The 56,756-nt window shown below is 66.8% G+C and carries 53 protein-coding genes, 1 tRNA gene and 1 rRNA gene (1 of these 55 running past the window's edge); 25 read left to right on the top strand and 30 right to left on the bottom strand.

The features are described 5' to 3' along the window. From HR9077_RS19410 to prfB, 4 genes are all read right to left on the bottom strand, one after another. Positions 1 to 91, bottom strand: the start of a protein-coding gene (locus HR9077_RS19410; RefSeq protein WP_136068950.1) for an MFS transporter. 1,301 nt of this gene lie to the left of the window's left edge; the window shows 91 of its 1,392 coding nt (coding positions 1–91); its start codon is at positions 89 to 91; its stop codon lies off the left edge, out of view. Between the two features lie 85 nt (positions 92 to 176). Beyond that, a complete protein-coding gene (locus HR9077_RS19405) occupies positions 177 to 563 on the bottom strand; it encodes a hypothetical protein (RefSeq protein WP_136068949.1) in 387 nt (128 codons plus the stop codon). Between the two features lie 285 nt (positions 564 to 848). Beyond that, on the bottom strand, positions 849 to 2,366 hold the full coding sequence (gene lysS, locus HR9077_RS19400; protein WP_136068948.1) for a lysine--tRNA ligase: 1,518 nt from the start codon (positions 2,364 to 2,366) through the stop codon (positions 849 to 851). Positions 2,367 to 2,445: 79 nt separating this feature from the next. Then, a protein-coding gene (gene prfB / locus HR9077_RS19395) for a peptide chain release factor 2 (protein WP_136068947.1) occupies positions 2,446 to 3,544 on the bottom strand; the annotation gives its coding sequence in 2 pieces (ribosomal slippage) (positions 2,446 to 3,468 and positions 3,470 to 3,544; 1,098 coding nt in all). A 414-nt stretch (positions 3,545 to 3,958) separates the two neighbouring features. On the opposite strand from prfB, the gene HR9077_RS19390 reads away from it, so the two are divergent. The 4 genes from HR9077_RS19390 to HR9077_RS19375 all read left to right on the top strand — a co-directional run bounded on the left by HR9077_RS19390 (position 3,959) and on the right by HR9077_RS19375 (position 9,260). Beyond that, complete coding sequence (locus HR9077_RS19390; protein WP_136068946.1) at positions 3,959 to 5,545, top strand: peptide ABC transporter substrate-binding protein; 1,587 nt, start codon at positions 3,959 to 3,961, stop codon at positions 5,543 to 5,545. Between the two features lie 190 nt (positions 5,546 to 5,735). Beyond that, positions 5,736 to 6,662 carry an oligopeptide ABC transporter permease OppB gene (oppB, locus tag HR9077_RS19385; protein WP_136068945.1) on the top strand — a complete coding sequence of 309 codons (927 nt, stop codon included), beginning with the start codon at positions 5,736 to 5,738 and terminating at the stop codon, positions 6,660 to 6,662. 20 nt (positions 6,663 to 6,682) lie between these two features. Continuing rightward, positions 6,683 to 7,654, top strand: coding sequence for an ABC transporter permease (locus HR9077_RS19380; protein ID WP_244613375.1), 972 nt, complete (start codon positions 6,683 to 6,685; stop codon positions 7,652 to 7,654). A gap of 7 nt (positions 7,655 to 7,661) precedes the next feature. Next, the gene (locus HR9077_RS19375) at positions 7,662 to 9,260 is read left to right on the top strand and encodes an ABC transporter ATP-binding protein (protein WP_136068944.1); all 1,599 of its coding nucleotides are present in this window, start codon (positions 7,662 to 7,664) and stop codon (positions 9,258 to 9,260) included. A gap of 72 nt (positions 9,261 to 9,332) precedes the next feature. Here HR9077_RS19375 and HR9077_RS19370 read toward each other — a convergent pair whose 3' ends face one another. Beyond that, positions 9,333 to 10,643: an OmpP1/FadL family transporter gene (locus tag HR9077_RS19370; protein WP_136068943.1), complete on the bottom strand. Its 1,311-nt coding sequence runs from the start codon at positions 10,641 to 10,643 to the stop codon at positions 9,333 to 9,335. A gap of 314 nt (positions 10,644 to 10,957) precedes the next feature. Here HR9077_RS19370 and HR9077_RS19365 point away from each other — a divergent pair, with 314 nt between their 5' ends. The 3 genes from HR9077_RS19365 to HR9077_RS19355 all read left to right on the top strand — a co-directional run bounded on the left by HR9077_RS19365 (position 10,958) and on the right by HR9077_RS19355 (position 15,014). Then, positions 10,958 to 11,389, top strand: coding sequence for a MerR family transcriptional regulator (locus HR9077_RS19365; protein WP_136068942.1), 432 nt, complete (start codon positions 10,958 to 10,960; stop codon positions 11,387 to 11,389). Further along, positions 11,386 to 14,322, top strand: a complete 2,937-nt coding sequence (locus tag HR9077_RS19360; protein WP_348532938.1) for a heavy metal translocating P-type ATPase — start codon at positions 11,386 to 11,388, stop codon at positions 14,320 to 14,322. The genes HR9077_RS19365 and HR9077_RS19360 overlap by 4 nt, the downstream gene beginning before the upstream one ends. Before the next feature lie 272 nt (positions 14,323 to 14,594). Further along, positions 14,595 to 15,014 (top strand): VOC family protein, encoded by a 420-nt coding sequence (locus HR9077_RS19355; RefSeq protein WP_136068941.1) that lies wholly within the window; start codon positions 14,595 to 14,597, stop codon positions 15,012 to 15,014. A gap of 166 nt (positions 15,015 to 15,180) precedes the next feature. Here HR9077_RS19355 and HR9077_RS19350 read toward each other — a convergent pair whose 3' ends face one another. The 10 genes from HR9077_RS19350 to ffh all read right to left on the bottom strand — a co-directional run bounded on the left by HR9077_RS19350 (position 15,181) and on the right by ffh (position 25,589). Further along, positions 15,181 to 17,001, bottom strand: a complete 1,821-nt coding sequence (locus HR9077_RS19350; RefSeq protein ID WP_136068940.1) for a single-stranded-DNA-specific exonuclease RecJ — start codon at positions 16,999 to 17,001, stop codon at positions 15,181 to 15,183. Positions 17,002 to 17,089: 88 nt separating this feature from the next. After that, complete coding sequence (gene thrC, locus HR9077_RS19345) at positions 17,090 to 18,484, bottom strand: threonine synthase (protein WP_136068939.1); 1,395 nt, start codon at positions 18,482 to 18,484, stop codon at positions 17,090 to 17,092. Between the two features lie 136 nt (positions 18,485 to 18,620). Continuing rightward, on the bottom strand, positions 18,621 to 19,937 hold the full coding sequence (locus tag HR9077_RS19340) for a homoserine dehydrogenase (protein ID WP_136069060.1): 1,317 nt from the start codon (positions 19,935 to 19,937) through the stop codon (positions 18,621 to 18,623). A gap of 91 nt (positions 19,938 to 20,028) precedes the next feature. Then, entirely contained in the window at positions 20,029 to 20,790 is a 762-nt protein-coding gene (locus HR9077_RS19335; RefSeq protein ID WP_136068938.1) for a DsbC family protein, read from the bottom strand. A 4-nt stretch (positions 20,791 to 20,794) separates the two neighbouring features. Then, positions 20,795 to 21,697 carry a site-specific tyrosine recombinase XerD gene (xerD, locus tag HR9077_RS19330; protein WP_136068937.1) on the bottom strand — a complete coding sequence of 301 codons (903 nt, stop codon included), beginning with the start codon at positions 21,695 to 21,697 and terminating at the stop codon, positions 20,795 to 20,797. Positions 21,698 to 21,805: 108 nt separating this feature from the next. After that, positions 21,806 to 22,162 carry a 50S ribosomal protein L19 gene (gene rplS / locus HR9077_RS19325; RefSeq protein WP_136068936.1) on the bottom strand — a complete coding sequence of 119 codons (357 nt, stop codon included), beginning with the start codon at positions 22,160 to 22,162 and terminating at the stop codon, positions 21,806 to 21,808. A gap of 164 nt (positions 22,163 to 22,326) precedes the next feature. After that, on the bottom strand, positions 22,327 to 23,118 hold the full coding sequence (gene trmD, locus HR9077_RS19320; protein ID WP_136068935.1) for a tRNA (guanosine(37)-N1)-methyltransferase TrmD: 792 nt from the start codon (positions 23,116 to 23,118) through the stop codon (positions 22,327 to 22,329). Between the two features lie 47 nt (positions 23,119 to 23,165). After that, positions 23,166 to 23,726 carry a ribosome maturation factor RimM gene (gene rimM / locus HR9077_RS19315; protein ID WP_136068934.1) on the bottom strand — a complete coding sequence of 187 codons (561 nt, stop codon included), beginning with the start codon at positions 23,724 to 23,726 and terminating at the stop codon, positions 23,166 to 23,168. A gap of 13 nt (positions 23,727 to 23,739) precedes the next feature. Next, positions 23,740 to 23,991 (bottom strand): 30S ribosomal protein S16, encoded by a 252-nt coding sequence (gene rpsP / locus HR9077_RS19310; RefSeq protein ID WP_136068933.1) that lies wholly within the window; start codon positions 23,989 to 23,991, stop codon positions 23,740 to 23,742. A 167-nt stretch (positions 23,992 to 24,158) separates the two neighbouring features. Further along, positions 24,159 to 25,589: a signal recognition particle protein gene (ffh, locus tag HR9077_RS19305; RefSeq protein WP_136068932.1), complete on the bottom strand. Its 1,431-nt coding sequence runs from the start codon at positions 25,587 to 25,589 to the stop codon at positions 24,159 to 24,161. Positions 25,590 to 25,818: 229 nt separating this feature from the next. On the opposite strand from ffh, the gene HR9077_RS19300 reads away from it, so the two are divergent. Both HR9077_RS19300 and HR9077_RS19295 read left to right on the top strand, forming a co-directional pair. Continuing rightward, complete coding sequence (locus HR9077_RS19300; protein ID WP_136068931.1) at positions 25,819 to 26,619, top strand: cytochrome C assembly family protein; 801 nt, start codon at positions 25,819 to 25,821, stop codon at positions 26,617 to 26,619. A gap of 88 nt (positions 26,620 to 26,707) precedes the next feature. Beyond that, positions 26,708 to 27,994: an HlyC/CorC family transporter gene (locus tag HR9077_RS19295; protein ID WP_136068930.1), complete on the top strand. Its 1,287-nt coding sequence runs from the start codon at positions 26,708 to 26,710 to the stop codon at positions 27,992 to 27,994. A gap of 20 nt (positions 27,995 to 28,014) precedes the next feature. Here HR9077_RS19295 and HR9077_RS19290 read toward each other — a convergent pair whose 3' ends face one another. Beyond that, a complete protein-coding gene (locus HR9077_RS19290; protein WP_244613373.1) occupies positions 28,015 to 29,895 on the bottom strand; it encodes an MFS transporter in 1,881 nt (626 codons plus the stop codon). Then, positions 29,892 to 30,506, bottom strand: a complete 615-nt coding sequence (locus HR9077_RS19285; protein ID WP_136068929.1) for a TetR/AcrR family transcriptional regulator — start codon at positions 30,504 to 30,506, stop codon at positions 29,892 to 29,894. The genes HR9077_RS19290 and HR9077_RS19285 overlap by 4 nt, the downstream gene beginning before the upstream one ends. A gap of 157 nt (positions 30,507 to 30,663) precedes the next feature. On the opposite strand from HR9077_RS19285, the gene HR9077_RS19280 reads away from it, so the two are divergent. Continuing rightward, positions 30,664 to 31,350 (top strand): SOS response-associated peptidase, encoded by a 687-nt coding sequence (locus HR9077_RS19280; RefSeq protein WP_136068928.1) that lies wholly within the window; start codon positions 30,664 to 30,666, stop codon positions 31,348 to 31,350. Continuing rightward, positions 31,350 to 34,175 (top strand): insulinase family protein, encoded by a 2,826-nt coding sequence (locus HR9077_RS19275; protein WP_244613372.1) that lies wholly within the window; start codon positions 31,350 to 31,352, stop codon positions 34,173 to 34,175. The genes HR9077_RS19280 and HR9077_RS19275 overlap by 1 nt, the downstream gene beginning before the upstream one ends. Before the next feature lie 84 nt (positions 34,176 to 34,259). On the opposite strand, the gene sbcB is transcribed toward HR9077_RS19275, so the two are convergent. From sbcB to minC, 4 genes are all read right to left on the bottom strand, one after another. Further along, on the bottom strand, positions 34,260 to 35,720 hold the full coding sequence (gene sbcB, locus HR9077_RS19270) for an exodeoxyribonuclease I (protein WP_136068926.1): 1,461 nt from the start codon (positions 35,718 to 35,720) through the stop codon (positions 34,260 to 34,262). Positions 35,721 to 35,788: 68 nt separating this feature from the next. Then, positions 35,789 to 36,037, bottom strand: coding sequence for a cell division topological specificity factor MinE (gene minE / locus HR9077_RS19265; RefSeq protein ID WP_031384731.1), 249 nt, complete (start codon positions 36,035 to 36,037; stop codon positions 35,789 to 35,791). After that, positions 36,034 to 36,852, bottom strand: a complete 819-nt coding sequence (gene minD, locus HR9077_RS19260; protein WP_136068925.1) for a septum site-determining protein MinD — start codon at positions 36,850 to 36,852, stop codon at positions 36,034 to 36,036. Before minD ends, minE begins: the two co-directional genes overlap by 4 nt. A gap of 48 nt (positions 36,853 to 36,900) precedes the next feature. Continuing rightward, on the bottom strand, positions 36,901 to 37,656 hold the full coding sequence (gene minC, locus HR9077_RS19255; protein WP_136068924.1) for a septum site-determining protein MinC: 756 nt from the start codon (positions 37,654 to 37,656) through the stop codon (positions 36,901 to 36,903). 232 nt (positions 37,657 to 37,888) lie between these two features. Between minC and HR9077_RS19250 the strand changes: the two genes are divergently transcribed. Further along, the gene (locus HR9077_RS19250; protein ID WP_348532937.1) at positions 37,889 to 40,675 is read left to right on the top strand and encodes a DUF349 domain-containing protein; all 2,787 of its coding nucleotides are present in this window, start codon (positions 37,889 to 37,891) and stop codon (positions 40,673 to 40,675) included. Positions 40,676 to 40,764: 89 nt separating this feature from the next. Here HR9077_RS19250 and phbB read toward each other — a convergent pair whose 3' ends face one another. Next, positions 40,765 to 41,511, bottom strand: coding sequence for an acetoacetyl-CoA reductase (phbB, locus tag HR9077_RS19245; protein ID WP_136068923.1), 747 nt, complete (start codon positions 41,509 to 41,511; stop codon positions 40,765 to 40,767). 173 nt (positions 41,512 to 41,684) lie between these two features. On the opposite strand from phbB, the gene HR9077_RS19240 reads away from it, so the two are divergent. Continuing rightward, a tRNA-Met gene (locus HR9077_RS19240) sits at positions 41,685 to 41,761 on the top strand. Between the two features lie 64 nt (positions 41,762 to 41,825). Here HR9077_RS19240 and HR9077_RS19235 read toward each other — a convergent pair. Beyond that, positions 41,826 to 42,614, bottom strand: a complete 789-nt coding sequence (locus HR9077_RS19235; protein ID WP_136068922.1) for a DUF3750 domain-containing protein — start codon at positions 42,612 to 42,614, stop codon at positions 41,826 to 41,828. A gap of 119 nt (positions 42,615 to 42,733) precedes the next feature. Between HR9077_RS19235 and HR9077_RS19230 the strand changes: the two genes are divergently transcribed. Then, positions 42,734 to 43,660, top strand: a complete 927-nt coding sequence (locus HR9077_RS19230; RefSeq protein WP_136068921.1) for a tetratricopeptide repeat protein — start codon at positions 42,734 to 42,736, stop codon at positions 43,658 to 43,660. A gap of 74 nt (positions 43,661 to 43,734) precedes the next feature. Here the strand turns inward: HR9077_RS19230 and HR9077_RS19225 are convergent, their stop codons facing one another. Continuing rightward, positions 43,735 to 43,929 (bottom strand): hypothetical protein, encoded by a 195-nt coding sequence (locus tag HR9077_RS19225; protein WP_136068920.1) that lies wholly within the window; start codon positions 43,927 to 43,929, stop codon positions 43,735 to 43,737. Between the two features lie 73 nt (positions 43,930 to 44,002). Further along, complete coding sequence (locus HR9077_RS19220) at positions 44,003 to 45,151, bottom strand: MalY/PatB family protein (protein ID WP_136068919.1); 1,149 nt, start codon at positions 45,149 to 45,151, stop codon at positions 44,003 to 44,005. A gap of 48 nt (positions 45,152 to 45,199) precedes the next feature. Here HR9077_RS19220 and HR9077_RS19215 point away from each other — a divergent pair, with 48 nt between their 5' ends. From HR9077_RS19215 to HR9077_RS19185, 7 genes are all read left to right on the top strand, one after another. Beyond that, positions 45,200 to 45,625, top strand: coding sequence for a hypothetical protein (locus tag HR9077_RS19215; protein ID WP_136068918.1), 426 nt, complete (start codon positions 45,200 to 45,202; stop codon positions 45,623 to 45,625). A gap of 70 nt (positions 45,626 to 45,695) precedes the next feature. Continuing rightward, positions 45,696 to 46,511: a hypothetical protein gene (locus tag HR9077_RS19210; RefSeq protein WP_136068917.1), complete on the top strand. Its 816-nt coding sequence runs from the start codon at positions 45,696 to 45,698 to the stop codon at positions 46,509 to 46,511. Between the two features lie 48 nt (positions 46,512 to 46,559). Continuing rightward, positions 46,560 to 46,970: an acyl-CoA thioesterase gene (locus HR9077_RS19205; RefSeq protein ID WP_136068916.1), complete on the top strand. Its 411-nt coding sequence runs from the start codon at positions 46,560 to 46,562 to the stop codon at positions 46,968 to 46,970. Beyond that, complete coding sequence (gene ybaK, locus HR9077_RS19200) at positions 46,967 to 47,434, top strand: Cys-tRNA(Pro) deacylase (RefSeq protein ID WP_136068915.1); 468 nt, start codon at positions 46,967 to 46,969, stop codon at positions 47,432 to 47,434. The genes HR9077_RS19205 and ybaK overlap by 4 nt, the downstream gene beginning before the upstream one ends. A 48-nt stretch (positions 47,435 to 47,482) precedes the next feature. Beyond that, the gene (locus tag HR9077_RS19195; protein WP_136068914.1) at positions 47,483 to 47,800 is read left to right on the top strand and encodes a hypothetical protein; all 318 of its coding nucleotides are present in this window, start codon (positions 47,483 to 47,485) and stop codon (positions 47,798 to 47,800) included. After that, positions 47,781 to 48,302, top strand: coding sequence for a DUF501 domain-containing protein (locus tag HR9077_RS19190; RefSeq protein WP_136068913.1), 522 nt, complete (start codon positions 47,781 to 47,783; stop codon positions 48,300 to 48,302). The genes HR9077_RS19195 and HR9077_RS19190 overlap by 20 nt, the downstream gene beginning before the upstream one ends. 40 nt (positions 48,303 to 48,342) lie before the next feature. After that, positions 48,343 to 48,912, top strand: coding sequence for an LOG family protein (locus HR9077_RS19185; protein WP_136068912.1), 570 nt, complete (start codon positions 48,343 to 48,345; stop codon positions 48,910 to 48,912). Here HR9077_RS19185 and HR9077_RS19180 read toward each other — a convergent pair. Next, a complete protein-coding gene (locus HR9077_RS19180) occupies positions 48,869 to 50,671 on the bottom strand; it encodes a bifunctional ornithine lipid synthase OlsF (protein ID WP_136068911.1) in 1,803 nt (600 codons plus the stop codon). The genes HR9077_RS19185 and HR9077_RS19180 overlap by 44 nt on opposite strands. A 112-nt stretch (positions 50,672 to 50,783) precedes the next feature. Here HR9077_RS19180 and HR9077_RS19175 point away from each other — a divergent pair, with 112 nt between their 5' ends. Further along, a complete protein-coding gene (locus HR9077_RS19175; RefSeq protein WP_136068910.1) occupies positions 50,784 to 51,770 on the top strand; it encodes an NAD(P)H-quinone oxidoreductase in 987 nt (328 codons plus the stop codon). Between the two features lie 108 nt (positions 51,771 to 51,878). On the opposite strand, the gene HR9077_RS19170 is transcribed toward HR9077_RS19175, so the two are convergent. Next, positions 51,879 to 52,373 carry a hypothetical protein gene (locus HR9077_RS19170; protein WP_136068909.1) on the bottom strand — a complete coding sequence of 165 codons (495 nt, stop codon included), beginning with the start codon at positions 52,371 to 52,373 and terminating at the stop codon, positions 51,879 to 51,881. 145 nt (positions 52,374 to 52,518) lie between these two features. Next, complete coding sequence (locus tag HR9077_RS19165) at positions 52,519 to 53,025, bottom strand: tetratricopeptide repeat protein (protein ID WP_136068908.1); 507 nt, start codon at positions 53,023 to 53,025, stop codon at positions 52,519 to 52,521. A gap of 229 nt (positions 53,026 to 53,254) precedes the next feature. Here HR9077_RS19165 and HR9077_RS19160 point away from each other — a divergent pair, with 229 nt between their 5' ends. From HR9077_RS19160 to HR9077_RS19150, 3 genes are all read left to right on the top strand, one after another. Continuing rightward, entirely contained in the window at positions 53,255 to 54,289 is a 1,035-nt protein-coding gene (locus HR9077_RS19160) for an NADP(H)-dependent aldo-keto reductase (RefSeq protein ID WP_136068907.1), read from the top strand. A gap of 106 nt (positions 54,290 to 54,395) precedes the next feature. Beyond that, positions 54,396 to 55,178 (top strand): peroxide stress protein YaaA, encoded by a 783-nt coding sequence (gene yaaA / locus HR9077_RS19155; RefSeq protein WP_136068906.1) that lies wholly within the window; start codon positions 54,396 to 54,398, stop codon positions 55,176 to 55,178. Between the two features lie 87 nt (positions 55,179 to 55,265). Then, positions 55,266 to 56,087 (top strand): Tim44 domain-containing protein, encoded by an 822-nt coding sequence (locus tag HR9077_RS19150; protein WP_136068905.1) that lies wholly within the window; start codon positions 55,266 to 55,268, stop codon positions 56,085 to 56,087. 68 nt (positions 56,088 to 56,155) lie between these two features. Here HR9077_RS19150 and HR9077_RS19145 read toward each other — a convergent pair whose 3' ends face one another. Both HR9077_RS19145 and rrf read right to left on the bottom strand, forming a co-directional pair. Then, entirely contained in the window at positions 56,156 to 56,356 is a 201-nt protein-coding gene (locus HR9077_RS19145) for a hypothetical protein (RefSeq protein WP_136068904.1), read from the bottom strand. A gap of 308 nt (positions 56,357 to 56,664) precedes the next feature. Continuing rightward, a 5S ribosomal RNA gene (gene rrf / locus HR9077_RS19140) occupies positions 56,665 to 56,756 on the bottom strand; the annotation flags it as partial.

Raw genomic sequence — 56,756 nt, 5'->3', positions numbered from 1 at the left:
CCAGTACCAGCACCAGCATCGCCAGACGACGCTGCGGGCCGGGCAGGCCGGTGTCGCCGGGGCGGGTTTCGAACAGCCGGCTCATCAGCATGCCGAACGCTTCCGACCGCCGGCAGGTGCGAGCGGAACAGCTTCAGGGACGTGGCGGGGGTATCGCGAGCAACTCACCGACGCGTTCAGTCCTCGTCGGTTTCGAGCAGCAGCTCATCGTCGATATCGGAGATCTCGATGGGTTCGTCATCCTCGAGGTCGAGCGCCAGATAGCTGTGCTCGACCACCACGAAGCGCTCGAACAGTGCCCAGTCGAGACTATCGGGCCATTGCCGGGTATCTTCCTCCCAGGCCCGCAGCTCGTTCTCGAGAATGTCGATGTGACGCTCGCGCACATAGGCAGCGAGCGCCTCGGGCGTGTCCATCTCGGGAATCAGGTAGACGGTGCTTTCGCGATCGACGTCGTCGAGGGTCAGGTCGTCTTCGCCGACGGTCGGCTCCAGCGAATTGACCCAGTCGACGAACGCCTGGGTAGGCTTGACGCTCAGCGCGGAACGGTTGAGCAGTTTCATCGTCACTCTCCTCGACAGACGGGGTCCCAAGCGGCCGGGCCTGGGCAGACGCATCCGGGAACGCTTGCGGAAGCGGCAGCAGTGTCCCGACGGCGCGGCGCGCCATCGAAACGCCGCTCATTATGGGCGCTCGCGGCGCCGCTTACCAATATTTCCCGCGAGCCGCGAGCCGCGAGCCGCGAGCCGCGAGCCGCGAGCCGCGAGCATCAGGCTAGCCCGTAGCTCGCAGCCCGCAGCCCGTAGCTCGTAGCTCGTAGCTCGTAGCTCGTAGCTCGTAGCCCAGCCTCACTCCGGGCGCATGGCAGGAAACAGCAACACGTCGCGAATCGAGGCGCTGTCGGTGAACAGCATCACCAGCCGGTCGATGCCGATACCCTCGCCGGCGGTGGGCGGCAGGCCGTACTCCAGTGCGCGCACGTAGTCGGCATCGTAGTACATCGCCTCGAGATCGCCGGCGTTCTTCTCGGCGACCTGAGCGGCGAAGCGTTCGGCCTGATCCTCGGCGTCGTTGAGCTCCGAGAAGCCGTTGGCGATCTCGCGACCGCCGACGAAGAACTCGAAGCGGTCGGTGACGAACGGGTCGGCATCGTTGCGCCGCGCCAGCGGGCTGACCTCGGCCGGGTATTCGACGATGAAGGTCGGCTGATCGAGCCTGGCTTCGGCGACCTCCTCGAAGATCTCGGTCTGCAGCTTGCCCAGGCCCCAGCCGGGCTTGACCTGGATGCCGAGGCGCTCGGCGGTGGCCCGGGCCGCCTCCAGCGTATCAATGTCGCCGTCGGTCAGAGCGTCGCCATGTTCGAGAATCGCCTGGCGCAGCGTCAGGCGGCGAAACGGCCGGCCCAGGTCGTACTCGGTGCCCTGGTAGTTGAGCACGGTGGTGCCCAGCACTTCCTCGGCGGCGTTACGGATCATCGCCTCGGTCAGGTCGAGCAGGTCCTTGTAGTCCGCGTACGCCCAGTAGAACTCGAGCATGGTGAACTCGGGGTTGTGGCGCGTCGACAATCCCTCGTTGCGGAAATTGCGGTTGATCTCGAAGACCCGCTCGAAGCCGCCCACCACCAGCCGCTTGAGATACAGCTCCGGGGCGACGCGCAGGTACATGTCGATGTCCAGCGCATTGTGATGGGTGATGAACGGCCGTGCCGTGGCCCCGCCGGGGATCGGCTGGAGCATCGGCGTCTCGACCTCCATGAAACCGCGCGCCTCGAAGAAGCGGCGAATCGAGGCGATCACCCCGGCGCGCACCTCGAAGGCCCGGCGCGATTCGGGGTTCATGATCAGGTCGACATAGCGCTGACGGTAGCGTGCCTCCATGTCGGTCAGGCCGTGGAACTTGTCGGGCAGCGGGCGCAGGCTCTTGGTCAGCAGTTGCGCCTCGTCCATCTTGACGTACAGATCGCCCTTGCCGGACTTGTGCACCGGCCCGCGCGCGGCGACGATGTCGCCGATGTCCCAGCCCTTGACGTCGTCGAGCACCGCCTCGGGCAGGCCCTTCTTGTCGACGTAGAGCTGGATCTGACCGGAGACGTCCTGGATGACGATGAACGGCCCGCGCTTGCGCATGATACGCCCGGCGACCGCCGCCTGGCGGTCCATCGCCTCGAGCTCGGCCTTGTCCCTGTCGCCCAGCTCGGCCTGCAGCTCGACGGCCAGGCTGTCGCGGCGGAAGTCGTTGGGAAAGGCGCTACTGCCCCGGGCGGCCGCCTGCTCGCGGCGCGCGGCCAGCTTGGCGCGACGCTCGGCGATCAGGCGGTTCTCGTCCTGGGACTCGGGGGAAGATTGCGGATTGTCCTGATTCGCCATGTAGTCGCCTGTCAAAACTCTAGAATTGGGTTGGTTGGAGCCGCGAGCCGCGAGCTAGCTCGTAGCTCGTAGCTCGTAGCTAGAGACCCTGCTTCAAGCTGGCCACGATGTACTGATCCAGATCGCCGTCGAGCACCTTCTCGCAATTGCTCGACTGTACGCCGGTGCGCAGATCCTTGATGCGCTGGTCGTCGAGCACGTAGGAGCGGATCTGGCTGCCCCAGCCGATGTCGGACTTCGAGTCCTCGGCCTCCTGCTTGGCGGCGTTGCGCTTCTGCATCTCGAGCTCCCACAGCTTGGCCTTCAACTGCTTCATGGCGAAGTCGCGGTTGGCGTGCTGGCTGCGCTGGCTCTGGCACGACACGACGATGCCGCTGGGCTCGTGGGTGATGCGCACCGCCGAGTCGGTGGTGTTGACGTGCTGACCGCCGGCACCGCTGGAGCGGTAGGTGTCGGTGCGCAGGTCGGCCGGGTTGATCTCGACCTCGAAGCTGTCGTCGATCTCCGGCGACAGGAACACCGAGGCGAACGAGGTGTGGCGACGGCCGCCGGAGTCGAACGGGCTCTTGCGCACCAGTCGGTGCACGCCGGTCTCGGTGCGCAGCCAGCCGAAGGCGTACTCGCCCTGGACGTGCAGCGTCGCCGACTTGATGCCGGCCACCTCGCCGGAGGAGAGCTCGACGATATCGGTCTTGAAGCCGTGGTGCTCGCACCAGCGCAGGTACATGCGCAGCAGCATGTTGGCCCAGTCCTGCGCCTCGGTGCCGCCGGAGCCGGCCTGGATATCGAGATAGGCGTTGTTGGCGTCCATCTCGCCGGAAAACATGCGCCGGAATTCGAGCTTCTCGAGCGCCGCCTCGAGCTGGTCGAGCTCCTTGCGGACCTCGTCGACGGTGTCGTCGTCCTCTTCCATCACCGCCAGTTCCAGCAGGTCGGCATTGTCGCCGAGGCCCTGGTCCAGCTGGTCGATGGTGGCGACGATCTGCTCGAGCGTGGCGCGCTCCTTGCCCAGCTTCTGGGCATGGTCCGGGTCGTTCCAGACGTCGGGGTTCTCGAGCTCGCGGGTGACCTCTTCTAGCCGGTCCTTCTTCTCGGCATAGTCAAAGATACCCCCTCAGGACGTCTGTCCGTGCGGACAGGTCCTTGATCTGCTGGTTGATCGGATTGATCTCTTGCATGGTCATCCTGTGTCGGCGTGCGGTGACGTTCAGTAAAAAGCTGCAGTCAAAGGCGCCGGGCAGGAACCCGGCGCACGAGAAAAGACCGCCATTGTAGCCAACCCGGCGGGAAGCGTCATCCCGGGGCTGGCCCGCGCCGCCTGAACCTGCGGCCTGGAGGCCCCGATATCGGCCCCGATGCCGGCACGACACTCCCCGTACAACGTGAATGTGGTTTTCTTCACAAACGGCTCTCCAGCCCATGCGATGCCAGTGCCCGAACCGAAGGCGCTATGCGCTTTTTGCAACATGTCATGCAAAATTCAAAATGGACATGAAAGCGGCGTAGCGAGATGGTCTGACGAGTTCGTGACTTTAGCGAGCCCGCTAATGGCTTGCCGTCATCGCAACAACAACAACCAGCCAGGACTTGATATGTACTGCAAACGCCGTTCGCTGATCGCCGCCATCGCCCTGTCCTCCAGCCTGGTGGCCGGGCCGCTTTACGCCAAGGACCTGAACATCGGGGTCATGGGCGAGCTCGCCTCCTTCGATACTTCGCAGGTCTCCGGCGGGGTATGGGAATCGCAGATCCTCATGGACGTCTACGAGGGCCTGCTCAAGGAAAATCCCAAGGGCGAGGTCATGCCCGGCATGGCTACCGACTGGGAGGTCTCCGAGGACGGCAAGACCTATACCTTCCATCTGCGCGAGGGCGCCACCTGGTCCGATGGCGAGCCGGTCACCGCCGAGGACTTCGTGTTCGGCTGGCAGCATCTGCTCGACCCGGCCAGCGCCTCGAAGTACGCCTATCTGCTCTACCCGATCGAGAACGCCGAGTCGATCAACTCAGGCGACAAGCCCCTCGACGCGATCGGCGCCGAATCACTGGATGGCGGCAAGACCCTCGAGGTCACCCTCGAGTCGCCGACGCCGTTCTTCCTGCAGTTGCTGACCCACTACACCGCCTATCCGGTGCCCCAGCATGCCGTCGACGAGTACGGCAAGCAGTGGATCAAGATGGACAACATCGTCACCAACGGCGCCTTCAAGCCGGTCGAGTGGATCTCGCAGTCGCGCATCAGCGTCGAGAAGAACCCCGAATACTATGACGCCGACGAGGTCTCGCTGGATGGCGTCAACTACTTCACCACCGAGGATCGCAACGCCGCCATCTCGCGCTTTCGCGCCGGCGAGCTGGACATCATCCGCGACTACCCCTCGAGCCGCTATCAATGGCTGAAGGGCAACCTGCCGGACGCCACCCACCTGAGCCCGATGCTGGGTTCCTACTACTATGTGCTCAACAACCGCGAGGGCCGGCCGACCGCGGACGCGCGCGTGCGCGAAGCGCTCAACCTGGTGGTGCGGCGCAAGGTGCTGTCCGAGCAGATCATGGCCGGCAGCTTCAAGGACGCCTACTCGCTGGTCCCGCCGGGCACCAGCCATTACGACGTCCAGCGCATGGACGGCGTCGATGGCGACTACCAGGAGCGCCTGGCCAGGGCCAAGCAGCTGATCAAGGAGGCCGGCTACGGCCCCGACAATCCGCTGAACCTGCAGCTTCGCTACAACACCTCCGACGAACACAAGAAGATCGCCATTGCCCTGGCGGCAATGTGGAAGCCGCTCGGCGTCAACGTCGAGATGACCAACGCCGAGGCCACCGTCCACTATCAGACCATCCAGCAGGGCGACTTCGACATCGCCCGGGCCGGCTGGATCGCCGACTACAATGACGCCGAGAATTTCCTGACCCTGCTGCGCAGCAGCGTCGGCAACAACTACGGCGCCTACTCCAACCCCGAGTACGACACGCTGCTCGACCAGGCCGCCAATACCCTGGATCTCGACAAGCGCCAGCAGCTCCTGCAGCAGGCCGAGAACGTGGCGCTCGACGACTACGCCCTGGCGCCCCTGCTGTACTACGTGACGCGCAACCTGGTGAACCCGTCGATCAGCGGCTGGCAGGACAACGCCGAGGACGATCATCCCTCGCGCTGGGTGACCTTCACCGAGTAACAGCATTTTTTCACAACAGCCAGTGATGGGTGGACGCCGGTAGCAAACCGAAGCGAGGGTCATTCGTCAGGGATGACGAATGTAGCGCCCAAGGAGGGGTTCACAGCGCCCTCGCGCAGGCTTGCTAGCGGGTCAGTCCACCCCGCCATCCCAGTGATGCCCCATCCGAGGGCTGCGCCCGGACAATCCCATGCTGACCTATACGCTGAAACGGCTGCTGCAGGCCATCCCGACGATGCTGGTGGTGATCACCCTCTCGTTCTTCCTGATGCGCGTCGCCCCGGGCGGCCCGTTCGACGGCGAGCGCCAGTTGCCGCCCGAGATCGAGGCCAACCTCAAGGCGGCCTACCATCTCGACGAGCCGTTGCCGATGCAGTACCTGCGCTACATGGGCAACCTGCTGCAGGGCGATTTCGGGCCGTCGTTCAAGTACAAGGACTTCTCGGTCACCGAGCTGATCGCCCAGGGCTTCCCGGTGAGTCTCGAGATCGGCGGACTGGCGATCCTTCTCGCGCTGCTGCTCGGCCTGCCGCTGGGAATCATCGCCGCGCTCAGGCGCAACTCGGGCGTCGATTACGCGGTGATGGGGGTGGCGCTGGCCGGCATCGCGGTGCCCAACTTCGTGATCGCGCCGATCCTGGCACTGGTCTTCGGCGTGCTGCTCGCCTGGCTGCCGGCCGGCGGCTGGAACGGCGGCGCGCTGCCCAACCTGGTGCTGCCGGTGATCGCCCTGTCGATCCAGCAGATCGCCTACATCGCGCGGATGATGCGCGCCAGCATGATCGAGGTGCTCGGCAGCCACTACATTCGCACCGCGCGTGCCAAGGGGCTCTCCGAACGTCAGGTGATCTGGCGCCACGCCATCCGCCCGGCGCTTTTGCCGGTGACCTCCTACCTGGGCCCGGCGATCGCCGGGATCATCACCGGTTCGGTGGTGATCGAGCAGATCTTCGGCATCCCCGGCATCGGCCGCTACTTCGTGCAGGGCGCGCTCAACCGCGACTACACCCTGGTGATGGGCACGGTGGTGTTCTATGGCGCACTGATCGTGCTGATGAACCTGCTCGTCGACCTGCTCTATTCCGCGCTCGATCCGCAAATCCGCTATGACGACTGACCGGCCAGGGATGCAACGCCATGACCACTGATACCACGCCCTATAGCGGCCACAACATGTCGGGCGGCGCTCCGCCGGCCGGCGGAACGCCGCCCGGCAGCCCCAGCCCACCTACCGAGCCCGACCCCGAGGCCGGCGCGGTCGCCGGCGAGAGCCTCGGCCGGGACGCCTGGCGGCGACTCAGGCAGAACAGGGCGGCGATGGTCAGCCTGGTACTGCTGATCGCGATCGCCGCGGCCTGCCTGATCGGCCCCTACCTACTGCCCTGGGGGCTCGCCGAGGTCGACTGGAGCGCCTTCAACGCCGCGCCGAGCCTCGAGAGCGGCCATTTGCTGGGCACCGACGCCAACGGCCGCGACCTGCTCACCCGCACCCTCTACGGCGGCCGCGTGTCGCTGTCGGTGGCACTGGTGGCGAGCTTCGTCAGCCTGGTGATCGGGGTACTCTACGGCGCCATCTCCGGTTACGTCGGCGGGCGCCTGGACGGCTACATGATGCGCTTCGTCGACATCATGTACTCGCTGCCGTTCATGTTCCTGGTGATCCTGCTGATGGTGGTGTTCGGGCGCAACATCTTCCTGATCTACGCCGCCATCGGCGCGGTCGAATGGCTCGACATGGCGCGCATCGTGCGCGGCCAGACGCTGGCGCTCAAGCAGCGCGAGTTCATCGAGGCCGCCCACGCGCTGGGCGTGCGCGACCGCAAGATCGTCACCCGCCACCTGATTCCCAACGCCATCGGCCCGGTGATCGTCTACGTCACGCTCACCGTGCCCAAGGTCATCCTGCTCGAGAGCTTCCTGTCGTTCCTCGGCCTCGGCGTGCAGGAGCCGCTGACCAGCTGGGGCGTGCTGATTTCCGAAGGCACCGACATGATGCAGAGCGCACCGTGGCTGCTGCTGGTGCCGTCGCTGTTCCTCGCCACGACGCTGTTCTGTCTCAACTTCCTGGGCGATGGGTTGCGTGATGCCCTGGATCCGAAAACACGCTGAGGTGACCGTGGCTGACAATCTGCTTGAAATCGACAACCTGACGGTCGACTTCCAACTGCCCACCGGCACGGTCTCGGCGGTCAAGGGGGTGAGCTTTTCCATCCGGCCCGGCGAGACGCTGGCGCTGGTCGGCGAATCGGGCTCCGGCAAGTCGGTATCATCGACCGCCGCGATGCGCCTGCTGCCCGAGCTGGCCCGGACCTCGGGCGCCATCCGCTTCAAGGGCGAGGATCTGTTGAGCGTCACGCCCAGGCGCATGCGGCGCATCCGCGGCAATGCCATTTCGATGATCTTCCAGGAGCCGATGACCTCGCTCAACCCGCTGCACCGCATCGGCCGCCAGATCGCCGAGGTGCTGGAAAAGCACCGCGGACTTAAGGGTCGGCAGGCCCGCGCCAAGGTCGTCGAGCTGCTCGAGCAGGTGGGCATTCCCGAACCCGCCCGGCGCTCGCACAGCTACCCCTACGAGCTCTCCGGCGGCCAGCGCCAGCGGGCAATGATCGCCATGGCGCTGGCCTGCGAACCGGAACTGCTGATCGCCGACGAGCCGACCACCGCGCTCGACGTCACCGTCCAGGCGCAGATCCTGGCGCTGCTCAAGGACCTGCAGGCGCGCTACGGCATGGCGATCCTGTTCATCACCCACGATCTGGGGATCGTCCGCCACTTCGCCGACCGGGTGTGCGTGATGCGCCGCGGCGAGCTGGTCGAGAGCGGCACCACCGCCGAGGTGTTCGGCAACCCGCAGCACGACTATACCCGCATGCTGATCGATGCCGATCCCCACGGCCGCAAGGCGCCGGTCGACGAGACCATGCCGGTGCTGCTCGAGGCCAAGGACCTGCGGGTGCGCTTCGCGCTCAAGAAACGCCTGTTCCGCGACAGCGAGTACTTCGAGGCGGTCCGCGGCATCGACCTGACCATCCGCCGCGGGCAGACCGTGGGCATCGTCGGCGAGTCCGGCTCGGGCAAGTCGACACTCGGCCGGGCGCTGTTGCGCCTGCTCAAGAGCAGCGGCGATATCCGCTTCGGCGAAAGCGATATCGCCGCCCTCGACACTGCCGGCATGCGCCCGCTGCGCTCGCGCATGCAGGTGGTCTTCCAGGATCCCTTCGGCTCGCTGTCGCCGCGCATGACCGTCGGCGAGGTGATCAGCGAGGGGCTGCGCGTGCACCACCCGGAATTCAACCGCCGCCAGCGCGAAGCGCAGGTGATCGAGGCGTTGAAGGAAGTCGCGCTCGATCCGGCGATGCGCAACCGCTACCCCCACGAGTTCTCCGGCGGCCAGCGCCAGCGCATCGCCATCGCCCGGGCGCTGGTGCTCAAGCCGGAATTCCTGCTGCTCGACGAACCCACCTCGGCACTCGACCGCTCGGTGCAGGTCACGGTGATCGACCTGCTCCGCGACCTGCAGCAAAAGCACGGCCTGACCTACCTGTTCATCAGCCACGATCTCTCGGTGGTGCGTGCACTGGCCGACACCGTGCTGGTGATGAAGGAGGGCCAGGTCGTCGAGCGGGGTACGACCGAGGATATCTTCGCCAACCCCCGCGAGCGCTACACCCAGGAACTGATGAGGGCCGCCTTCGTCGACGCCGCCGCCTGAATGGAGCCAGCCACGACACCATCCACGAAAAACCCGGCCATTCGGCCGGGTTACTGGTCACCACGATAGCGCTTAGAAGCGGTAGGTCGCCTGCGCGCCGAAGCCATGGGCTTCGTTCTCGTAGTCAGCCTCGTAGGTTCCGCGGCTCGCCGACGCCTGACTGACCGGCGCGGTATCCTCGGTCAGGTAAGTATAGGCGACATCCAGCGTCAGATCGGGTGTCGGCGTCCAGCCGGCGCCCAGCGAGAAGATGGTGCGATCGCCGGAGGGTACGCGCACGGTGCGCACCTCGTCGCGAATCGGCGATTCGTCGTAGGCCACCCCACCGCGCAGCGTCCACGCCGGGTTGACGTGATAGGCCACGCCCAGGGCGTACTGCCAGGCGTCTTCATAGTCCTGGACTTCATCGATATCGACACCGAGATCGTTGTCGACGGTGAGGCGATCGAAGCTGCTCCACTTGACCAGCGCCGCACCGGCCATCACCGTCCAGCGCTCGTTGAGCTCATGGGTCACCGAGAAATCGATGGTTTCGGGCAGCGTGATATCCAGGCCCGCATCCCCAGCGCGACTCAACGTGGTCATGGCGCCACCGGTTGCCATGGCCAGCTCGCGGCTGAACACGTTCGAGGCATCTACCTCGCCTTCGAGTTCATAATCGACATCCGAACGATACGTCACGCCCAGGGTGGTCGATTCGACCGGCTTGTACATCATGCCGAAGGTAAAGCCGAATGCCTCGTCGTCGCCCTCGACATTGACGCTGCCCTCGCCCTGAGGGTTACCCAATGCCGCCGAGCCATCAGCCGTGGCGCTCTCCAGCTCCCCTTCGATACGGTTGTAGGTAATGCCGAAACCCGCCGAAAGCTGATCGCTGAACTTGACCGACAGGGTCGGCTGGACGGTCACCACCTTGACATCGCTGTAATTGCCGAAGTAACGCCCCTCGAAGTCATCCTCGTAATCGGTGACCACGCCGAACGGCGCGTAGACGCCCAGGCCGAAGTGCAGGTGATCATTGATCGGCTGCACGAAATAGCCGAACGGGATGGTCTTGCCGGGGACCATATCGCCTTCGTTGGAAGCGGGTGACACCGGCGTGCCCAGCGCCGTGGTCCCCGAGGCATTGTCGATATCGCTATTGACGTTCAGGTAGGTCGCCCCGGCGGTGACCTGGGCACGATCGAGAAACGACATGCCCGCCGGGTTGCCGAAGACGACCGAAGCATCGGTGACATTCGAGGTTCGGCCGGCGAACGCCGTGCCCTGCGCGCTGACGCTCTGCTCGTTGAGCTGGAAGGCACCGGCCGCGGCCTGACCCGAGACCAGCGTCGCCGAGGCAGCGGCGATCGCGATGGCGAGCTTGTTGATCTTGTTGTGCATGATGATTCGTTCCCTATTTCTTGAAGAGGCGGCGTGATGATTATGTTGCCCATACCAGACAATGGCGGTCCTAGTCGTTTTGGCCGATCGAGGTAATCAAGTCAAGAACAAACGGCCGTTTCAATCCACTGAAACACCTATCCTTTGGTCGAACGCAAGCCCCCTCCTCTTCACCAAGCCAGGCGTCACGCCGGATAGCGCCGAATTGCGCCCATCACCGCGACGGCGCGGGCCGGCCGGCTACCTTTGACCTTGACCTATTTGTTACCCACAGGTTTTAGACTGATGGCATGAGCCTCGCCAAGGAGAGCGTCATGAAAGTCATCGAACTGGCCCGCAGCGCCGGCGTCACCGCGGAGACGGTGCGCCATTACACCCGCGAGGGGCTACTGCACCCTGAACGCGACCCGCACAACGGCTATCAGCGCTACGGAGAGGACTCGCTGACCCGGCTGCGTTTCATCCAGCGCGCCCGCACGCTGGGCTTCAGCCTCAGGGAGATCGGCGAGATCCTCGGCCACGCCGACCATGGCGATTCGCCATGTCCGATGGTTCGCGACCTGCTCGCCGCACGCCTGCCCGAGATCAGGCAGCGCATCAGCGAACTCGAGCAATTGGCAGCGCGCATGGAAAGCGCGCTGAGCAATTGGGCCGATATGCCGGATGGCGCGCCCGACGGCAACACCATCTGCCAGTTGATCGAGCACTGGAATCAGCCGCGCCAGTCAAAAGAGGAGCGCTCATGAGCGAGACCGTCGAACAACGCGCAACGACCTGGTCGCTGGCCCTCGACGGCCTGACCTGCGGCGGCTGCGTGGCCCGCACGCGACGCGCCCTCGAAGCCCTGGACGAGCGAGCCGGGATCGAACTCGACACTCGCCTGGCACGGGTCACCACCGAGCGCGGGCTGGATGAGGTCATTGCGGCGATCCACGGCGCCGGCTATCAAGCAAGCCACATGCCCTGCGCGCCGCTGGCACTGCGCGCCCGGGGAATCAGTTGCCAAGGCTGCGTGAGCAAGATACGCCGCGCCATCCAGGCCCGCGACGACGCTGCCGAATTGCAGGGCGAGCCCGCCCACGGCTGGCTCAGCGTGACCAGCCGTTTGCCGAGTGCAGCGATCGTCGACGCGGTGCGCGAGGCCGGGTTCGACGCCGAGCCCGCCGTCTTTACCCGTCGCGAGCGCACGATCCCGAGCATGTCGTGCCAGGCCTGCGTCAAGCGCCTGCGCGAAGCGATCCAGAGTCGCGATCCGCTGGCACGGGTCACCGGCGATCCCGAACAGCAGCGGTTGAGCGTCGAAAGCTACCTGCCCGATGGCCTGCTCGACGCCACGCTGGGCGAGGCCGGCTACCCACCGGACGAGAGCGGCGGACAAGCCCGCGAGCGTATTCCTGCCGACCAGCCCCAGGCCGCCCCTCAGGATGCACGTGAGCCCGCTTCGCAACCGCGCCAGAGCATCGAACTGGCGCTTTCCGGCATCACCTGCGCCAGCTGCGTGCGCACCATCCAGCAGGCGCTGGACCGGGTCGAGGGCGTCGAACGCGCCGAGGTCAACTTCGCCACCCGCGGCGCCACCGTCAGCGGGCGCGTTTCGGCGTCGACGCTGATCGCCGCTGTCGAGGCTGTCGGTTACGGCGCCGAGGTCGTCGAGGACATCGAGCGCGGCGAGGCCAAGCGCGAGGACAACGAGGCCCGCGAATACCGCAGCCGGCTACGCGACACCTGGCTGGCGCTGGCTCCCGGCCTGGTGCTGATGCTGTCGATGTTCTTCCACCACCCGATGCTCGAGGGCATCGAGCGCTGGGCATGGGTCGGCGTGGGGCTGGCCACGCTGGGGGTTCTGGCCAGCGCCGGCCGGGTATTCTTCGTCGGCGCGTTCAAGGCGTTGCGCCACCGCCAGGCCAACATGGACATGCTGGTGGCGCTGGGCACCGGCGTTGCCTGGCTCTATTCGATGGTCGTCGCGCTGGCCCCCGGGATCGTCCCCGAGGCCGCCCGGGCGCTGTATTTCGAGGCCTCGCTGATGATCGTCGGGCTGATCAGCCTCGGCCAGGCAATCGAGGTACGTGCCCGCGGACGCACCTCCCAGGCGCTCAAGCACCTGCTCGACCTGCGTCCGCGCACCGCACGGGTGATCCGCGACGGCCAGGACCGGGATATTCCCATCGACGCGGTGGTCGTGGGCGACCTGCTGCGGGTTCGACCCGGCGAGCGCCTGCCGGTCGACGGCGAGGTGAGCGAAGGCGAAAGCTTCGTCGACGAATCGACCCTCACCGGCGAGCCGATGCCGGTTGCCAAGCGTGCCGGCGACGAGCTGGCTGCCGGCACGGTGAACGGCAAGGGCTCGCTGGTCTACCGCGCCACCCGGGTCGGGGCGCATACGCGTCTGGCACGGATCATCGAACAGGTTCGCGACGCCCAGAACTCGCGCCCGCCGATCAGCCGACTGGCCGATCGGGTCGCCGCGGTGTTCGTACCCGCGGTAATGATCATCGCGGTGATCACCGCACTGGTCTGGTTCAACCTCGGCCCCGAGCCGCGCATCATCCACATGCTGGTCGCCGCCACCACCGTGCTGATCATCGCCTGCCCCTGCGCGCTGGGCCTGGCCACACCGATCTCGACCATGATCGGAGTCGGCAAGGCCGCCGAATACGGGGTACTGATCCGCCATGGCGAGGCGCTGCAGAATGCCAGCCGCCTGACCACGCTGGTGGTCGACAAGACCGGCACGCTCACCGAGGGCCAGCCACGGGTCACCGACTGGCAGGCGTACGGTGACGAGGGCCAGGCATTGAGTGCGGCACTGGCGCTGGAGCGCGGTTCGGAACATCCGCTGGCCGCGGCACTGGTCGATTTCGCCGAAGCCCGTGGCGCAGCGCCGGCGAGTATCGATGGTTTCGCCTCGCTGACCGGACGCGGGGTCGCCGCCAGCGGCGCTCACGCGGAGCGCCTGCTGCTGGGCAACGCGGCGCTGATGCGCGACGAAGGCATCGATATCGCGCCCGCCCACGACGCCGTGGCCGGTTACCAGGCCCAGGCCGATACCGTGGTCTACCTGGCCATCGACGGCGCGCTGGCGGCACTGTTCGCGATCGCCGATCCGCTGCGCGAGGACGCCGTCGCGGCCATCGCACGGCTGCGCGGCGAGGGACTCGAGGTGGTGATGCTGACCGGCGATGCCGAGCCCACCGCCGCGGCCATCGCCCGCCAGGCCGGTATCGACGACTTCCGCGCCGACCTGCTGCCCGAAGACAAGCATGCCGCCATCGAGCGCCTGCAGGCGGCGGGCGAAGTCGTCGGCATGGTCGGCGACGGCATCAACGACGCCCCGGCGCTGGCACGCGCCGATGTCGGCTTCGCCATCGGCCAGGGCACCGACGTGGCCATCGAGTCGGCGGGAATCGCGCTGATGCGTGATTCGCTGCACGGCGTGGCCGACGCCATCGCCATCAGCCGCGCGGCGCTTTCCAATATCAAGCAGAACCTGTGGGGCGCATTCGGCTACAACATGCTGGGCATTCCCATCGCCGCGGGGGTTCTCTACCCGGCCACCGGCATGCTGCTGTCGCCGGTGATCGCCGCCGTGGCGATGTCGCTGTCCTCGGTGACCGTGGTCAGCAACGCCAACCGGCTGCGGCTGTTCAAGCCCGCCAGCGCCAAGGAGAAGACATGAGCCTGATCGTCAATCTCGCCGGCGTCGTACTGATCGCGGCGATCGTCTGGTGGTTCTGGTGGCCCCGGGACTGAGACTCGCACCTTTCATGAGGCGCGAGTTGACAATCATCGGGCATTAATTTAGCATGCTAACAATATTGCGAAGTTCCTTCGGCAACATCCGTCCCGGTGTTGCCGCTTTTTGCCCTCCCCCCTCTATCCTCTCTTCGCCCCTCGACTCACTGCGGACCGTCATTGCTATGCTGCAGGGACATTCAGCGAGGGACGATTATGCCAACACTCAACGGCGTTCTCGAGACGGCGCTCTACGTCGCCGACATGCCGCGTGCCCGCGACTTCTTCGAAACGGTGATGGGGCTTGCGCCGTTCACCGCCGACCATCGCTTCACCGCCTACGATGTCGGCAACCGGACGGTACTGCTGCTGTTCCTGCACGGCGAGACCGGACAGACCGTCGTCCTGCCGGAAGGGATGGGCACCATCCCGCCGCACGACGGTAATGGCCGCCTCCATATGGCGCTGGCCATCGACGCCGACCAGCTCGGCGCCTGGGAAGCGCGGCTCGCCGAACACGATATCGCCATCGAAGGCCGCACCCACTGGCCCCGCGGCGGCGAGAGCCTCTACTTCCGCGACCCCGACGGCCATCTGCTGGAACTGGCCACCCCCGGCGTGTGGCCGAGTTACTAATCAAGCGGGAAGATCGGCGCTTTGCGCCTGGAAGAATCCCAGGAAGGAGAATCATTATCGGCTTCGAGCTTCGAGCTTCGAGCTTCGAGCTTCGAGCTTCGAGCTTCGAGCTTCGAGCTTCGAGCTTCGAGCTTCGAGCTTCGAGCTTCGAGCTTCGAGCTTCTTCCTACTTGCCTCTTCCGACTTCAATCGGCTCGGCATGCTCAATCATCAGTTGCAACGACTCCCGCCCCTTCCAGCGGTTGCGCGACAGCTTGTAGGCGCAGCGCAGCCGCGCGCCGAGATCGAAGGCCGGCAGCTCGCCGGGGGTCAGCGCACGAAACCAGATCGCCCGGACACTGGCCGTGCCCTGGGTCAGGGTGAGCATCAGATGGCTGCCGTCGGCGCCGACCACGCGCAGGCTGTCGACCAGGAACTCGCCGTCGAACAGCGGCGCATCGAATTCGCGGCCGAATGGTGCCAGCCGCTCGAGTTCATCGAGGGTGGTCAGACACAGCTGCGCCGCCAGCAACTCGCCGTCGGTATACACGCAGGGGTACAGCTCGCACTCGCCGAGCTGTTCAAAGACCGCCTGACGCAGCGCGGTCGAGAATGCCGGGAGCCGTTCGCGGGGCACGCCGACGCCCGCCGCGCCGCGGTGGCCGCCGAAGCGCGGCAGGGCGTCCGGCGCCAGTTCGAAGGCACGCTGCAGCGCGTCGCGCAGATGCAGGCCGTCGATCGAGCGCCCCGAGCCGGTGAGCATGCCCGGGGCGACCGCCGGAGTCAGCACCAGTGCCGGACGCCCGAAGGCCTGGACCAGTCGCGAGGCGACGATGCCCTGCACCCCGGCGTGGCCATCCTCGAGATGCACGATCAACACCCGCGCGCCCTCGGCGATCTGGGCCATCGCCCGCTCGCGGGCGAGCTCGGTCATGTCGGCCTCGATCGCCTTGCGCGATTGATTGTCCTGATCGAGTACCTCGAGATGCTCGCGGGCGCTGGCGTCATCGGCGGCGAGCATGAAGTGCAGCGCCGCATAGGGGTCGTCGAGCCGCGAGCGGGCGTTGATCCGCGGGCCCATCTGGAAGGCCAGCGTCTCGGCGTCGAACGGCGTGCTGTCGGCGCCCAGGCGCTCGGCCATCACCCGCCAGCAGGGCGACTCCATGCGATTGATCAGCGCCAGCCCCTGGGTCACCACGGCGCGATTGATGGCGCTGCCGCCCAGCGAGACGCAATCAGCGACGGTGCCCAGCGCCACGTAGGAGAGCCACGGCGACAGCTTGGGCGTCGACGGCGAGGCATGGCCGATCTCGATCAGCACCGCGCGGGTCAGCGACATCAATAGCCAGGCGACCATGCAGCCGGCGATGGTCGGGTCGGGGAAGTCGCAGTCCTCGCGGGTCGGGTTGATGGTGGCATAGGCCGAGGCCGGCGGCCCCTCCACCGGCAGGGCGTGGTGGTCGCTGACGATCACCTCGATGCCGGCCTCGCGAAGCCGGGCGATGCGCGGCTCGTCCGAGCTGCCGCAGTCGGCGGTGATGATCACGCTGGGTCGCGGCGACAGCGCCAGTGCGCGCTCGACCAGCGGCAGGCTGATGCCGTAGCCGTCGTTGATGCGGTGGCCGATCAGGCTGTGCAGCTTGCAGGCCGGCACCCCGAAAAGCTCGTTCAGGGTTCGCAGGATCACCACGTGCGAGGTGATGCCGTCGACGTCGTAATCGGTGAGGATGCCGATATGCTCGCCCTCGGCGACCGCCCGGGCGATGCGCTCGGCGCCGCGCCGGGCGTCGGCCAGCCGTTCGGGGTGTTCGAGATGGCGCAGGCTGGGCGTCACCAGCGGCCCCAGCTCGCCCCGGTAGCCGGCGAGCCGCCCGGCGAGGATGCGCGCCTGCAGCTCGGAGAGCCCCGCCTCGAGCCCGCGCTGGTAGAGCGCCTCGTCGCGCGGACGCGCCAGGATGCGCCGGGTCAGCAGGTCGCTTTTGGGGGATTCGGTGATGACAGCGGGCACGATGGCTCCTTGCAACTCGGCCACGACTACAAGCTACGCTGGCCCGGACCGCACGGGGCGGCCCGGGGCTCAGAGCAGCGGAATGGCGTTACGGCGTGCGGCGATTGTCGGCGACGAACGCCTGGACCGCGGCCAGCTCGGCCGGCAGCACCGTGTAGCGCTCCTCGCGTTCGAGCAGGTCGTCCATGTGCGACGGCAGGGGCACGCCGGAAAAACCGGCCTTGACCACCGCATCGGCGAACTTGGCCGGATGGGCGGTGGCCAGGGTGATCATCGGCGTGGCGGCGTCCGTCCGGCAGACCTCGGCGGCGCGGTAGCCGGTGGCGGTATGCGGGTCGAGCAGTTCCTTGGTGCGATGGTGCGCCTCGCGGATCACCTCGAGAATCGTCGCGTCATCGACGCTGTGACTGGCGAATTTCTCGCGCAACCGGGCCAGCGGCGCCTCGGCCAGCGCGGTGGGTTCGTGCTGGAAGCGATCGAGCAGCGCGCGCACGGCATCGCCGTCGCGATCGTAGGCGTCGAACAGCAACCGCTCGAAGTTCGACGACACCACGATGTCCATCGACGGCGCCAGGGTCGCCTCGAGTTCGCGCTTGGCGAAGTCGTTGTCGGCCAGCGTGCGGTGCAGGATGTCGTTGGCGTTGGTGGCGATCACGAACTGCCTGACCGGCAGGCCCATCTTGTAGGCCATGTAACCAGCGAAGACGTTGCCGAAGTTGGCCGAGGGCACGCAGAAGCTGATTTCGCGGTGCGGCGCGCCGAGCGCCACGCCGGCAGCAACGTAGTAGACGATCTGGGCCATGATGCGCGCCCAGTTGATCGAGTTCACCGCTACCAGCCGCGTACCGGCGAGGAAGCGCTGGTCGGCGAAGCTGGCCTTGACCATCGCCTGGGCGTCGTCGAAGTTGCCCTCGATGGCGATGTTGAAGACATTGTCGGCGAGCACCGAGGTCATCTGCCGACGCTGCACTTCCGAGACGCGGTTGTGCGGGTGAAGAATGAAGATGTCGAGATTGTCGCAATGCCGGCAGCCCTCGATCGCCGCCGAACCGGTATCGCCGGAGGTGGCCCCCATGATCACCGCACGCTCGCCGCGCTTGACGAGGAAGTGATCGAGGATTCGGCCCAGCAGTTGCAGGGCGACATCCTTGAACGCCAGGGTCGGACCATGGAACAGCTCGAGCAGGAAGTGGTTGCTGTCGAGCTGGTTGAGCGGCACCACCGCCTCGTGGCTGAACGTCGCGTAGGCCTCGTGGACGATGTCGCGGAAGGTCGCGTCGTCGATCTCGCCGCCGACGAACGGCTTCATCACCCGGAAGGCGATCTCCGCGTAGGACAGCCCGGCCATCGCCGCCAGCTCCTCGCGGGACAGCGTCGGTACGTGCTCGGGCACGTAGAGCCCGCCGTCGCTGGCCATGCCGGTGAGTACCACGTCTTCGAAGTTCAGCGCGGGCGCCTGCCCACGCGTGCTGATATAGCGCATGTATTCACTCCGTGAGTGACGGGCTGCGAGCCTCAAGCTTCGAACACTGGCAGCTCGTGGCTCGTGGCTCGTGGCTCGTGGCTCGTAGCTCGTAGCTCGTAGCTCGTAGCTCGTAGCTCGTAGCTCGTAGCTGAAGTTACTCGTCTTCGTTGAGGCTTTCCACGCGGATCCGGGTGACCGGGCCGGCGATGTCCGACAGCGACTCGAGCTGGCGGATCACCTCGTTCATCTGCTTCTCACGGGTACGATGGGTCAGCAGGATGATCGGCACCAGCTCGCCCTCAGTGGCTTCCTTCTGGATGATCGCCTCGATCGAGATGCCCTGCTCGGAGAGGATCGTCGCCACCCGCGCCAGTACCCCGGGACGATCCACCGCCAGCAGCCGCAGGTAGTAGGCGGTGACGATGTCCTCCATGGGCAGGATCGGCAGGCTGTCGTCGCCCTCGGTGATGCCGCTGAAGGCCAGGTAGGGCACCCGGTAATGGTGCTCGGTGGCGATGTCGCGGGCCACGTCGAGCAGGTCGGCGACCACCGCCGAGGCGGTCGGTTCGGCCCCCGCGCCGGCGCCGTAGTAGAGCGTCGGGCCGACGGCATCGCCCATCACCGCGATGGCGTTCTTGACGCCATGCACGCTGGCCAGCAGCCGCTCCTTGGGGATCAGGGTGGGGTGCACGCGCAACTCGAGCCCGGCATCGGTGCGCTTGGAAATGCCCAGGTGCTTGATGATGTAGCCCAGGTTGTCGGCCTGCTCGACATCCTCGGCCGTGATCCGCGAGATGCCCTCGGTGTAGGCCTTCTCGAACTGCAACGGCACGCCGTAGGCGATCGAGGCGAGGATGGTCAGCTTGTGGGCGGCATCGATGCCCTCGACGTCGAAGGTCGGGTCGGCCTCGGCGTAGCCCAGCGCCTGGGCCTCGGCAAGCACGTCCTCGAAGGCCCGGCCCTCGTCGCGCATGTGGGTGAGGATGTAGTTGCCGGTGCCGTTGATGATCCCCGCCAGCCACTCGATGCAGTTGGCGCCCAGCCCTTCGCGGATCGACTTGATCACCGGAATGCCGCCGGCCACCGCCGCCTCGAAGGCGACGATCACGCCCTTGTCGTGGGCGGCCTGGAAGATCTCGTTGCCATGCACGGCGATCAGCGCCTTGTTGGCGGTGACCACGTGCTTGCCGTTGCCGATCGCCGTCAGCACCAGCTCGCGTGCGACATCGTAACCGCCGATCAGCTCGACCAGCACGTCGACATCGGGGTTGCGGGCCACCTCGAAGATGTCGCCCGTGACCTTGACGCCGGTGGTATCGCAATCGGGATTGTCGCGCCGCGCGCCGAGCTGTTCGATGACGATCGGCCGCCCCGCGCGACGCGCGATCTCGTCGGCGTTGCGCATCAGTACATTGAACGTGCCGCTACCGACGGTCCCCAGTCCACAGATACCCACTCTCACCGGTTTCAACGTCATGCTCCCCTATCTTGTCTGTATGTGCTCGTCTGTAAAAACCCGATCCGGCCTTCAAGGCCGATCCCTGTGTCCAACCCGTCCGCTCTCAGCCGGACTTGCCTGTTTCGAGGCCAAGCATGTTGGCCAGCCGCTCGGCGGGGACATAGCCCGGCACCATGCGCCCGTCGGGCAGCACGATGGCGGGTGTGCCCTGCACGCCCAGATCGAGCCCTAGATGATACTGCTCAGGGACCGGATTGTCGCAGTCCGGGGCGTTGCTCGGCGTATCGCCGCGCTTGGCCGCGCTCAGCGCCTCGGCGGGGTTGGCGGCGCACCACACCTGGGCAAGCTGCCGCGCGCCGTCGGACTGCAGGCCGCTGCGCGGAAAGGCCAGATACTGGACCTCGATGCCCATTTCGTTGAGCCGCGGCACCTCCTCGTGGAACTTGCGGCAATAGGGACAGGTGACGTCGGTGAAGACCTGGATGACGGCCCGGGGCGCCTCGCTGCCACGGTAGATGATCCGCTCGTCCTCGGGCACGCTGGCCAGACGCTCGGCGCGCTCGGCGTTGCTGGCCTGCTGGGTCAGGTTGACCAGCCCCTCCGGACGGTTGGCGATCAGTTCGCCGACGATGAAATGATCACCGGCGGCATTGCTGTAGAAGGTTTCGCCGCTTTTCAGACGTACCTCGTAGATGCCCTTCAGCGGCGTCTCGCTGACCCGTTCGACCGGCATCGGCTCGCCCTTGACGACCAGCCTGTCGGCGAGCGCGTCGGCCTCGGGGCTCGCCGCCTGGGCGAGTACAGCGCTCGACAGGGTGGCGACAGCCAGCAGGCCGGCGAGCAGGGTGCGTGACGTTCGATGCATTGATTCAACCTCGCGGATGATGTTCGGCGTGCAGCGCCTCCAGGCGCGCCTGTGCCACATGGGTATAGATCTGGGTGGTCGACAGATCGCTATGCCCCAGCAGCAGCTGTACGACACGCAGGTTGGCCCCATGATTCAACAGGTGCGTGGCGAAAGCATGGCGCAACGTATGCGGCGACAGCGGCTTGTCGATCCCGGCCAACCGCGCGTAGTGCTTGATCCGGTACCAGAAGGTCTGGCGGGTCATGAAGCCGTCGCGGCGCCCGGGAAACAGCGGTGCCTGGCGAATGTCGTCCATCAGCTGGCCACGCCCCCCGCGCAGATAGCGCTCGATCCAGCGCTGGGCCTCCTCGCCCATCGGTACCAGGCGTTCCTTGTCGCCCTTGCCCAGCACCCGTACCACGCCCTGGCGCAGATTGATGCTGTCCTGACGCAGCCCGACCAGTTCCGAGACGCGCAGCCCGCAGGCATACAACAGCTCGAGCATCGCCCGGTCGCGCAGCCCCAGCGGCGCGTCGATGTCGGGCGCCTCGAGCAGCCGCTCGACCTCGGCCTCGTCGAGGCTGTCGGGCAACCTGGCGTGCACCCGGGGCAGGCGGACTTCCACCAGCGGGTCAGCATCGCATAACTCCTCGGCCAGCGCCCAGCGGTAGAAGCGCCTGAGGCTCGACAACAGCCGTGCATTGCTGCGCAGCTGGTAACCCGCCCGGCGGCGCTCATCCAGCCACTCGGGCAACGCTTCGGCGCCCGGCTCGAACAGCCCGGCGTCGCGCTCGACCAGGCGTGCCTGCCAGGCCGTCAGATCGTGTCGATAGGCGCTCAGTGTATGCTCGCTGGCACCCTGGTCGAGCCACAACGCGTCGAGAAAGGCATCGATCGGTCGGCTGTCGTCACCACGCTCGCCCATGGGCCGTCCTTGTCATCGCCAGAAGCCGGATACACCGGGGCCAGATACGACAAACCCCGCCCCGCATGATGCGGCGACGGGGTCGCGTGGCTCGCCGAAGCGGGCTTATCAGGTCAGCTTTTCCTTGATGCGCGCCGACTTGCCGCTGCGCTCGCGGAGATAGTAGAGCTTGGCCTGGCGCACGTCGCCGCGACGCTTGACCTCGATGGTGGCAACCTGCGGGCTGTAGGTCTGGAAGGTCCGCTCGACGCCGACACCGTGTGACACCTTGCGTACGGTGAAGGCGGAGTTCAGGCCGCGGTTACGCTTGCCGATCACCACGCCTTCGAAGGCCTGCAGACGCTCGCGGGTACCTTCGACGACCTTGACCTGCACGACCACGGTGTCACCGGGGGAAAATTCCGGAACGGCCTTTTCCATCTGCTCGGCCTCGAGTGCCTGGATCACCTTGTTCTTGCTACTCATGATGTAACTCCTTGACTGACGTTCTTGCCGGCGGGCGAGCCGACACGCTCTCTAGTGCATCTCGCCTGCGATCGTTGCGCGATCGAAGCGACGCCCGCCTGGCGTGTGATCCCGACGCTCGAGGCTCGGGAACGACATGTGGGTGACGCGCGGCGTCCACGGTTTCAGCCGGTCTCGACCGGCCCCGGGCCACGCTCCTCCGCCGCATCGGCGTATTCCGCGATGAACGCCTCGAGCAGCTCGCGCTGTTCGGCGTTCAACGCCTGGCTCTGCAACAACTCGGGGCGCCTGAGCCAGGTGCGTCCCAACGACTGCTTGAGGCGCCAGCGACGTATCGCTTCGTGATTGCCGCTGAGCAGCACATCCGGCACCTGGCGCCCGTCGACCGTCTCGGGGCGAGTATAGTGCGGGCAATCCAGCAAGCCATCGCTGAAGGAGTCCTCCACGGCGGACCCCTGATGACCGAGCACCCCCGGTACCAGGCGGGCCGCCGCGTCGATCAGCACCATCGCCGGCAGCTCGCCGCCGCTCAGCACGTAGTCGCCGATCGAGATCTCCTCGTCGATGTCGCTCTCGACGACGCGCTCATCGATGCCCTCATAACGCCCCGCGACCAGCACCAGGGGGCCGCTGGCCGCCAGTTGCTGCACGCCCCGCTGGTCCAGCGGCCGCCCCTGCGGCGACAGGTAGACCACCTTGGGCGGGGCGCCGAAGCGCCGCTCGCCCTGCTCGCGCGCCGCATGGATCGCGCGGCGCAGGGTGTCGACCTTCATCAGCATGCCGGGGCCGCCGCCGTAGGGGCGGTCGTCCACCGTGCGGTGGCGGTCCGTGGCGTAATCCCGCGGGTTCCAGAACTCGATGTCCAGGAGCCCCTGGCTGACCGCTCGCCCGGTCACCCCGAAGCCGGTTACGGCTTCGAACATGTCCGGAAACAGTGAGACGACACCAATCCACACGGCAGATCCCTGGTATCCATGGGCGACGCGCACGGGCAGCCCCGCTGCTAGAAATCCGGATCCCAGTCGACCGTCAGCCGGCCGGCGTCGAGATCCGCCTCGCGGATCACCTCGTCGGGCAGAAACGGCAACAACCGCTCCTTGCCGTCGAGACTGCGCTCGTCGCCCTGAACCACCAGCACATCGTTGGCACCGGTCTCGAACAGGTAATTCACGTAGCCCAGATCGACGTCCTGCAGCGTCACGACCCGCAGGCCCTCGAGCTGATACCAGTAGTAGTCGCCCGACTCGAGCGCCGGCAACGTCCGCTTGGGCAGCAGGATCTCTGCCCCCGCCAGCCGTTCGGCCTGCTCCCGCGAATCGACCCCCTCCAGGCTGGCCACCAGGCCCTTGCCCTGGCGGCGGCCCTGAATCAGCCGCCGGGTCACGCGTTCACCGCGCGCCAGGACGACCCATTCGGGGTAGGCGAGGATGCCGTCCATCGGGCTGGTGTACGAGTACACCTTCAACCACCCCTTGACGCCATGGGGGCTGGTCAGCTTGCCCAACACGACGTACTCGTCGTCCGGCGCGCCGGACGCAGGCGCGTTCATCGCGTTACTCGGCATGCCGGGCTTCGCCTCAAGCCTGCTGCTTGCGGGCTTCTTTGATCAGCTCGGCGACACGATCGGAAACCTGCGCGCCGAGGCTCTGCCAGTGGCTGATGCGCTCGAGGTCGATACGCAGGCGCTCTTCCTGGCCGCGGGCGACCGGGTTGAAGAAGCCGACGCGCTCGATGAAGCGACCATCGCGAGACTTGCGCGAATCGCTGACGGCCAGATGATAGAAGGGACGCTTCTTGGCGCCACCCCGTGCCAGACGAATGGTAACCATTGCGTTACTGTCCTTCGGTTGTATTCAGAAATTACGCCACAGTGATGACTGCGGCTGCAGTCATTCGCCGCGCATGCGCGCAGCTTGCCACGAAGACGCAGCATTCTACGGAAAACGGTCGGCGTTGGAAACCTTTTTCCGTGCCGGCGACGACGTCCGGCAACCGCTCAGCGACGCGGGAACCCGCCCATGCCGCCAGGCCCTCCCATGCCGCCGGGTCCGCCCATGCCGCCGGGTCCGCCCGGACCGCCGCCCATGCCGGGCATTCCGCCCATGCCGCGCATCATCTTCTGCATGCCGCCCTTCTTGCCGACCTTCTTCATCATCTTCTGCATCTGCTTGTGCTGCTTGAGCAGACGATTGAGGTCCGGTACCTGAAGACCGGCGCCGGTGGCGATGCGGCGCTTGCGCGAGCCATTGATGATCTCCGGCTTGTGGCGCTCCTTGGGCGTCATCGAGTTGATCAGCGCCTCGAGCTTGCCCAGCTCCTTTTCCATTCCCGGGCCCTGGGCCGCCTCGGCCATCTGCCCCATGCCGGGCAGCTTGCCCATCAGCCCCCCCATGCCGCCCATCTTCTTGAGCTGCTGGAGCTGGTCGCGGAAGTCCTCGAGATCGAAGCCGTCGCCCTTCTTGACCTTCTTGGCGAGCCGCTCGGCCTTGCCCTTGTCGACGCTGCGCTCGGCTTCCTCGATCAGCGACAGCATGTCGCCCATGCCGAGGATCCGCGACGCCACGCGATCGGGGTGGAACGGCTCGAGGGCGTCGACCTTCTCGCCCATGCCCATGAACTTGATCGGCTTGCCGGTGATGTGACGCACCGACAGCGCTGCACCGCCACGCGCGTCACCGTCGGCCTTGGTCAGGATGACCCCGGTCAGCGGCAGCGCGTCGTGGAAGGCCTTGGCGGTATTGGCGGCATCCTGACCGGTCATGGCATCGACGACGAACAGCGTCTCCTGCGGCGTGAGCGCCTTATGCAGGGCCTGGATCTCGTCCATCATGTCGCTGTCGACATGCAGGCGACCGGCGGTATCGACGATCACCACGTCGTGGAACTGGATCTTGGCGTGCTTGATCGCGGCGTTGGCGATCGCCACCGGCTGCTGGTCGCTGGCCGAGGGGAAAAAGTCGACCTCGACCTCCCTGGCCAGGGTCTCGAGCTGGTCGATCGCCGCCGGGCGATAGACGTCGGCGGACACCACCAGCACCTTCTTCTTCTCGCGTTCCCGCAGGAAACGCGCCAGCTTGGCCACCGAGGTGGTCTTGCCCGCGCCCTGCAGGCCCGCCATCAGGATCACCGAGGGCGTACCCCTGAGTTCGAGCGGCACGTTGCCCTCGCCCATGATCGCCTCGAGTTCCTGCTGGACGATCTTGACGAACTGCTGGCCCGGCGACAGGCTGCGCGAGACCTCCTGCCCCACGGCTCGCTCGCGCACACGCTCGATGAACGCCTTGACCACCGGCAGCGCGACGTCGGCCTCGAGCAACGCGCGACGCACCTCGCGCAGGGTGTCCTTGATGTTATCCTCGGTCAGTCGCGCCTGACCGGTAATCGACTTGAGCGTCTTCGACAGACGATCCGAGAGACTCTCGAACATGTGACTCTCCGGCTATGGGTGCACGGTGCCCGGCATGGGCGGGACGGGGTCGTCACGCACGGGGCACGACGCGTTTGGGCGACGATTATACGCGTTCACGCGACGTCTCTCCATGCTCGCCGCGGCAACGCTGGTCCTCGGCGGGCTGGGCGCGGGAATCACAATTCGTTATAGTGGCGCGCGTATCGATTCGTTTTTTCATCCAGCCCTCGGGTCAGCAGGACCTTTCATGCAGGCGTTCCCCTTCGCTATCTTGGCCATGGTGTTCTACGTCGCCGGCGGCGTCTGCCAGGGCCTGACGCTGAACCGCCGCGTTCCTCCGCATCCGATCCTGGTGCGCGCCCTGGGCGTGCTCGCCGTGGCCTGCCATACCGTGGTGGTGACTTCCGCGCTGGCCGATCTCGGCGAACTGAGCCTGGGGATCTCGGCCAGCACCTCGCTGGTCAGCTGGCTGGTCGCCATCCTGCTGCTGCTGACCAGCCTCTTCAAGCCGGTGCTGAGCGTCGCCGTGGTGCTGTTCCCGATCGCCGCGGCGACCATCCTGCTGGCCACCGAGCTACCGGTCGGCAGCCATCGGGCCGGCCTCACGCCGGGAATCATGGTGCATATCCTGACCTCGATCATGGCCTTCGCGGTGTTCGCCATCGCCGCCGTCCAGGCCTTCCTGATGGCTCGCCAGAATCAGGCGCTGCGGCACCACCATACCCGCGGGCTGGTACAGTCGCTGCCGCCGCTGACCACCATGGAGCGGGTCCTGTTCGAGCTGATCTGGGTCGGCATGGCGCTGCTCACGGCGGCGATCGTCAGCGGCATCGCGTTCCTCGACAACCTCTTCGCCCAGCACCTGGTGCACAAGACCGTGTTGTCATTCGCCGCCTGGGTGATCTTCGCCACGCTGCTCGCCGGCCGTCACTTCCTGGGCTGGCGCGGCAACCGCGCGGCCCGCTGGACGCTGGGCGGTTGCGCGCTGCTGCTGCTGGCCTATTTCGGCAGCAAGTTTGCCCTCGAAGTGGTCTTCAACCGGGTCTGAATGCCCGCGCCGGCGCCCCGTCGCCTTGACACCAGGGCGCTCGATTCCCTACAAACGAGCTTGATACGCGATTGAGGACTCTTCGATCTTGAGCGACGACATCCCGTTGGGACTGCTGTTCGGCCTGCTTTTTTTGCTTGTATGCCTGTCTGCCTTCTTCTCGAGTTCCGAGACCGGCATGATGTCGATCAATCGCTATCGCCTGAGTCATCAGTCGAAGAGCGGAGAGCGGCGTGCCGAACGGGTCATGCGCCTGCTTGCTCGCCCCGATCGCCTGATCGGAGTGATCCTGATCGGCAACAATTTCGTCAACAACCTGGCGGCGTCGATCGCCACCATCATCGCCATCCATTTCTTCGGCGACGTATCGGGGCCGGCCATCTCCACCCTGACGCTGACCATCGTCATCCTGATCTTCGCCGAGGTCACGCCCAAGACCTATGCGGCGATCAAGCCCGAGCGCATCGCCTTCCCCGCGTCGCTGGCCCTGGAACCGCTACTCAAGGGGCTCTATCCGCTGGTATGGCTGGTCAATGCGGTGTCCAACGGCCTGCTGCGCATGCTCGGGGTCAAGAACATCGAGGGCGGCGCCGACAACCTGACCCGTGACGAACTGCGCACGGTGGTCCACGAAGCCGGAACCATGATTCCGCGCCGCCACCAGTCGATGCTGCTGTCGATCCTCGACCTGGAGAACGTCACCGTCAACGACATCATGGTCCCGCGCCACGAGATCGCCGGCATCGATCTCGACGACGACCTGGAGAGCATCCTCGCCCAGATTCGCGCCAGCCAGCACACCCGCGTGCCGGTCTACAAGGGCGATATCAACAACATCATCGGCATCCTGCATCTGCGCAACGCGGCACGCTTCCTTTCCAAGAGCGAAGTGACCAAGGCGGCGATCGTCCAGGAGGCCCGTGAGCCCTACTTCATCCCCGAATCGACACCGCTGCATACCCAACTGCTCAACTTCCAGCAACAGAAGCGGCGCATCGGCATCGTCGTCGACGAGTACGGCGACGTGGAGGGCCTGGTCACCCTGGAGGACATCCTCGAGGAGATCGTCGGCGAGTTCACCACCGATGTCGCCGGCATGCACAAGGAGATCCATCTCCAGGACGACGGCAGCTACGTCATCGAGGGCACCGCCAACATTCGCGAGATCAACAAGATGCTCGGCTGGCAGCTGCCCACCGACGGGCCCAAGACCCTCAACGGCCTGATCATCGAGCATCTCGAGTCGTTTCCCGACGCACCGGCCTGCCTGCAGTTGGGCACGACGCGCATGGAGATCATCCAGGTCAAGGACAACCTGATCACCGCGGCGCGCTGCTGGCAGTCGGTACGTCGCACCCGGCTTGCCTATGAATAGAGGCGCTGGCCTTGGCCAGGCTAGCCGAGCTTCTGCTCGGCCTCCTTCTTGAGCTCGCGTACCCGCGCCTCGAGCGTTGCGCGGTCGGCCTGCGCCGGCGACAGCGCCTCGCCGAACACCAGCGCGACCCGCGGGCGAAAGCGCCGCGGCAGCTTGGTGAAGGCTCTGCCTTCGCAATGCGACGTCCAGGACCCCCACAGCCCGGCCAATGCCGCGGGCACCACGGGCACCGCATCGCGGCGCAGGATCATGTCGACCCCGCGGCGAAAATCCTGAACCTCGCCATCGGTGGTCAGGCGCCCCTCGGGGAACAGCATCACCACCTCGCCGTCGCGCAGCGCTCGGCTGACCTCCTGCATGGCGCGACGCACCCCACCGGGGTCGCGTCGCTCGGAATCCACCGGAATCGCCCCCGCCAGCCGGAAGAACCAGTTCAGCCCGGGCGACTCGTAGATCGGGCGATCCATCAAGAAGCGCAACGCGCGTGGACTGGCCCCACCGATCACTAGCGCATCCATGAAACTGACGTGGTTGCAGACCACCAGCGCCGGCCCCTCCGCCGGGATGTGGTCGCGCCCGGCGAAGCGTAGTCGGTAGAGCACCCGCGTCAGCACGAAGATCGCCAGCCTGAGCACGGCGCGGGGGTTGATCGTCAGCGCCACGATTCCGATCAGCAGGGCGATGCCCGCCAGCCAGGCGAAGAAGATGGACAGCGATACCTGGAGGACGCTCAGCAGAAGGATCCCGAAGCCGGCGGCGAGCACCATGAACAGCGCGTTGAGCAGGTTGTTGGCGGCGATCATGCGCGCCCGCCGGTCATCGGTGCTGAGGACCTGCACCAGCGTGTAGAGCGGCACGATGTAGAGCCCGCCGCCGACGCCGACCAGTGCCAGCGCCAGCGTCATCCCGATAAAACCCGGGGCGACGATCAGCTCGCTCAGTGTCAGTGCCTCGCCGGCCAGCGTCGGCTGCTCGGCGAAGGCAAAGCCGGCGACGGCGATCAGCAGCGCGCCCAGCGGCACCAGGCCGAGCTCGAGCCGCCCGGCGGACAGCCGCGCGCAGAGCATCGCGCCACTGCCCACGCCCAGCGCAAAGGCCCCCAGCAGCCAGCTTACCGCGCTCTCGCCACCCTGGGCGACATCGCGCACCCATGCCGGCAACTGGGTCAGGTAGCAGGTGCCGAGGAACCAGAACAGGCTGATGCCCACCAGCGCGCGGAAGATCCGCGGCTGTCGCCAGCTGTCGCGCAGGACCGCGACACTGCCGGCAAACGGACGCCAGCTGACTCGCCCCGGGTCGCTGGAGGGCGCCGGCGGCACCGCCAGGCTGGCCAGGCAGCCGAGCAGCGCCACGCCGACCAGGGTGACGGCGATCGCCAGGCGCGCGGTACGCTCATCGAACGAGGTCAGCACCCCCGCCAGCAGGGTCCCCAGCAGGATCGACACGAAGGTGCCCAGGTTGACCCAGGCGTTGCCGCGTACCAGCTCGGTGCGCGGCAGGTGTTGCGGCAGGATCGAGTACTTGACCGGCCCGAACAGCGCCGACTGGGTGCCCATCATGAACAGCAGGCCGAGCAACAGCAGGAACTGTTCGAACCATACCGCCGCCGCGGCGAGACACATGGTGGCGAGTTCGAGCAGCTTGAGGCGGCGTATCAGGCGCTGCTTGTCGAGGCGGTCGGCCAGCGTGCCGCCCCAGGCCGAAAACAGCAGGAAAGGCAGGATGAACAATCCCGCCGCGAGGTTGTTGAGCAGCCCGGTGTCCCAGCCATGGCGGGGCACGGCGACGAAGGTCAGCAGCAGCAGCAGGACGTTCTTGAAGACGTTGTCGTTGAAGGCCCCCAGCGCCTGGGTCCAGAAGAACGGGGCGAAGTGGCGGCGCGTCAGCAACGATCGGCTCACGGCGTCCTCGGGCTGTGCCTGAGCCCGGCAAGAATGGTGGTCAGCAACTGATCGAGCAGCTCACCGACTTCGAGCTGCTGGCCCTGCCAATAGCCCAGACGCTCGTTGAGTCCCAGTTGCACCAGGCCGTGAACGCTGCCCCACAACGTGCGCGCCATGCGCCGCGACTCGAGCGCGCCGATATCCGGCTGGTACTCCTTGAGGGTGGCTTCGACGCGGGTGAACAGCCCCTCGATCATGCTGCTCTGGCGCTGGTCGAGTTCGCCCTCCTGGGCCAGCGGGTAGTCGAACAGCAACTGCCAGCGATAGGGATCCTGGCGAGCGAACTGCCAATAGGCCGTCGCCAGCGCCTTGAGGCGCGGCTCCGGCATGGCCTCGTCCATCCCCTCCACGGCGCCACGCAAGCGCTCGAGCGTTTCGATGTTGACGTACTGCAGCAGATTGTTGAAGCTGCCGTACAACTTCAGCAGGGTACTGGGCGCGCAGCCGATCTCCCGAGCCAGCGCACGCAGCGACAGCGTATGCACGGGCTGCACGCGCAGCCAGTTATCGCATGCCGTCATGACTTGGGCATGCAACGCCTCGGGCGCATGCTGTCTGGGACGTGCCATTGAGTTCCTCGTCTCGTCGCCCGCCCGAAATAAAGTCGGACGGCGTGGTCGAACACTGTTTTCACACCAGCATATCGACACCGCGCGCAAACGCAAGCCCGCTGATCGGCGGCGGCAACCCGACACCGCGCGCCAGCGCACCACTTCAGGAGAGCCCATGGCCGGACGCCTGCACATCGCCGCGCATCCGCTCGCCGACCTGCTGGACGAACTGCACGTCGACCAGCCGCTGCAGCAAAGCCCCAACCGCGCCCCGCGCAATCCCCTGTCGATCGTTCGCCAGGTGGGCGAGGCACCGCATCTGACCACGGCGTTCTGGGGGCTGACGCCACCCTGGCTCAAGGTGCTCGATCACGCACCGCACTGCGCGCGCGCCGAATCCCTCGACGAACGCGCCATGTTCCGCGACGCCTTTGCCGCGCGGCGTTGCGTGATTCCGGTCAGCGGCGTCTACCTGTGGAAGACCCAGCCACGCATGAAGCAGCCGTTTCTGATCACCCGGGCCGATCGCGGCCCGCTGCTGCTGGCCGGGTTGTGGTGTCGCTACCACACCACGCTGACCGCCTACAACGACTCCACGGCGCTCATCACCGTGCCCGCCAACCCCTTGCTGGCCCCCCTCAGCGACCGCTTTCCGGCGCTGATAGCACCGCAACGACTCGCCGAGTGGCTCGACCCGGCGACGCCGCTGGCACGGGCGCGAGACACGCTTTTGCCGGCGCCCTTGGAACTGTTGGGCGCTTTTCCGGTATCAAGGCAGGTAAACGATCCCGCCAACCAGGATTGGGCCTGCGCCCGCCCCACCGGCAAGATGGTCCGTTGGCATAGCGAACAGGAGACATGATGCATCCACTGCGACCCCGATCCGGCGCCCTTGCGCTGCTCCTAGGCCTGCTGGTCGGCACGCCGGCCATGGCCGGCGACGCGCCCGCGGCACCGGCGGCCGACTCGGGCACCCCGATCGTCAGCGACAACGACAGCCGCGACTACCGCACCCTGACGCTGGACAACGGGCTCGAGGTACTGCTGATCAGCGATCCCGACGCCGACAAGGCCGCCGCGGCAATGAACGTCGCCGTGGGCAGCAGTCAGGACCCCGGGGCCATTCCCGGTCTGGCGCATTTCCTCGAGCACATGCTGTTCCTCGGCACCGAGCGGTACCCGAAAGCCGACAGCTACCAGCAATACATCAACCAGCACGGTGGCAGCCACAACGCCTTCACCGCTAGCCGCGACACCAACTACTTCTTCGATATCGAGCCCGGCGCGCTCGAGGGCGCGCTCGACCGTTTCAGCCAGTTCTTCGTCGCCCCGCGCTTCAACGCCGAGTACGTCGACCGCGAACGCCACGCCGTGAACTCCGAATACCAGGCCCGGCTGCGCGACGACGCTCGCCGCATCAGCGAGGCCATGGATCGGGCGCTCAACCCCGAGCATCCCTCAACACGATTTGCCGTGGGCAGCCTCGACACGCTCGACGACGGCGACCAGCCGCTGCGCCAATCGCTGATCGACTTCTACCGGGCCCACTACGGAGCCCGAGTCATGGATCTGGTGGTGGTCGCCCCGCAGTCGCTTCAGACCCTGGAAGGCTGGGTGCGCGACGACTTCGCCGCCGTCCCCGACCGGGGCCTGACCCGCCCCACGCTGCCCCAGCCGCTGTTGACCGACGAACAGCTGCCGGCACGCCTCGCGGTCGAGAGCCTGGAGGATCGCCGCCAGGTGCGCTTCGCCTTCCCCATCGCCGACCCGCAGCAGGATTATCGCCACAAGTCGCTCGACTACCTCGCCAACCTGCTGGGCCACGAGGGCCCGGGCAGCCTGCTGGCCGCGTTGCGCGACGCCGGCTGGGCCGACGGGCTTTCCGCGGGCAGCGCCCGCGGCGACGGCGACGATGCACTGTTCGTGGTCGATGTCAGCCTGACGCCACAGGGCGCCGAGCGACTCGACCGCATTCAGGCCAGCCTGTTCGCGATGATCGAGCGTATCCGCGAGACGGGCCTCGATGCCTGGCGTTATCGGCAGCAGGCCCGCCTCGCCGAGCAGGATTTCCGCTTCCAGCAGCGCGGCGAGCCGGTGCGCGTCGCCAGCAGCCTGGCAATGAACATGGCCTACTACCCACTCGAAGACGTCCAGTACGGTCCCTACCGCATGGATGGCTATCAGCCCGAGAAATTGCGCGAGATCCTCGCCGGGCTCACCCCCGAGCGGCTGCTGCGCGTCTACAGCGGCCCCGATGTCGAGGGCGACAAGACCACCGAGTGGTTCGACGCGCCCTATCGGTTGACGCGCGTCGACGACTGGCCCTCGGCCGCGCCGCTCGGCGGCCTGGCCCTGCCCGAGCCCAACCCCTACATCGCCGAGGACCTGAGCTTTCTGCCGCTCGATTCCGCGGCGCCCGAGGCACTGATCGACACCCCCGAGCACGCCCTGTGGTATCGCCCCGACGCGAGCTTCGGTACGCCGCGGGCCGAGTGGCGCTTCAGCCTGCAGAACCCCGCCGCCGCACGCGACGCACACGACGCCGCGCTCACCCGGCTGCTCGCCGGCTGGCTCAACGACAGCCTCAACGAGGCACTCTACCCGGCGCGGCTGGCCGGCCAGTCGTTCAACGCCTACGCCCATGGGCGCGGCATGACGCTGTCGTTTTCCGGCTGGCGCGACCATCAGGAGCGGGTCGTTCAGCGCGTGCTCGAGCAGTTGCGCCACGGCGAGATCGCACCGGACAGCGTGGCACGCGTCAGGCTCGGACTCGAGCGCCAGTGGCGCAATGCTCCGCAGGGGCCGCTCTATCAGCAAATGCAGCAGACCCTGGGCGATGCGCTGATCCGTCCCGGCTGGCCGAGTTCCGCGTTGCTCGAGGCCATCGATACGCTCGACGCCGACGATCTGCGCGCCTATCGCCAGCGCTTCCTCGCCGACCTGCACCTGGAAAGTTTGGCGGTCGGCAACCTCGAGCCGGCGCGCGCCCGCCGCATCGGGCTCGAAGTCGCCAACAAGCTGGCCCCCGGGCTGGCCGATTCGGCGATCCCCGATCTCGAGACGCTGGACGTGCCCCGCGATCCGCCGACCCTGCACCCGGACTCGACACGCAACGACAGCGCCGTGCTGCGCTACCTGCAGGGCAGTGACAGTTCGCTGGCCAGCCAGGCCCGGCTGGCGGTACTCGGCCAGTTGATAGAGACCCCCTTCTACGCGCAGTTGCGCACCGAGGAGCAGCTCGGCTACATCGTCAACGCCGGCTACCAGCCACTGCTCGAGGCGCCCGGACTCAATCTGCTGGTACAGTCGCCGAGCGCCGCCGTCGGGCGGATCCAGTCGCGTATCGATGCCTTCCTCGAGGACTTCGACGCACGCCTGGCGGCACTCGACGAAGCCAGCCTCGCGCCCTACCGTCAGGCCGTGCACGACCGATTGCTCGAGCGCGCCTCGTCGCTATCCGAGCTGACCCAGCGGCTGTGGCACGAACTGGCCTACGACGGCACCGACTTCGATCGCCGCGAGCGGCTGGCCGAGCGGGTCTCGACCCTCGGGGTAGCGGACATTCGCGACGCCTGGCGGGCCCTGCTGGCGAGCCCGGCACTGATCGTCACCTTCGCCCCCGGCGATTCGCCTAGCGACGTGAGCGCACTGACCGCCGACTTCGAGGCACTGCCCGAACGGCGCTGAACCGCCGTTCACTACCCACCCAGCAAAAGCGCCCGCCGGAAATCCCGGCGGGCGCCTTGTCTTGCGCCTGGCCACGCCTCGAGGCTAGTCGAAGGCCTGGGGCGGCATCATCGCCTCGACGTGCATGACCAGTTCCTCGAGCACCTGGCGGTCGCGATCGCTCAGCGCGACCCGATTGAGCTGCTCGATCTCCCGGGCGAAGGCCTTGAGGGTGAGAATCCCCAGCGAGGCATCGTTCATCCGCGCCCAGCGAAACGCCTCCCACTGCTGCTGCTCCTCGCCGCTCAAGGTATCGGGGTAGCTGCGCGCGCGCAGCCGGAACAGCATCTCCTCGAGGCGCGGGTCCTGGAAGGCGAAGGCCGTATCGCCCAGCGCCTCTGGGGCTGTCTCGTGGACGCGCTGCATCTCCTTGCGGTCGGCCGGCGAGAAGAAACCGCCGGAATAAAGCATCATGTCCGGATCGTTGGGGGGCTTGCCCGGCCCCTCGGCGAAGGCCGCGGCGGCCTTGCGGGCCGCTTCGGGCCGGGCGCACAGTGCCTGCCAGTGACGTTCGCAGAGCGCCCGGTCGAGCTTGAGCCGCGCCTGCACCTCGTCGGTCGCCGCGGAGATCGGCAGCAGCACCGGGCTGCGGTTGATGTGGATGACCTTCAGCGGGATCCGCGATTCGCCCTCGCTGAGCTCGTCGGCGCTGGCGAAGACCCGGGCGCGGATCGCCTCGACATCGAGCTCGAACAGCGGCTCGGGATCGACGCTCAGATCGTAGACGATCACTCCGTTGGGATTCGACGGATGCTCGGCCAGCGGCATTACCAGGGCACTGCAACCGCGACTCGCCGGATAGCGGCGCGATATGTGCAGCATCGGCTTGTGCGAGGGGATGTCCAGCAGCCTGGCCACCGCGCGCTTACGGCGCAGGTCGAGCAGATAGTCGAACAGCTTGGGGTTGCGCTCGCGCAGCAGACGCGCCAGGGCGATGGTGGCGCGCACGTCGGCCAGTGCATCGTGGGCACCGGCATGTTCGATGCCGTTGGCCGCGGTGAGATCCTCGAGACGAAAGCTCGGCGAGCCGTCCTCGCGACGCGGCCACTCGATGCCCGCCGGGCGCAGCGCATGGAAGGCGCGCACCACGTCGATCAGGTCCCAGCGCGAGTTGCCGTTCTGCCACTCGCGGGCATAGGGGTCGAGAAAGTTGCGATAGAACAGGTGACGAGTGACCTCGTCATCGAAGCGCAGGCTGTTGTAACCCAGCGCACAGGTGCCCGCCACGCTCATCTCGGCATTGATGCGCGCCGCGAACTCCATCTCGGGCAGCCCGCGCCGGCGTGCCGTTTGCGGGGTGATACCGGTGATCAGGCAAGCCTGCGGGGCCGGCAGATAGTCGTCCGCCGGCTTGCAATAGAGCGTCAACGGCTCGCCGATCTCGTTGAAATCGGCATCGGTACGGATGGCCGCGAACTGAGAAGGCCTGTCGCTGCGCGGGTCGGCGCCGAACGTCTCGTAATCGTGCCACAGGAATGTCTGCGGCGAATCGCTGCGCTGCGCCATGCACGCTCCCCCTACCGGCTCAAAGCGCCCAGCCTAGCACAGCGCCCCGTCCGACTCAGCAACCCGCATCAGCGCGGCAGCGTGACATTGAGCTCGAGCACCGAGCAGTCGTCTTCGCTGTCGAGAGTGATGTTGATGGCATCCTGGTCGACATTGACGTAGCGCCGAATCACCTCCAGCAATTCCCTCTCGAGCATCGGCATGTAATCCGGCTGGTCGCGCTGACTACGCTGATGCGCCACGATGATCTGCAGGCGCTCCTTGGCGACCGACGCCGACTTCTTGCGTTCACGCTTGAGAAATTCGAGTAGCTTCACCGCCGACCTCCTCCGAACATGCGCGAGAGCAGGCTCTTTTTCTGGTACTCATGGAACCGCAAGGGCACTTCTTCACCGAGCAGGCGCGATACCGTGTCGGTGTAGGCCTGGCCGGCATCGCTCTTCAGATCGTGGGTCACCGGAACACCCTGGTTGGACGCCCGCAGCACCGCCTCGGACTCGGGGATCAGGCCGATCAGGTTGATCGCCAAGATCTCGTGGATGTCCTCGAGGTTGAGCATGTCGCCGCCGGTGACCCGCTCCGGATCGTAGCGCGTGATCAGCAGGTGCTCCTTGACCGGGTCGCGGTTCTGCTCGGCGCGACGGGTCTTGGAGCCCAGCAGGCCGAGGATGCGATCGGAGTCGCGTACCGAGGAGACTTCGGGGTTGGTCACCACCACCGCCTCGTCGGCGTAATACATCGCCAGCTGCGCGCCGCGCTCGATACCCGCCGGCGAGTCGCAGACCACGTAGTCGAAATCCTTGCTCAGGGTGTCGAGCACCTTCTCGACGCCCTCGGCGGTCAGCGCATCCTTGTCGCGGGTCTGCGAGGCCGGCAGGATATGCAGGTTATCGACCCGCTTGTCGCGGATCATCGCCTGATTGAGTCCCGCCTCGCCCTGGATCACATTGATCAGGTCATAGACCACGCGTCGCTCGCAGCCCATGATCAAGTCGAGGTTACGCAACCCCACGTCGAAGTCGATCACTACCGTCTTCTTGCCGCGCAGCGCCAGTCCGGTGGCGATGGCTGCCGCACTGGTCGTTTTTCCGACCCCGCCCTTGCCGGAGGTCACTACAATGATCTTGGCCAAGGTAAGCTTCCTGTTGCTGATATCGAAGATCGTCTCGCCGCGGCCGGCTCAGGCCAGCGGCGCAATGGTCAGCTGATCGTCATCGAGCCGCGCCTGCACGGCGGTGCCCAGCAGCTGCGGATCGATGTCTTCCAGACGTTTGTAATTGCCGGCCAGCGAAAGCAGCTCGGCGCGCAGTTCGTGGCAGAAGATGCTGGCCTCGCGGTCGCCGTGGATACCGGCCAGCGCGCGCCCACGCAGCGCCCCGTAGACGTGGATATTGCCGCCCGCCAGCACTTCGGCACCGGCATTGACCGCGCCCAGCACGACCAGATCGCCATCCGGCGCGGTGACCTGTTGCCCCGAACGCACCGTGCCACGATGGATACGGCTGCCCACTGCAACGACCCCGCCGACGCCGGGGGCCAGGGGCCGCGGTTCCTCGGGTGGCGCCTCTGCGCCGCCGGTGGGCTCGACGCTCTCCAGGCTGCGGACTCGCTCCTCCTGGGGCGGAAACCAGCCCAGCCCCAGCGCCCAGGCCGATTGCTTGACCGGGTCGCCACCACCGCGCACCGCCACCGGCAACAGCTTGTGGGCACGACAGACCGCACAGACACGCTCGAGCGCCAGGTGCGGCTCGTCGAGCTTTTCGACACTCAGCATCACCGGCGTATGCTGAAAGAAGGCCGGCGCCTGGTTGAGCTTGCCGACCAACTGATCGCGAATCGCTTCGGGATCGGCGCTGGTCAGCTCCATGACCGTCATGGGCAGCATGCCACCCTTGAAAGTGAAGGCGCTGCCCGCCCTGTCCACATTGAGGCTCATAGCCGGTCTCCACGGTCGGGTAATGACACTTAAAACTAAGCGAGGGGTCGCCGGGCTGCAACTGATCATACGCCCAGCACGCAGTGCTTGTCAGTGTCGCCAGGCGACGACGCCCGGGCTTTTCCGGCGCCGGTGCGCATGCTTATATAGCACGAGGGCCACAACGACGGCAGCGGATGCCGCCGGACGCCTCATCTTCGAATGCCAAATCATCAGGGATGCGTTGCCACTCATGCCAGTCATGCCAGGATTTCTTCGCCGATTCTTCGCCCCGCGTTGGCAGCACAGCGACCCGGCGGTACGCCGTCAGGCCATCGCCCGCCTCGATCCCGCCGACGTCGAGGATCGCCGGCGCCTCGAAAGGCTGGCCGCCGACAGCGACAGCGAGGTGCGCCGCGCCGCGCTGGCATGCTTCGACGACCCGGCGCGTCTGGTCGGGCTGCTCGGGCACGACGCCTCCCGCGAACTCCACGAGCGTCTGCTGGACCTGCTGATCGGACGTGCCGGCGATACACCGCTGGCGTTCCGGCTGACCCTGGTCGAGCGCCTCCACGATCCCGACCTGATCGAGGCGATCGCCCTGCAGGGCGACAATCAGGGGCTGCGACTGGCCGCGCTGGCGCGCCTCGATGACGAGGAACGGCTGCTCAAGCAGGCCTGCGAGAACGGTATCGCCGCGGTACGCCAGGCGGCGGCCGAGCGCATCACCAGCGACACCGCGCTGACCCAGCTGACCCGCCGCGCCCGGCGCGACAAGCAGGTGGCGCGGATCGCCCGCATGCGTCTCAACCGGCAACGCGAGGACGCCGCCGAAGCGCGCGAGCGCGCGGCGCGGCGCGAACAGGTCCTCAGTGCCCTCGAGCAACATGCCGAGCATGCCTGGGAACCGCTCTATGCCGGCCGCTATCGCCATCTGCAGCGCGAATGGGAGGCGCTGCCGGACGTGCCGACCCGCAGCCAGGAGCAGCGCTTCCATGAAGCCGCGCTGCGCTGCCGCAAGGCCATCGCCGATCACGAGGCCCAGCATCACGCGATCGCGGCTGCCGACCAGCGTCGCGACGACGCCGACGAGACGCGCCGCTCGCTGATCGAGGCCCTGGAAGACACCCTCGCCGGCCTGCGCCAGGGGGAGTTCATCGGCGAACAGGATATCGCCAGCCTGCAGTCCCAGAAGCGCCTGCTCGCCAACCGCTGGCAGACGCTCTCCGACCAGCATGCCCCGGATACTACGCTCAGCGAACGCTACAACGCGGCGCTGGACGAGTACGAGCGTATCCTGGCCGCCTGGCAGCGTACCGAGACCCAGGCCGCGACGCTCAAGCAGGCGCTCGAGGCGCGCGACGTCACGGCCATTCGCGACACCCTGGCCGCACTGGACTGGCCCACCGACCTGCCGGCACCGGCCCTGCTTGCCCAAGCCCAGCGACACTTGCACGACCAGCGCGCCGACACGAGCGGCGAATCCACGATTTCGGCCGAACGCTTCGCCAGCGACATGAGCACGCTCGACGAGCTGCTCGACCGGGGCGCCTTCAAGCGCGCCAGCCGCCTCCATCAAAGCCTGCGCCAACGCCTCGAGCAGTTGCCCGATGACGCACGTCGCCAGCACCTGCCGGCGCTCAAGCGCCTCGGTGCACAGCTCGCCGAACTGCGCGACTGGCGCGGCTTCGTCGCCGGCCCCAAGCGCGAACAACTCTGTCACGCCATCGAAGCGCTGGCTGACGACCGGGAGCTCAGCGACGGCGAACTCGACCGGCAGCACCGACAACTGGTCAAGGACTGGAAGAATCTCGGCGATGCTGCCGCCGACCGCGAGCTCTCCACCCGTTTCCGCGCGGCCTCGGATCGCATCCACGAGCGGCTCGCCGCGTGGCGTGAAAAGCGCGATGCCGATCGTCAGCAGAACCTGATCGCCCGCCAGGGGCTTTGCGAACAGCTGGAAGCGCTGATCGCCAGGCCCGACCCCCAGGCCGACCCCGACGTGCTGCGGCAGATCCGCGACCGCGCCCGCGAGCAGTGGCGACGCTTTTCGCCGGTCCCGCGCGACCAGGCAGAGACCGTCGGCCAACGCTTCGGCAACATCCGCCATGCCCTGCAGATGCTGATCGATCAGCGCGCCCAGGAGATCGCCGCCAGCAAGCGCGAACTGGTCGAGCAGGCACAGGCGCTGCAGAACGATGACGGCTCGGCCTCGCAACGCGCCGAGCGGGCCAAGGAACTGCAGCGTCGCTGGCGCGAGCTGGGCCGCGCGCCCAAGGGCGAGGAGCAGGCGCTGTGGCGCGCTTTCCGCGGTGCCTGCGACAACATCTTCGCCGCCCGCGAGAACGAGCGCGACGATCGCAGCCAACGCGCCCGCGAGCGCCTCGACGCCATGCAGACGCTGATCGAGCGTCTCGATGCCTGGCAACCGGAAAGCAATCACGATGCCTCGATACTCGACACGGCGATCGCCGAAGCGGAAGAGCTGGAGCCGCTGCCCCAGGGGCGCCGCAGCGAAGGCATGCGGCGCCGCTGGTCAGGCATCGTTCGCGCGCGCCGCGAGCGGTTGTCGCGGCTGGCCGTGAGCGAGGCGATTCATGGCTGGCAGGCCCTGCGGCCGCTGCTCGACGCCCACCTCCAGGCCGACGCCAAGGCACTCGCCGGCGAACCCGCCGAGGAGGTCGAGGGCCATGATTCGCTCGCCACCGACATCCAACGCGCCCATCGGCAGCGCAATGCACTGCGCCGCGATCCGCCGGAGGCCGGCCAGGTCGCCGATCGGCTGGCCCGGCTACGCGTCCATCTGGCGCTGCTGGCCGGTAGCCAGGTGAGCCGTGACGACGAGCCGCTACGCCTGGCGATCCAGGTCGAACGGCTCAACGAAGGGCTGGGCCGCGAGCAGTCCAGGGCCGAGGAGCTGCACGGCGTGCTCGCCGAGATCTTCGCCACCGGTCCGGTGCCGCCGGAGCTCTGGCGGCGCGAAGTCGGCGAGCTCGACCTGCAGCTGTCCCGGCTGGCCGAGCTGCCGCCGCCCACCTGAACGCCCGAGCCATGCCCGTCGACCCATGAAAAAGCGGCCCCCGCTGATACGAGAGCCGCTCTGTGGCCGAAGGGTGCCGGGCGTCCCTTTCAGCCCATGAACTGCCCGCCGTTGATATCCAGGTTGGCCCCGGTAATGAACCCCGAGTCCCGGTCGGCCAGGAAGCACACCGCCCGTGCGATCTCCTCGGGCTCGCCGAAGCGCTTGACCGGTATGCCCTCGCGTATCGACTCGCGGATCTTCTCGGGTATCTTCATGATCATGTCAGTGGCGATGTAGCCGGGAGAGAGGGTATTGACGGTGATGCCCTTGGTCGCGGTCTCCTGGGCCAGCGACATGGTCAGGCCGTGCATCCCGGCCTTGGCCGCCGAATAGTTGGCCTGACCGAACTGGCCCTTGCGCCCGTTGATCGAGGAGATGTTGACGATACGACCGTAGCCGTTCTCGAGCATGTCCCCGAGCACGCAGCGACAGGTATTGAAGACGCTGTTGAGATTGCAGTTGATGACCTCCCCCCATTGTTCGGGACTCATCTTCTTGAGCGTGGTGTCGCGGGTGATGCCGGCGCAATTGACCAGCACGCTGACCGGACCGAACTTTTCGCGAATCTCGCGCACGCCGGCTTCGCAGTCCTCGTAGTCGATCAGATTGGCACCGGACAGGGCGATGTTCTCGAACCCCTCGGCGCGCTGCTCTTCCAGCCAATGCTTGGCTTTTTCGGGATTGTGATAACCCGCCACGACCTGATAGCCCTCCTTGGCCATGGCGCGGCAAATCGCGGTGCCGATGCCGCCGGTACCGCCGGTTACCCAGGCGACGGGTGCTGTTTGTGTCATCTTGTCTCCCCCTGAGTCATTTCTATGGGACCAACGTCGATTTCCATGACGTCTTAGGCAAGGCCAATGGAGCCGCCTGGAGTCAGTATGGTCGAGACTACCGGGTCTGCGCGAACATCCGGCAAACGCTTGACGTTGCGGAATTTGCTGGTAATATGTGCGGCACGATCTGATGCGGGGTGGAGCAGCCTGGTAGCTCGTCGGGCTCATAACCCGAAGGTCGTCGGTTCAAATCCGGCCCCCGCTACCAAACATGAAAAGCCGACACGAAACGTGTCGGCTTTTTTGTGCCTGCCCTTCACGTAGCTGACGACTCAATCGCCTCGTTCACCGCCGGCGGCTGGATCGCCCCCCGCCACCGGACGCGCCATCCCCACCCGACCGATGCCCGGCAACTTGAGCGCCGGTCGCGTCACATCGACGCCCAGCGTCAGCCCCAGCAGGTTCACCTCGAAGCCCTCGGCCCATGCCAGGGTGACGCCCAGCACCCCGTTCAGCGAAGCCTGATAGCCGCTACCGCTGGGGGCGCGCGCGACGAAGCCCTCGCCAAGGTAATCCTTGCCGACGGCCGTCGGCGGCAACGCGACCTCGAGCCCCGGGACCTGGCGAATCACCCATGCCACGAAGGTATTGCTGTTGGGCCCCGGCCATACGCGGTAGCGATCGCGAAACGGGTAACTCTCGACGGCCGCCTCGATGGCCGGGATCAGAGCCGTGGCCGCCTCGCCGCGATAGTCGGCGACCAGCGCGGGGAGACTCCCGAACCAGGCGCGATCGGGAACCCCGGTACGCACCGACACTGCCGGGCGGCGCCAGCCGGTGACCTGCAGCACCCGGTAGCGCTGCGCCCCGGCCGGCTTGATCGCCAGCCAGGTGTGCGTGCCGAAGGCCCCGCGCCAGGCGAAGGCCCGCGCGGCATAGATCTGGACCACCGCCTCACGCGCCAGCGTCGGATCGGGGGCAAGCCCCGCCGAAGAACGGTCGCTGGTCGCCCAGTTGCCCTCGAGCTCGATCTCCGGCCCGGCCAGCATGGCCAGCGGGCCACCGAGCAGCAGTCCCAGGCCGAGCATCAGGCCCGCCCCCCAGCGACGCCAGTGTGGCATGTCGTTATCCTCGTCTCGTCGTGTGCGCCGCAAGGCGCGGGTCCCGTGAGGCGCCCTTGAATAGACGCCCCGCCGCCCGCATAACTGGGTAAATTTCCCGTCAATCAAGGCCTATCGCTATGCCGATCGTCGATCCCCGCACCGGAGACCCGCTAAGCACGCCCCAATCCGAGGCACCTGCGGCTCAGGCAGATCCGTCGCAGTACATCGTGGACATCGACATGACGAACTTCCAGCAGGTGGTGCTGGAAGGCTCGATGCAGATCCCGGTGGTGCTCGACTGCTGGGCGCCTTGGTGCGAACCCTGCAAGAGTCTCACCCCGGTGCTCGAGAAACTGGCCCATGAGTATGCCGGCAACTTCGTGCTAGCCAAGCTCAACATCGAGGACAACCAGCAGATCGCCGCCCAGTTGGGCATCCGTTCGGTACCCGACGTCAAGCTGATCATGCAGGGCCAGCTCTACGACCAGTTCCAGGGCGCGCTGCCCGAAAAGCAGATCCGCGACTGGCTGGCGCAATACCTGAGCGCCCCCCAGGACGCCGAAGCCAGCCCCGAGGAGCAGGCCGAGGCCGCTCTGGCCGACGGTGACAGCGCCACGGCGCGGACCATCTACGAGCAGCTGGTACAGGACTACCCCGATTATCACGACTACCAGATTGGCTTGGCCAGCGCCCTGGTCGGCGAGGGCCGGGCCGACGAAGCCCGGGCGCTGCTCGACAACCTGCCGCCGGAGCATCGCGACGCCGCCAAGGCGCGTGGCGTCCGGGCGCGTATCGAGTTCGGCGAGGAAGCACCGAGCGCCGAGGAAATTGCCGCGCTCGAAGACCGCGACGACAGTGAGGCATGCTTCAAGCGTGCGCTGCGTCAGGTCGCCGACGGCCACTACGAGGAGGGCCTCGAAGGCCTGCTGGGGCTGGTCAAGCGTGACCGCGCCTACGGCGACGATGCCGCCCGCAAGACACTGCTGAGGGTCTTCGACGCCCTGGGCGCCGAGCATCCGCTGACCGTCGCCTATCGCCGCAAGCTGTTCGCACTGCTCTATTGATGCACGGCCCGACAGGCGACGGTCGGGCCCCGGCGAGGCACGCGCCGAGTCGCTGTGACGCCCCGGGTCGCCGCCTATCCGCGGCGCCAGCCACGCAGCCCGGGCGCCACTCGGTGGCGGGCGGCGGTCGCCGGATCGCCCTCCTGCTGCGGCGTCGTTGCACGGGCTCCACGCAGGCAGCCGCCATTCAGTTGCCAGGCCTGGTAATGCAGCCGGTCCACCCAGCGCTGCCAGTCAGGCCAAGCGTCGCGTTGGCTGTCATCGATCATGGCCACCACCTCCGTAACGATAATTGTTATCGTTTGATGGTAAGCGATCGCCGCGCTGCTGTCTTGTCCGCGATCAAGATTTGCCGAGAACGTCATCCAGGCGTTGCAGAGCGGCTTCGAGTCGCTCCGGCGTAGTGCCGAAATTGAGCCGGGCGAAACCCGGCCAACCGAAATCGGCGCCGTCGGAGAGCGCGACCCGGGCCCGCTCGAGCAGGGCCTGCTGGGGATTGTCGCCAAGCCCTGCGCCGCGCAGGTCGAGCCAGGCCAGGTAGGTGGCCTCGGGCAGTCGGCACTCGACACCCGGCCAAGCCGCCAGACGCTCGGCGAGGCGCTGTCGATTGCCGCGCAGGACCTCGAGCAATGCCTGGCGCCAGGGTTCGCCGTCGCGATAGGCGGCCTCGGCGGCTAGCAGCCCCAGCAGGTTGACCTCGGGCATCAGGCCGCTCATGGTCGACTGCCAGCGGCGGCGCAGCTTGGCGTCGGGGATCACCGCGCAGGCGCAGCCCAGGCCAGCGATATTGAAGGTTTTCGAGGGCGCCCATAGCGTGATGATGCGCGCGGCCAGCTCGGGGTGAAGCGCGGCCAACGGGCGATGCGGTTCGTCATCCAGGATCAGGTCGCAATGCAGCTCGTCGGAGACGATCGTCAGGTCATGGCGCTCGGCCAGCTCGGCGAGCAGCGCCAGCTCCTGGCGATCCCAGACTCGTCCGGTGGGGTTGTGCGGATGGCACCACAGCAGCAGCCGTGTCTGCGGGGTGATCGAGGCTTCCAGCGCCTCCCGGGTCAGCCGCCACGGCTCGCCCGCGGCCGGTTCCGCCAACGGCGCCACCTGGGCGATGCGTCCACTGTGCTCGGCGACCTTGAGAAACGGCGGATAGATCGGCGTCAGCGTCAGCACCCCATCGCCCGGCTCGGTCAAGGCCAGGCAGGCCAGGTGCAGCGCCGGCACCACGCCGGGCAGCCATACCTGCCAGTCGGGCTCGATCGGCCAGTCGTAATGCCGCGCGCTCCATTCACAGAGCGTATGGCGCAGGCTGTCGGGCATCGCGTCGTAGCCGAACACGCCATGCGCGACCCGCGTCTTCAGCGCTTCGACGACCGCCGGCGGCGACACGAAGTCCATGTCGGCGACCCACAGGGGCAATACATCGTCGGCGTAGCGCAGCCATTTCTTCGAGGCATACTGGCGACGGTCGATGGACGTGGCAAAATCGAAGCGCATGCGGGCTCCCGCGTTGTCAAAGGGCCGAATAACGATGAGAGATTGAAGATGCCTGAAGCCACCTTCTATGCCAAGGCCATGCGCGGCGCCTCGCGGCTGGTCGGCCACTGGTTGCTGATCGGCGAGGCCAGCCCCGACCGGCTGGCGATGATCCTCGGCGACACCGCACGCCTGGCCAAGCTCGGCGAACCCGAGGATACCCCCGATGGCGCCACGTTGACCGCCTGGAGCGGCGATACCCAGCCGCCGCTGTGGGCGGCACGCACCGCGCTGTTCCTGCTGGTGCAGATGCCCGGCCGGCCGCGGCCCCGCGACGAATTCGAGGCCTGCGCCTGGGCCTATTGCTGGCTGCGTAACCGCGCTTTCGATAGCCCGCAGGATGCGCTCGCCGCGCTGCCCGACCACCTCCACGAACCGTTGCGCGAGCCGCTCGAGCTGGCTTTTGTCGACCAGAACAGCCGGCGGCTCGTCTAGTCGCGTTCCAGCGTCGGCGCGACGACCGCCCACGCCCGGCCAAGTACACTTTCACCCTGGAGATTCATCGATGGAGGTTCCTCTCGCCTGGCAGGTTTCCAAGCTGCTGGTCTCGGTGGGCATCGTGCTGGGCCTTTCGCTGATCGCCGAACGCATCAGCACGCGTGTCGCCGGGCTGCTGTCGGGCTACCCGCTGGGCACGGCCGTGGCGCTGTTCTTCATCGGCCTCGAGATCGGCCCCCGATTCGCCGCCGACAGCGCGGTGTATACCCTGGCCGGCTTCACCGCCACCCTCGCCCTGGGAGCCGGCTACCTGCTGTGCGGCCGCCGCAACGGCCTCGCCGGCGTGCTGGCCGGCAGCGCCGGCGGCCTGGCCTGCTGGCTGGCGGTCAGCGCGGCCCTGGCCAGAGTCGACTTCACCCGCGTCAGCGGCAGCCTGACCACCCTGGTCGCGATCGCGCTGTTCAGCACCCTCTATCGGCGCATTCCCGAACGACGCACCGCCACCCGGAGCGAGTTTTCCTGGTCGGCGCTGGTCTTCCGGGCCGCGCTGGCCGCCGCGATCATCTTCCTGATCACCGGCCTGGCGCATGTGCTGCCGCCGGCCTGGGCGGGACTGCTTTCGGCCTTCCCGGTCACCTTCTTCCCGTTTCTGGTCATCCTGCATCTGGGTCACGGCGCCGCACCCACGGCGACCGTCATCAAGCACTATCCGGCCGGCCTGGGGGCGCTGCTGTGCTACGCGCTCTGCGTCTCGCTGACCTATCCCGCCTGGGGGCTCGCGCTGGGCACCCTGGCCGGCTTTCTCGTCGCCACGCTGTGGCTGTGGGCCTGGACGCGCCTGCGGGCCCTGCTCGCCTCCGCCGAGCCGGCGCGCCTGACTTGACCGCGCCCGCGGGGCGTTGGATTCTGAGTGGCCGACAAGGAGCCGACCATGTTCACCCGTACCCTGGACCCGACCTTCAGCGACACCGATGCGTTGGGACATATCAACAATACTCGCATCCCGGTGTGGTTCGAGTTCGCGCGCAACGACATCTGCCGGTTGTTCACCCCCGACCTGGACCCGCGGAAATGGGTCTTGATCCTCGCCCGCATCGAGGTCGAATACCGCGCCGAACTCTATTTCAACGCGCCGGTCGAGCTCCGTACCGGCGTGTCGTGGATCGGCTCGAGCTCGTTCACGGTCGATCAGGCGCTGTATCAGCACGACCGGCTGGGCGCCGAGGGCAGGACGGTGATGATCCACTACGACCATCAGGCCAAGCGGGCCAGGCCGATCCCCGGGGACGTGCGTGCGGTGCTGGAGACTCACCTGATCGACGCCGCGGTGTTCGCCTCGTGACGCCGGCAATCCGTGCTCTCGAGCAGGCCGGGGCCGCCTTCACGCTGCGCGAATACCGCCACGATCCGGCGGCGCCGGCCTATGGTCTGGAAGCCGCCGAAGCCCTGGGATTGCCGCCACACGAGGTCTTCAAGACGCTGCTGGCGATGCTCGACGGCAAGCGCCTGGCCGTGGCGCTGGTACCGGTATCGCATACCCTCGACCTCAAGGCGCTGGCCCGCGCCGCCGGAGCCAAGAAGGCCGCCATGGCCGAGGCCGGCGTCGCCGAGCGCGCCACCGGCTATGTCGTCGGCGGCATCAGCCCGCTGGGCCAGAAGCAGCGCCTGGCGACCTTCATCGACGCCAGCGCCGAGTCGCTGGAGCAGTTGCACGTCAGCGCCGGCCGCCGCGGCCTGGAAATCAGCCTGGCGACCGCCGATCTCGCACGGCTCACCGCGGCGCGGCTCGTCCCGCTGGCTCGCTAAGCCTTGCGCCCATCGGCGCGCCGCCACCCGACCCGGAGCGATACGAGCATGGCCATTCGTTACGACCTGTGGATCGACCCGGACGACATCGAGCGCCACCGTGCCGTGGAAGCGGATCTCGAGCGCTACTTCGTCGAGCGCTTCGCCGACTACCCGCACATCCGCTTGTTCGGCGACGACCCTTACGATTATGATGCGCCGTTCAATCGCCTCTACGATGCGCTGATCGCGCGCGCCGGCGACTACTGCGAACGCCAGTGGCGCTACGCGCCCTCCCCGGTGCAACTCAACCAGGCCTTCTTCCGCGCGGTGGCGCGCTCGAACAAATTCCTGCGGGGCCCCTGTGATGCTGATCCGAACCGATGAACGCCCCGACGACCGACAGCTGGCCCTGATCGCCGAGCAACTGGGCCGCGCGCCGCGCGGCATCCAGGCGATCACCGCCAGCGATGGCGAGGGCACGCCGCTGGTGCTGCGCATGGAGTCGATCGTCGACGACAAGCCGTTTCCCACGCTCTACTGGCTGTGCTCGGAGCGCCTCAAGGTCGAGCTGTCGCGCATCGAAGCCGCCGGCGTGATCAAGCAGCTCGAGGCGCGCCTGCAGGACGAGCCCGAGTTCCTCGCCGCCTATCATCACAGCCACGAGGATTACGTCGCCCGCCGCTGGGCGAGCATGCGCGAGGCGCATCGCCGGCTGGCCGAGGCGCGCGGCTACGACGCCTTGTTCCGCGAGCGCGGCATCGGCGGTATCAGCAACTGGGACCAGGTGCGCTGCCTGCACACCCAATACGCCCACCACCTCTCCGGCGACAACGTCATCGGCCAATGGCTCGATCGTGAATACGGCGTGGTCGACTGCCTGCCCTGACACGACCCGGCGATCCGCCGCCTGCCCAAAGGAGCACTCCATGCCAAGTATCTGCGTCTACCTGGGCTCGCGAGAGGGCCACGACCCGCGCTTCAGGGAAGCCGCCGTGACGCTCGGCCGTGCCATCGCCGAACGCGGCCTGACACTGGTCTACGGCGGTGCCCGGGTCGGCCTGATGGGCGCCCTGGCCGATGCCGCGCTGGCCGCCGGCGGCGAGGTGATCGGCGTCATCCCCCATCACCTGGTCGATCGCGAACTCGCCCACGACGGGCTCACCAAGCTGGTGCGCGTGGCGGACATGCACGAACGCAAGGCGAGCATGGCGGCGCACGCCGATGCCTTCGTCGCCCTGCCCGGCGGTATCGGCACGCTCGAGGAGCTGTTCGAGATCTGGACCTGGCAGTACCTGGGCCTGCACGACAAGCCGATCGGCGTGCTCGACGTCGCGGGCTTCTACCGCCCGCTGCTGGAATTTCTCGACCAGGCCACCGAATGCGGCTTCCTCGATGCGACGACCCGGGCCCGGCTGGCCGCGGCGTCGGAGCCCGGGCCATTGCTCGACCGGCTCATGAGGCCGGCTGGCGTGGCCGCCTCGCCGGCATCGTCGTAGCCTCGCCGACCGCCGGCGGCGCGTGACCGGAGTCGCCAACCGCTGGTGTCTCGCCGATATAGCGCCGCCGCTTGTCCGGCTTGAGTCGCGCGACATCGACCACCACCAGGCCATCCAGGCAGTAGCCGAAGTCGGCATCGACGCTGAAGTCCATGAACCGCACGCCGCCCGGCTCGGTCAGCTCGCAGTATTGCTTGTAGAGTACCGGCACGCTGGCTCCCAGGGCCTCGATCTGCTCGCGCAGGCGCCGGAAGTCGCCCTCGCGCTCGTCGCCGCAAAACAGCCGTTCGGCTTCCCGCCGCCCCGCCGTCGACATCATGAAAGGCGCCCTGGCCCGCACGCATTCCGACAGGTCGCCGTAGTAGTGCCGGTAATAGCTGACCAGCAGTTCGCGGGCGCGCAACGGCAACCGCCCCGAGATCGTCACCGGCCCGAACAGCCAGCGCACCTCGGGGTGACGCCGCAGGTAGGCGCCCAGGCCCAGCCACAGGTAGTCGAGGCTGCGTCGCCCCCAGTAGCGTGGCTGGACGAAGCTGCGTCCCAGCTCCAGACCCTGTCGCCAGTCGTCCCAGGGCGCCTCGTCCATGTGGAACAGGGTCGGCGAATAAAGCCCGTCGAGCCCCCGGCGATCGAGCAGTCGCCCCACCTCGCCGAGTCGATAGGCGCCGGCGATCTCCAGGTCCCGCTCGTCCCATACCAGCAGATGGCGATAGTGACTGTCGAAGTCGTCGAGGTCACGGCGGCGGCCGCTGCCCTCGCCGACCCGGCGAAAGGCGATCTCGCGCAGCCGGCCGATCTCGTGCAGCACCACCGAATCCCGCGTGCCTTCATAGAGCCGTATCTGCTTGCCGTCGCGGGTCGCGCCCAGATGCTCGGCTTGTTGCAGCTCCTCGCGCAGGGCCTGGCGGTTCCCGGGATGCGCGATCGCCGCCTCGCCCCGATAGATGCCCCGGCGGCCGCTCCCCAGACGGTAGACATGCTTGCGCAGCAGCTTGAGCTTGACCGGCGTCGCCAGCTCCGCGTGGTCGAAGCGTTCGAGCGGGATCAGCTCGCCGGCACGGACACGCAGCAAGCGGTCGCGCTGGCGGAACATCTCGTGAGGCAGCAGTAGCGTGCCCAGTTCGTTGCGCAACGCGGCCAGGGCATAGAACCACCAGGAGTTGCGTCCCTGGACGTGCAGCGGCAGCAGCGGCGCATTGGTGCGTCGCGCCACATGCAGGAACCCGGCCTGCCAGCGCCTATCGCGCACGCCACGGGGGCCGGCGCGGGAGACCTCGCCGGCGGGAAACACGATCACCGCCTCCTCACGATCGAGCGCGGCGCCGATGTCGGCCAGGCTGCGCCGAAAGCCGCGCCGCCCGAGGTTGTCCACCGCCAGCAGGCAGTCGGCCAGCGGCTCGAGCTGCGTCAACAGGGTGTTGGCGACGATCCTGACGTCGGGCCGCACGTCGGCCACCAGCCGCAACAGCGCCAGCCCGTCGAGCGCGCCCAGCGGGTGGTTGGCGACGATCAATACCCGGCCGAGCGCCGGAATGTTCTCGCGCTCGCGCGACGGCAAGGTGTAGCCGAAGCGAAAATGCTCGAGCACCTGGTCGACGAAGGCGATGCCGCGACGATCGCGGTGTTCGACGAGAAAGGCGTTGATCTCGTCTTCATGGACCAGGCGGCGCAGCAGCGAACAGATCCCCTGCCGCAACCATCCGGGGAGACGCTCGAATCCCCTCAGGTGATGACGCAGCGCGCGTGCGATGTCGATCATGGTCCGGTCCCGCTCTTGTCGGTATCGGACACAGCATGCCGATGGCATATGACAGTGACGTGGCCGCCTTGGCTTGGCTACAGTGAGCAGGCATACCAGCAAGGAGCAACGGATGTTCGCCATCACCATCGAAGATGATCAGACGCTGACCTGGCAGGAACAGGACGCCCCGCGCAGCGAGAGCCCCCGAGACGTACGCATCCGCGTCGCCTGGGCGGGCATGAACCGCGCTGACCTGATGCAGCGGGCCGGGCAGTATCCGCCGCCGCCCGGCGCTTCCGAGACCCTGGGCCTCGAGATCAGCGGCACGGTGATCGAGGCCGGCCCGCAGGTGGAGCGCCTGCGCCCGGGCGACAAGGTCTGCGCGTTGCTGGCGGGCGGCGGTTACGCCGAGGAGGTGGTCGTCCGCGAGGAGCAGGTGTTGCCGCTGCCCCAGGGGTACGGCCTGCGCGAGGCCGCGGCGCTGCCCGAGGTCTATGCCACTGCCTGGCTGAACCTGTTCATGGAGGGCGGGCTGCGCCACGTCGAGGGCCGCCCCGAGCGGGTTTTGCTGCATGCCGGGGCAAGCGGCGTGGGCACCACGGCAATACAGCTATGCCGGGCCTTCGGCTACCCCTGCTTCGTCACCGCCGGCAGCGATGACAAGATCGCCCGGTGCCGGCAACTGGGTGCCGATGGCGGCTGGAACCGCCACCAGGGCAGCTTCGTCGAGGCCGTCAATGACTGGGGCGGCGCCGATGTGATCCTCGACCCGGTCGGAGCGAGCTATCTGGCCGAGAACCAGCGGGCGCTCAACACGGATGGCCGGCTGGTGCTGATCGGCTTGATGGGCGGGCGCCACGCCGAGCTCGACATGGGGCGCATGCTGATGAAGCGCCAGTGGCTGATCGGCTCGACCCTGCGCAGCAAGTCCGCGAAGGCCAAGGGGGCAATTCTCGACAGTCTATACACGCATGTCTGGCCGCGCCTGGCGGGCGGCGAGTTGCGTGCCCTGATCGACCGCGACTGGCCAATTCAGAAGGCCGCCGAAGCCATGGCTTTCCTGGAAAGCAACGACAGTTTCGGCAAGGTCCTGCTGTCGGTCAGCGGCGAGGGCTGAAGCCTCGCCAAGGAAGCGCATCATGGAATAGAGCAGCGGGAAAGGCGACAGGCGCCGAGAGAACAGGCTCGCGAAGCGGGGCCGGTAGCCCAACGCTTCCAGGCTCGTTCACTGCTGGGTATCGCGGGTACGCTGGTAGGTGAGCTGTAACAGGCGCGCATCTTCACCGGCGCGATGACGCTGGATTCCGCGCTCGAGAATCAGCGCTTCCTTGGTACGCTTCCAGCGGGCCAACTGCGATTCCTCGAGCAGCGAACGCAGTGCCTCGAGACGAAAGCGCGGCAACATGCCCGCGTGATGGAACAGCAGCGACAGCCAGGTGTTGTCATAGCCCCAGCTATCGCTGTAGGCGATGCCGATCTCGGCGAGTTCATCGTTGAGCCAACGTGCCACCTCGATCACCGGATAGCCCTCGCGCTCGAGCCGGCTACGCGAAATGCCGTGCAGCAGCTCCGCCTTGGGGTCCCAATGGGTCCATTCTTCCTGGGGCTGGATAAGGAAGGCGCAGACACTGCCATCGGCCCGGGCCAGACCGACCTCGATGGGATAGCTGCCCCGGCCAAAACCGGACGCTTCGATATCGAGAAGAGTGGGCAGCGTCACATCATCTATCCTTTGTTACCGGCAGCGGCGGCGGGCGATAAATCAACGGGCAACCTGGACCCGCGACGACACGGGCCACGGGCCGGGCTGCCCGACCTGCCTAGCGTACGGTGTTAGGCGACGCGAGGCGACCCCCGAAAGACGATCAGTGGGTGAGCGTCCGCTGGTCGATCTGGCCGAGTTCACCATGACGCTCGGCAAGCGCCTGCCACTGGGCCGCACGCCGGGGGTCGACGGGCAGCCCGAGTTCGCCGAGGCGATACGCCTGGACAAGACGCTCCGCCGCTTGCGGATGGCCCGCCTCGCCGGCTCGCGCATACCAGGTCACGGCATGATCATCGCGCCGTGGATACTGGGAGCAGCCGTATTCGTAGATACGACCGGCCTGGTACTGGGCGCGACTGTCGCCGGTATTCGCCGCCTGCAACACGTACCGGGCGCCCTTGGCCTTGTCCTGGGGGGTTATGCCGCGATGAAACAGCATGTGCCCGTAAACCGACAATGCCGTGACATGCCCTGCCTCCGCACAGCGCTGAAAAAGCCGCAGCGTGAAGCGCTGCGTGCGCGGTGATCGGGGTAGCCAGCGGGTATGGAACAGCTGCTCTGCCAACCGGAATTCAAGCCGGATGAACAAAGAAGATGGCTGCGGCATGGCGACTAACACCTTGATCGAGTTTGCCTGGGTGACGGCGTCTGGCACGACGCTCTACGAGCTGCGAGCCAACCCGCGCGTCATCTCCTGACTGCCAACCGCCCGGTCTCCGCCGGGGCAACGGGTGGCAAGCATACGCCCCACCATGGCCCGACTCAACCCCCATTTGCCGCCTTCTGAACGGCCCGTTACCATGCTGTTTTCCGCCATTTTTTCGGAGCCTCGAAGCATGCAGCAACGAGCGTTAGGCGATACCGGGATCAGCGTCAGCCGACTCTGCCTGGGCACCATGACCTTCGGCGAGCAGAACAGCGAAGCCGAAGCCCATCAGCAACTCACCCGGGCCGTCGACGCCGGGATCAATTTCATCGATACCGCCGAGATGTACCCGGTCCCTCCCAAGGCGGAGACCCAGGGGCTCACCGAAGCCTATATCGGCAGTTGGCTCAAGGCACGCGGCAAGCGCGATGACCTGGTCATCGCCACCAAGGCGGCCGGCCCGGGGCGCATGGAACACATTCGCGGCGGCGCGCAACTGACCCGCAGCCACATCCAGCGGGCCATCGATGCCAGCCTGCAGCGCCTGCAGACCGATTACGTCGACCTCTACCAGCTCCATTGGCCGGCACGCAACGTCAACATCTTCGGCCAGTTGGGCTACGCCCCGGACCCCGACGAGGACCCCACGCCGCTCGAGGAGACGCTGACAGCGCTCAAGGAACTGGTCGACGCCGGCAAGGTCCGCGCCATCGGCCTGTCCAATGACACCCCCTGGGGTGTGATGCGTTGCCTGCACCTGGCCGATACCCTCGGCCTGCCGCGTGTCGCCAGCGTGCAGAATCCCTACAACCTGCTCAACCGCAGTTTCGAGGTGGGCCTGGCCGAGATCGCCCATCGCGAGAACGTCGGCCTGTTGGCCTATTCGCCACTGGCCTTCGGCGTGCTGTCGGGCAAGTACCTCGACGGCGCCCGCCCCGCAGGCGGTCGCATCACCCTGTTCGAGCGCTTCTCGCGCTACACCTCGGACGTCGCCGAGCAGGCGACCCGCGCCTATGTCGATATCGCACGCCGCCACGGTCTCGACCCGGCACGGATGGCCCTGGCCTTCGTCAATTCGCGGCCGTTTTTGACCAGCAACATCATCGGTGCCACGACCCTGGAGCAACTCGACAGCAATATCGCCAGCGAAGACCTGGTGCTGTCCCAGGCCGTTCTCGACGAGATCGAGGGTTTGCATCGGCGCCTCTCCAACCCCTGTCCCTGAGCGCCATGCCAGGCCTATGAGGCCGATAGCGAAGGGCCGATCGGCCCCCCCGCTATCGGGCCTGATATACTCTCCCGCTGACCACTCGTCGCTTCTGGAGCTCGCCATGCTGAGCGTGATTTCCCCGGCCAAGACGCTGGATTTCGAAACCACCCCGACCACCACGATGCAGACTCAGCCGGACTATCTGGCCCAGAGCCAAGAATTGATCGAGATCCTGCGCGATTACTCGCCGCAACGACTCGCCGAGCTGATGGGGATCAGCGACAAGCTGGCCGGGCTGAATGCGGCACGCTACGCCGAGTGGCAGCCTCCGTTCGACCTGGACAACGCCAAGCAGGCCGCGCAGGCCTTTCAGGGCGATGTCTATGTAGGGCTCGACGCGCCCGCCTTCAGCGACGAAGACAACGCCTTCGCCCAGGACCATCTGCGCATCCTCTCCGGCCTGTATGGCCTGTTGCGCCCGCTCGACCTGATCCAGCCCTACCGGCTGGAGATGGGTACGCGGCTGCCCAACCCGGCCGGCAAGGACCTGTATGCTTTCTGGAAGGAGCGCCTGACCCGCGATCTCGATCGCGCCGTGGCCGACAGCGGCACCCCGGTACTGGTCAATCTCGCCTCCAACGAGTATTTCAAGGCGATCGATACCAAGCGGCTGTCATCGCGCGTGATCACGCCGGTCTTCAAGGACGCCAAGAACGGCCAGTTCAAGATCATCAGCTTCTACGCCAAGAAGGCGCGCGGGTTGATGAGCGCCTGGCTGATCCGGCAGCGCCTCGACGAGCCGGAAGGCCTCAAGGACTTCAATGTCGCCGGCTACCGCTACAATGCCACGCTCTCTCAGGGCGACACCTGGGTCTTCACCCGCGAGGAAGCCACCCACGATTGATCCGGCACCATATCGATATCCGCTGGGAGCGCTCCGGGTAACCCAGTAGAATGGCGGAGTACCTTCACGCCGCTCCCGGAGAAACACATGCGTCATTTATTCATCATGCTGATGGTTGGTCTGCTCGGCTTCGGCCTGGCCGTCGATCACGCCGAAGCCCGCCGTCTCGGTGGCGGCAAGAGTTTCGGCTCCTATTCCCGCTCCACGGCACAACAGCCTGCCGCGACCCAGCGTGCGGCCGCGACACCGCAGCGCAAGCCATCGGCAGGATTGTCGCGCTTCGCCGGCCCCTTCGCCGGATTGCTCGCCGGCGGGCTACTGGCCTCGCTATTCTTTGGCGGCGGCTTCGACGGGATGCGCATGTTCGACATTCTGCTGATCGGTGGCGCAATCTGGCTGGCCCTGCGGCTCTTGAGCCGACGCCGTGCGGCTACCGTCGCGGGTCCGGCCGCCCCTCGAAGTCAGGAAGACTCGGCTCAAGCCACCCAGCCCCAGGCCTTCACCTCTTCCGGCATCCAGAGCAGCGGACTCGGCGCTCAGCCCGAATGGTTCGACAAGACGCGCTTTCTCAACGATGCCAAGGAACATTACATGGCGCTGCAGCGCGCCTGGGACAATAACGACCTGAGCAAGATCCAGGAGTACGTGACTCCCGAACTCTACAACCTGCTGCGCGAAGAGCGGGCCAGCCAGCCGGCCAACAACCGTACCGAGATCGTGCGGCTGTTCGTCGAACTCGGCGACGTGCAGGAATACGCCCAGCAAGCCGAGGCATCAGTCATCTTCCACGGCATCATCGACGAAAACGGCGATCACAACGAGTTCAACGAGACCTGGCACCTGACCCGCGACCTCCGCGAGGGATCGCCCTGGTACGTACAGGGCATCGAGCAGAATCCCGCTGCCTGAAGGGAACGACGACGCACTAAAAAGCCGGGCCCGGGCCCGGCTTTCTTATGCGTTGCGTTCACGAACGCTCAATTGTCCTGCGCGTCCTCGGCAGCATCCTGTACGTCTTCGCCCATCTCCTCGACGCTGTCGCCGGCATTTTCAGCCGCTTCGTCGATGTTCTCGCCCGCTTCCTCGGCCGGCCCCTGATCATCGCAGGCAGCCACACCACCCAGCATTAACGCCAGCATCATGGCCAGCCCCAGCTTGCGCAGCAGATTCTTTTGCATCGTCTCCTCCTGAGAACGTAACGGACTAGAACCAATACCATACAGCGCGTAAAGATGAACGCCAACTGCTTGTTTCACAACCAACCCGAGTCCGGCGCAACGCACGAGGCACAGCCGAGGCGCTACCACTTTATTCCGCGCATAAAAAAGCCCCCGAGGTGGCCGGGGGCTTTTGCGTGACGAGGCCTGACGAGGGGCGGGACGACCACTCGTCGGGCGGCGCTCCGTCGGGCGGCGCTCCGCGACGCGTCAGGGAAGTCCCGAAACGACAACACCCCCGACCACTGGCCGGGGGTGTCGAAATAAATGCCTGACGATGACCTACTCTCGCATGGGGAAGCCCCACACTACCATCGGCGCTGAGCGGTTTCACTGCTGAGTTCGGCATGGGGTCAGGTGG

The organism is Modicisalibacter radicis (assembly GCF_900961225.1).
In the GTDB taxonomy this organism is placed as follows: Bacteria; Pseudomonadota; Gammaproteobacteria; order Pseudomonadales; family Halomonadaceae; genus Modicisalibacter.
Note: the sequence above shows the minus strand (reverse complement) of the source record. Positions and strands in the feature narration are given on the sequence as shown.

Coding starts and splice junctions, on each gene's coding strand:
- HR9077_RS19405 (WP_136068949.1), bottom strand. CDS start 563: ATGAAACTGCTCAACCGTTCCGCGCTGAGCGTCAAGCCTACCCAGGCG.
- lysS (WP_136068948.1), bottom strand. CDS start 2,366: ATGGCGAATCAGGACAATCCGCAATCTTCCCCCGAGTCCCAGGACGAG.
- HR9077_RS19390 (WP_136068946.1), top strand. CDS start 3,959: ATGTACTGCAAACGCCGTTCGCTGATCGCCGCCATCGCCCTGTCCTCC.
- oppB (WP_136068945.1), top strand. CDS start 5,736: ATGCTGACCTATACGCTGAAACGGCTGCTGCAGGCCATCCCGACGATG.
- HR9077_RS19380 (WP_244613375.1), top strand. CDS start 6,683: ATGACCACTGATACCACGCCCTATAGCGGCCACAACATGTCGGGCGGC.
- HR9077_RS19370 (WP_136068943.1), bottom strand. CDS start 10,643: ATGCACAACAAGATCAACAAGCTCGCCATCGCGATCGCCGCTGCCTCG.
- HR9077_RS19365 (WP_136068942.1), top strand. CDS start 10,958: ATGAAAGTCATCGAACTGGCCCGCAGCGCCGGCGTCACCGCGGAGACG.
- HR9077_RS19360 (WP_348532938.1), top strand. CDS start 11,386: ATGAGCGAGACCGTCGAACAACGCGCAACGACCTGGTCGCTGGCCCTC.
- HR9077_RS19355 (WP_136068941.1), top strand. CDS start 14,595: ATGCCAACACTCAACGGCGTTCTCGAGACGGCGCTCTACGTCGCCGAC.
- thrC (WP_136068939.1), bottom strand. CDS start 18,484: ATGCGCTATATCAGCACGCGTGGGCAGGCGCCCGCGCTGAACTTCGAA.
- HR9077_RS19335 (WP_136068938.1), bottom strand. CDS start 20,790: ATGCATCGAACGTCACGCACCCTGCTCGCCGGCCTGCTGGCTGTCGCC.
- xerD (WP_136068937.1), bottom strand. CDS start 21,697: ATGGGCGAGCGTGGTGACGACAGCCGACCGATCGATGCCTTTCTCGAC.
- rplS (WP_136068936.1), bottom strand. CDS start 22,162: ATGAGTAGCAAGAACAAGGTGATCCAGGCACTCGAGGCCGAGCAGATG.
- rimM (WP_136068934.1), bottom strand. CDS start 23,726: ATGCCGAGTAACGCGATGAACGCGCCTGCGTCCGGCGCGCCGGACGAC.
- rpsP (WP_136068933.1), bottom strand. CDS start 23,991: ATGGTTACCATTCGTCTGGCACGGGGTGGCGCCAAGAAGCGTCCCTTC.
- ffh (WP_136068932.1), bottom strand. CDS start 25,589: ATGTTCGAGAGTCTCTCGGATCGTCTGTCGAAGACGCTCAAGTCGATT.
- HR9077_RS19300 (WP_136068931.1), top strand. CDS start 25,819: ATGCAGGCGTTCCCCTTCGCTATCTTGGCCATGGTGTTCTACGTCGCC.
- HR9077_RS19285 (WP_136068929.1), bottom strand. CDS start 30,506: ATGGCACGTCCCAGACAGCATGCGCCCGAGGCGTTGCATGCCCAAGTC.
- HR9077_RS19280 (WP_136068928.1), top strand. CDS start 30,664: ATGGCCGGACGCCTGCACATCGCCGCGCATCCGCTCGCCGACCTGCTG.
- HR9077_RS19275 (WP_244613372.1), top strand. CDS start 31,350: ATGCATCCACTGCGACCCCGATCCGGCGCCCTTGCGCTGCTCCTAGGC.
- sbcB (WP_136068926.1), bottom strand. CDS start 35,720: ATGGCGCAGCGCAGCGATTCGCCGCAGACATTCCTGTGGCACGATTAC.
- minC (WP_136068924.1), bottom strand. CDS start 37,656: ATGAGCCTCAATGTGGACAGGGCGGGCAGCGCCTTCACTTTCAAGGGT.
- HR9077_RS19250 (WP_348532937.1), top strand. CDS start 37,889: ATGCCAGTCATGCCAGGATTTCTTCGCCGATTCTTCGCCCCGCGTTGG.
- phbB (WP_136068923.1), bottom strand. CDS start 41,511: ATGACACAAACAGCACCCGTCGCCTGGGTAACCGGCGGTACCGGCGGC.
- HR9077_RS19235 (WP_136068922.1), bottom strand. CDS start 42,614: ATGCCACACTGGCGTCGCTGGGGGGCGGGCCTGATGCTCGGCCTGGGA.
- HR9077_RS19230 (WP_136068921.1), top strand. CDS start 42,734: ATGCCGATCGTCGATCCCCGCACCGGAGACCCGCTAAGCACGCCCCAA.
- HR9077_RS19225 (WP_136068920.1), bottom strand. CDS start 43,929: ATGATCGATGACAGCCAACGCGACGCTTGGCCTGACTGGCAGCGCTGG.
- HR9077_RS19220 (WP_136068919.1), bottom strand. CDS start 45,151: ATGCGCTTCGATTTTGCCACGTCCATCGACCGTCGCCAGTATGCCTCG.
- HR9077_RS19215 (WP_136068918.1), top strand. CDS start 45,200: ATGCCTGAAGCCACCTTCTATGCCAAGGCCATGCGCGGCGCCTCGCGG.
- HR9077_RS19210 (WP_136068917.1), top strand. CDS start 45,696: ATGGAGGTTCCTCTCGCCTGGCAGGTTTCCAAGCTGCTGGTCTCGGTG.
- HR9077_RS19205 (WP_136068916.1), top strand. CDS start 46,560: ATGTTCACCCGTACCCTGGACCCGACCTTCAGCGACACCGATGCGTTG.
- HR9077_RS19195 (WP_136068914.1), top strand. CDS start 47,483: ATGGCCATTCGTTACGACCTGTGGATCGACCCGGACGACATCGAGCGC.
- HR9077_RS19190 (WP_136068913.1), top strand. CDS start 47,781: ATGCTGATCCGAACCGATGAACGCCCCGACGACCGACAGCTGGCCCTG.
- HR9077_RS19185 (WP_136068912.1), top strand. CDS start 48,343: ATGCCAAGTATCTGCGTCTACCTGGGCTCGCGAGAGGGCCACGACCCG.
- HR9077_RS19180 (WP_136068911.1), bottom strand. CDS start 50,671: ATGATCGACATCGCACGCGCGCTGCGTCATCACCTGAGGGGATTCGAG.
- HR9077_RS19175 (WP_136068910.1), top strand. CDS start 50,784: ATGTTCGCCATCACCATCGAAGATGATCAGACGCTGACCTGGCAGGAA.
- HR9077_RS19165 (WP_136068908.1), bottom strand. CDS start 53,025: ATGCCGCAGCCATCTTCTTTGTTCATCCGGCTTGAATTCCGGTTGGCA.
- HR9077_RS19160 (WP_136068907.1), top strand. CDS start 53,255: ATGCAGCAACGAGCGTTAGGCGATACCGGGATCAGCGTCAGCCGACTC.
- yaaA (WP_136068906.1), top strand. CDS start 54,396: ATGCTGAGCGTGATTTCCCCGGCCAAGACGCTGGATTTCGAAACCACC.
- HR9077_RS19150 (WP_136068905.1), top strand. CDS start 55,266: ATGCGTCATTTATTCATCATGCTGATGGTTGGTCTGCTCGGCTTCGGC.
- HR9077_RS19145 (WP_136068904.1), bottom strand. CDS start 56,356: ATGCAAAAGAATCTGCTGCGCAAGCTGGGGCTGGCCATGATGCTGGCG.